This window comes from Alkaliphilus peptidifermentans DSM 18978, from assembly GCF_900101495.1.
Taxonomy (GTDB): Bacteria; Bacillota; Clostridia; order Peptostreptococcales; family Natronincolaceae; genus Alkaliphilus_C; species Alkaliphilus_C peptidifermentans.
Window position 1 is genome coordinate 173015 of the sequence record NZ_FMUS01000003.1, and the last position, 47073, is coordinate 220087.

At 32.9% G+C, this 47073-nt stretch carries 36 protein-coding genes, 1 tRNA gene and 1 riboswitch (1 of these 38 running past the window's edge); of the genes, 33 read left to right on the forward strand and 4 right to left on the reverse strand.

All coding sequences use genetic code 11. From position 1 onward, the window contains the following. The 14 genes from BLP68_RS03705 to BLP68_RS03770 all read left to right on the forward strand — a co-directional run. Positions 1–507: the 3' portion of an RNA polymerase sigma factor gene (locus BLP68_RS03705; RefSeq protein WP_176758854.1), read on the forward strand. It extends 69 nt beyond the left edge of the window; 507 of the gene's 576 nt are visible here — the last part of the coding sequence; its start codon lies off the left edge, out of view; the stop codon is at positions 505–507. Between the two features lie 13 nt (positions 508–520). Then, positions 521–1810: a DUF4349 domain-containing protein gene (locus BLP68_RS03710; protein WP_091540250.1), complete on the forward strand. Its 1290-nt coding sequence runs from the start codon at positions 521–523 to the stop codon at positions 1808–1810. Further along, on the forward strand, positions 1807–2547 hold the full coding sequence (locus BLP68_RS03715) for an SIMPL domain-containing protein (protein WP_091540161.1): 741 nt from the start codon (positions 1807–1809) through the stop codon (positions 2545–2547). Before BLP68_RS03710 ends, BLP68_RS03715 begins: the two co-directional genes overlap by 4 nt. A gap of 241 nt (positions 2548–2788) precedes the next feature. After that, complete coding sequence (gene polA, locus BLP68_RS03720) at positions 2789–5461, forward strand: DNA polymerase I (RefSeq protein WP_091540162.1); 2673 nt, start codon at positions 2789–2791, stop codon at positions 5459–5461. 59 nt (positions 5462–5520) lie between these two features. Next, complete coding sequence (gene coaE, locus BLP68_RS03725; RefSeq protein WP_091540165.1) at positions 5521–6123, forward strand: dephospho-CoA kinase; 603 nt, start codon at positions 5521–5523, stop codon at positions 6121–6123. 19 nt (positions 6124–6142) lie between these two features. Beyond that, positions 6143–6760 (forward strand): lytic transglycosylase domain-containing protein, encoded by a 618-nt coding sequence (locus BLP68_RS03730; RefSeq protein ID WP_330389048.1) that lies wholly within the window; start codon positions 6143–6145, stop codon positions 6758–6760. A 99-nt stretch (positions 6761–6859) separates the two neighbouring features. Continuing rightward, a complete protein-coding gene (locus BLP68_RS03735; protein WP_091540167.1) occupies positions 6860–8479 on the forward strand; it encodes a peptide ABC transporter substrate-binding protein in 1620 nt (539 codons plus the stop codon). 132 nt (positions 8480–8611) lie between these two features. After that, positions 8612–8697, forward strand: a tRNA-Leu gene (locus tag BLP68_RS03740). 80 nt (positions 8698–8777) lie between these two features. Continuing rightward, positions 8778–9224 carry a (deoxy)nucleoside triphosphate pyrophosphohydrolase gene (locus BLP68_RS03745; RefSeq protein ID WP_242876894.1) on the forward strand — a complete coding sequence of 149 codons (447 nt, stop codon included), beginning with the start codon at positions 8778–8780 and terminating at the stop codon, positions 9222–9224. A gap of 163 nt (positions 9225–9387) precedes the next feature. Beyond that, positions 9388–11469, forward strand: coding sequence for a methyl-accepting chemotaxis protein (locus BLP68_RS03750; RefSeq protein WP_091540169.1), 2082 nt, complete (start codon positions 9388–9390; stop codon positions 11467–11469). Between the two features lie 135 nt (positions 11470–11604). Then, positions 11605–13029 (forward strand): sigma-54 interaction domain-containing protein, encoded by a 1425-nt coding sequence (locus BLP68_RS03755; RefSeq protein ID WP_091540172.1) that lies wholly within the window; start codon positions 11605–11607, stop codon positions 13027–13029. 187 nt (positions 13030–13216) lie between these two features. Next, positions 13217–14119: a glycyl-radical enzyme activating protein gene (locus BLP68_RS03760; protein WP_091540175.1), complete on the forward strand. Its 903-nt coding sequence runs from the start codon at positions 13217–13219 to the stop codon at positions 14117–14119. 6 nt (positions 14120–14125) lie between these two features. Next, on the forward strand, positions 14126–16504 hold the full coding sequence (hypD, locus tag BLP68_RS03765) for a trans-4-hydroxy-L-proline dehydratase (protein ID WP_330389049.1): 2379 nt from the start codon (positions 14126–14128) through the stop codon (positions 16502–16504). A gap of 197 nt (positions 16505–16701) precedes the next feature. Beyond that, positions 16702–18267, forward strand: a complete 1566-nt coding sequence (locus tag BLP68_RS03770; RefSeq protein ID WP_091540178.1) for a PKD domain-containing protein — start codon at positions 16702–16704, stop codon at positions 18265–18267. Between the two features lie 198 nt (positions 18268–18465). On the opposite strand, the gene BLP68_RS03775 is transcribed toward BLP68_RS03770, so the two are convergent. Beyond that, positions 18466–19554: an endospore germination permease gene (locus BLP68_RS03775; protein WP_091540180.1), complete on the reverse strand. Its 1089-nt coding sequence runs from the start codon at positions 19552–19554 to the stop codon at positions 18466–18468. 98 nt (positions 19555–19652) lie between these two features. Between BLP68_RS03775 and BLP68_RS03780 the strand changes: the two genes are divergently transcribed. From BLP68_RS03780 to BLP68_RS03790, 4 genes are all read left to right on the forward strand, one after another. After that, positions 19653–21083 (forward strand): spore germination protein, encoded by a 1431-nt coding sequence (locus BLP68_RS03780; RefSeq protein ID WP_091540184.1) that lies wholly within the window; start codon positions 19653–19655, stop codon positions 21081–21083. Further along, on the forward strand, positions 21080–22225 hold the full coding sequence (locus BLP68_RS03785; protein WP_091540187.1) for a Ger(x)C family spore germination protein: 1146 nt from the start codon (positions 21080–21082) through the stop codon (positions 22223–22225). The genes BLP68_RS03780 and BLP68_RS03785 overlap by 4 nt, the downstream gene beginning before the upstream one ends. Before the next feature lie 137 nt (positions 22226–22362). Then, positions 22363–22536 (forward strand): hypothetical protein, encoded by a 174-nt coding sequence (locus BLP68_RS21630; RefSeq protein ID WP_176758855.1) that lies wholly within the window; start codon positions 22363–22365, stop codon positions 22534–22536. A gap of 204 nt (positions 22537–22740) precedes the next feature. After that, positions 22741–23694, forward strand: coding sequence for a DMT family transporter (locus BLP68_RS03790; protein WP_176758856.1), 954 nt, complete (start codon positions 22741–22743; stop codon positions 23692–23694). Positions 23695–23890: 196 nt separating this feature from the next. Here BLP68_RS03790 and BLP68_RS03795 read toward each other — a convergent pair whose 3' ends face one another. Next, positions 23891–25135, reverse strand: a complete 1245-nt coding sequence (locus BLP68_RS03795) for a DUF418 domain-containing protein (protein ID WP_176758857.1) — start codon at positions 25133–25135, stop codon at positions 23891–23893. A gap of 312 nt (positions 25136–25447) precedes the next feature. Between BLP68_RS03795 and BLP68_RS03800 the strand changes: the two genes are divergently transcribed. The 10 genes from BLP68_RS03800 (at position 25448) to BLP68_RS03845 (ending at position 40706) form a co-directional block, all read left to right on the forward strand. After that, a complete protein-coding gene (locus BLP68_RS03800) occupies positions 25448–27289 on the forward strand; it encodes a sigma-54-dependent Fis family transcriptional regulator (RefSeq protein ID WP_091540195.1) in 1842 nt (613 codons plus the stop codon). A gap of 266 nt (positions 27290–27555) precedes the next feature. Continuing rightward, positions 27556–27780 carry a hypothetical protein gene (locus BLP68_RS03805; RefSeq protein WP_091540198.1) on the forward strand — a complete coding sequence of 75 codons (225 nt, stop codon included), beginning with the start codon at positions 27556–27558 and terminating at the stop codon, positions 27778–27780. Positions 27781–27792: 12 nt separating this feature from the next. Beyond that, positions 27793–29205 (forward strand): ABC transporter permease, encoded by a 1413-nt coding sequence (locus tag BLP68_RS03810; protein WP_091540201.1) that lies wholly within the window; start codon positions 27793–27795, stop codon positions 29203–29205. A gap of 14 nt (positions 29206–29219) precedes the next feature. Next, a complete protein-coding gene (locus BLP68_RS03815) occupies positions 29220–30728 on the forward strand; it encodes an ABC transporter permease (protein ID WP_091540203.1) in 1509 nt (502 codons plus the stop codon). A 15-nt stretch (positions 30729–30743) separates the two neighbouring features. Further along, positions 30744–31724: an ABC transporter ATP-binding protein gene (locus BLP68_RS03820; RefSeq protein WP_091540205.1), complete on the forward strand. Its 981-nt coding sequence runs from the start codon at positions 30744–30746 to the stop codon at positions 31722–31724. Next, a complete protein-coding gene (locus BLP68_RS03825; protein ID WP_091540208.1) occupies positions 31721–32704 on the forward strand; it encodes an ABC transporter ATP-binding protein in 984 nt (327 codons plus the stop codon). The genes BLP68_RS03820 and BLP68_RS03825 overlap by 4 nt, the downstream gene beginning before the upstream one ends. A gap of 80 nt (positions 32705–32784) precedes the next feature. Continuing rightward, positions 32785–34605: an ABC transporter substrate-binding protein gene (locus tag BLP68_RS03830; RefSeq protein WP_091540211.1), complete on the forward strand. Its 1821-nt coding sequence runs from the start codon at positions 32785–32787 to the stop codon at positions 34603–34605. Positions 34606–34935: 330 nt separating this feature from the next. Next, complete coding sequence (gene rarD, locus BLP68_RS03835; protein WP_242876895.1) at positions 34936–35874, forward strand: EamA family transporter RarD; 939 nt, start codon at positions 34936–34938, stop codon at positions 35872–35874. A gap of 364 nt (positions 35875–36238) precedes the next feature. Continuing rightward, the gene (locus BLP68_RS03840; RefSeq protein ID WP_091540212.1) at positions 36239–38227 is read left to right on the forward strand and encodes a methyl-accepting chemotaxis protein; all 1989 of its coding nucleotides are present in this window, start codon (positions 36239–36241) and stop codon (positions 38225–38227) included. A 180-nt stretch (positions 38228–38407) separates the two neighbouring features. Further along, positions 38408–38495: riboswitch (cyclic di-GMP riboswitch) on the forward strand. A 210-nt stretch (positions 38496–38705) separates the two neighbouring features. Continuing rightward, a complete protein-coding gene (locus tag BLP68_RS03845) occupies positions 38706–40706 on the forward strand; it encodes a methyl-accepting chemotaxis protein (protein ID WP_091540215.1) in 2001 nt (666 codons plus the stop codon). A 118-nt stretch (positions 40707–40824) separates the two neighbouring features. Here the strand turns inward: BLP68_RS03845 and BLP68_RS03850 are convergent, their stop codons facing one another. Then, positions 40825–41280 carry a hypothetical protein gene (locus tag BLP68_RS03850; protein ID WP_091540217.1) on the reverse strand — a complete coding sequence of 152 codons (456 nt, stop codon included), beginning with the start codon at positions 41278–41280 and terminating at the stop codon, positions 40825–40827. Positions 41281–41521: 241 nt separating this feature from the next. On the opposite strand from BLP68_RS03850, the gene BLP68_RS03855 reads away from it, so the two are divergent. Continuing rightward, on the forward strand, positions 41522–42253 hold the full coding sequence (locus BLP68_RS03855; protein WP_091540220.1) for a hypothetical protein: 732 nt from the start codon (positions 41522–41524) through the stop codon (positions 42251–42253). 141 nt (positions 42254–42394) lie between these two features. Here the strand turns inward: BLP68_RS03855 and BLP68_RS03860 are convergent, their stop codons facing one another. Further along, a complete protein-coding gene (locus tag BLP68_RS03860) occupies positions 42395–44074 on the reverse strand; it encodes a methyl-accepting chemotaxis protein (protein ID WP_176758858.1) in 1680 nt (559 codons plus the stop codon). Between the two features lie 398 nt (positions 44075–44472). On the opposite strand from BLP68_RS03860, the gene BLP68_RS03865 reads away from it, so the two are divergent. From BLP68_RS03865 to BLP68_RS03880, 4 genes are all read left to right on the forward strand, one after another. Continuing rightward, positions 44473–44787 (forward strand): MazG nucleotide pyrophosphohydrolase domain-containing protein, encoded by a 315-nt coding sequence (locus BLP68_RS03865; protein ID WP_091540224.1) that lies wholly within the window; start codon positions 44473–44475, stop codon positions 44785–44787. A 59-nt stretch (positions 44788–44846) separates the two neighbouring features. Further along, positions 44847–45152, forward strand: coding sequence for a YciI family protein (locus BLP68_RS03870; RefSeq protein WP_091540227.1), 306 nt, complete (start codon positions 44847–44849; stop codon positions 45150–45152). Between the two features lie 136 nt (positions 45153–45288). Continuing rightward, the gene (locus tag BLP68_RS03875; protein ID WP_176758859.1) at positions 45289–46092 is read left to right on the forward strand and encodes an acyltransferase family protein; all 804 of its coding nucleotides are present in this window, start codon (positions 45289–45291) and stop codon (positions 46090–46092) included. Positions 46093–46546: 454 nt separating this feature from the next. Beyond that, entirely contained in the window at positions 46547–46804 is a 258-nt protein-coding gene (locus tag BLP68_RS03880; protein ID WP_091540231.1) for a YkgJ family cysteine cluster protein, read from the forward strand. Positions 46805–47073: the final 269 nt, after the last annotated feature.

A 47073-nucleotide genomic window follows, 5' to 3' on the forward strand; every position in this document is an offset into this window, starting at 1 on the left:
ATTCAACCATATCAAAAGAAGGCTTTTAATATAGCCTATCGAATGCTAGGGAATCTAGAGGATGCCAATGATGTTACCCAAGAAGCGTTGATTAAAATATATAAATCAATCGACAAGTTTAAAGGTAACAGTCAATTTTCAACGTGGCTTTATTCAATTGTGTCTAATTCTTGTATCGATTATATCCGAAAAAATCGAAAGGGAAAAATACTATATTTAGATAAGGACTACGATTCTGGTGAGGGTACTTATCAATTAGAGGTTCCAGATGAAGAAAATACTCCGGAGTATTTACTTGAAAGGAAAGAGACACAGAACATGATACAGGATGCTATTAACCAACTTAATTATGAGCATAGAGAAGTTATTATATTAAGAGAAATAGAAGGCTTCACCTACCAAGAGATTTCAGAAATACTTAAGTGCTCAGAGGGAACTGTTAAATCAAGGATTAGCAGGGCTAGAAGTAGCTTGAGAAGTCTACTTGGAGAAAAAATGAAGGCTTGAAAGGAGGGTTAGAATGGATTGCAAAAATTTTGATTATTATAGCTCACTATATATTGATGAAATCCTTACTGAGGATGAAAAAATTAAATTTGAGAAGCACTTAGAAGAATGTACAAGCTGCAAGCTTGGTATTGAAAATCTAAAGATTGTTTTGGAATGCTTAGATGACATTCCTGAAGTTGAATTGCCTTCCAATTTTAATGAGACCCTCCGAGAGAAGCTTAAGATGGAGACTGGGGTGAAGGAAGGTCTACCGAAAAAGAAAGGCTTTAACCTTAGAATAATGAAGGGTATAGCAGCAGGTCTATTGATTTTATTGGTAACAGCTACTGCATATAATTCTTTAATGCCAAAGCAATTTAATACTAAATTTCAGATATCTGATATGGCTCCAGCCGAAGCTCCAGAGAGTATGAATTCAGCTAGAGCTGAAGAAGAGGGTAGGACTTATGGTGTAGAGATTGCCGATGTAGATAAGAATAAGCAGTTCAGCTTTAATTTGACACTGGATGATAGTAATGACGAGTCTGCAGTAATGGACACTGCTGAGCAGGAAATGATGACTATGGGTGCAACAGAAGAATACTCAGAGTTTAAGTTCATCCATACTGGAAACATTAGAATTGAAACAGTAGAATTTGATAGGGTATATGCATCAATAATGCAATTAGTTGACGATAATAATGGGTATATACAACAGGCAGAATCCTATTACCGTTACATTAATAGAGAAAGACCAGAAGAGTCTATGCGGGCGGCTCGATTGACTGTTCGAGTGCCTAGTGAAACCTTTAAGGGAGTATTCCATCAATTTGAATCCTTTGACAGGGTCATTAGTCAAAATATCGACACCGACAACATTACAGAAACCTATAGAGATACTGAGACACAAGTAAGAAACCTTGAAATTCAAGAGGAAAGACTCCAGGAAATTCTTAGCAAAGCAGAGAAGGTTGATGACTTATTAAGAATCGAGAATGAGCTTTCACGGGTCAGACTGGAAATGAATCGTTATTTAGGAAACCTAAAAACTTACGATCGACTGGTGGCTATGTCAACCATTCATATTGACTTAGAGGAAGTAAGACCATCAGTATTAAGAATACAATCTGTAAATGATGGACTATGGGGAAAGGCAAAAAATAACTTTGTTCAATCTGTTAATAGATTAATTAGGGTTGGTGAGAGAAGCTTAATTGGGTTATTTGGTATACTACCTCATCTATTCTTAATATCTGTTTTCATAGGTCCAATTGGATGGGTTATGTTTAAAAAATATAGAAAAGGAAGGATGAAAGAATGAAAAGTTTAACAGTGAAACCAGCACCATTTCTTACACTGATGGTTTTTATGCTGATTGGCTTTTTCTTCCTAGGTAGTTTTTCATCTGGTGTAGCAAATGCAGAAGCCAATACGGCATTACCTAGTGAAATTAGTGTAAATGGTACAGGAGTGATTTTAGTAAAACCAGACATTGGGATTATAAACATTGGTATAGAAACATCTAATAAAGATTCTAAAATTTCTCAAGATGAAAACACCAAGCAATCTACTCAATTGGTGGAGGCTCTGAAGAAAGCAGGTATTGGAGAAGAGGATATAAAAACCTCCTATTATAACATGTATCGTGAACGCTTTTATAATGATGGAAGACAGCAGGAGGGAGACTACAAAGTAGTGCATTCCTTTGAGGTTACTGTAAGGGATATAAACAAGGTAGGAGCAACCATCGATACAGCTGCAAAAAATGGAGCCAATCAAATTAATAATGTTAGATTTACTATGTCAGACAATGAAAAGCATTATTTAGAAGCACTTTCTGCAGCAATAAAGAATGCAGAAGGAAAGGCTGAAACTATTGCAAAAACCCTTGGAGTAACAATAGGTAAACCTTCAAAGGTGGTTGAAGCAGGCTATAGTGAGCCCTATGGAAAGTATATGGATGTTAGACTTGAAAGTGCAGCCGACATGAGTGTTACGCCTATTGCTTCTGGTGATTTAGAGATTAAGGCACATGTTAATGTAACATATAATTACTAAAATATAATAGGTTTTTCAACAATCTACTTTGTTGACTCTTGACAATTGGCACGTGAGCTTTTATGCTCACGTGTTTTTAATGTAATATGAAAGTTCGTTTAGAACTTCATAAATTCTAAAGCATGAAATGCTTTTATTCTGTACTTATGTAAATAATAATGTTATAGGTTTTACAGCGATTATAATTAGTGTTAAAATATTGATACCGAATATAATACCTTTCGAAGGGGATGGTAAATAAATGATTAAAGATCGTATAGTAATTATTGATGGAAATAGTTTAATTAATAGAGCATTTTATGCGCTACCACCATTAGTAACAAAGGACGGTAAATACACAAATGCCATGTATGGATTTTTGACAATGCTGAGTAAAATTTATGATGAGTACGACCCAGAATATATAGGTGTGGCCTTTGACTTAAAGGCACCAACCTTTAGACATAAAGAATATGGAGATTATAAGCTAGGCAGAAAAAAAATGCCGCCAGAGCTGGCAGAGCAAATGGCACCACTAAAGGAAATTTTAGATGCATTAAATGTGTATCGAATTGAAGCAGAAGGCTTTGAAGCTGATGACTTAATTGGAACATTATCAAAATACTGTGAAAAAAAGGGAATGGAAAGCTTAATTGTAACTGGAGATAAGGATGCACTTCAACTTGCTTCAAAAACAACAAAGATACTTATTACAAAAAAAGGAATTTCTAATTTGGCTACCTATGACGATGATGCAGTGTTTCAGGAATACGAGGTAACACCATTGCAATTTATCGATTTAAAGGGCTTAATGGGTGATAAATCCGATAATATTCCAGGTGTGCCAGGAGTAGGTGAAAAAACTGCTATCAAATTAATAAAGCAGTTTAGTTCTATTGAGCAGCTTATTCAGAATACTAATGAAATAGTGGCTGACAAATTGAGGGAAAAAATCGAAGCCCATATAGATGATGCTGTTATGAGTAAGCGATTAGCCACCATTATAACTAATGTTCCTGTTGAAATAGAGCTTGAGAGCTTAAGAAAAACTGAAGGGAACTATGATCAAATAGTCGAGCTTTTCAAAAGGTATGAATTTAATAGTTTAATAAATAGGTTTGCCATCCAGACCAATAAAGCAACTGTTGAAAAAAGGGAAAAGATAACCCATAGAATAACAGATTTAGATTCAATGATTAAAGTAAAGGATATAATTAAGGACGCAAAAAAGGTTGCTATTAAGTCAATAACAGAAGAAAATAATATGCTTACCGATAAAATTATATGTATTTCAATGGCTACAGATAAAGATATTTTCTTTTTAGACCTTAGGGCTATAGATGATCATAATAGTGTGATGGAAGCAATAAAGGATATTTTAGAAGCTGATAACATAGAGATAATTGGTCATGATATAAAAAAAGAAATAATTCATTTTGCTCCCTACAATATAAATTTGAAAAACATTGTATTTGATACAATGATAGGAGAATACTTAATTGATTCTGCAAAATCAACATATGGGATAAAGGAGTTAACTACCTTCTATTTAAATGAAACTATTATGGATGAAGAGGAGTTAAGAGGAAAAGGGAAGCAACAATTAAAACCCAGTAATATAGATTCCTTAAAGATAGAAGAATACATGTGTCAACATGGTAACGCTGTACTAGAATTAACAAAACCTATTATGGAAAAAATTATTAATCTGGACCTACAAAAGCTATATTATGATGTGGAGCTACCCCTTACAGAAGTTCTGGCATCAATGGAGATAGAAGGAATAAAGGTTGATAGGAAAATGCTAGAAGCTCTAAAAATAGAATTTGGAGATAAGATAGACCTATTAACTAAGGATATATATGCTTTAGCAGGTGTAGACTTTAATATAAACTCACCTAAACAGCTTGGGGAGGTGCTTTTTGAAAAGCTAGAGCTGCCTCCAATTAAAAAGACGAAAACTGGGTATTCTACAAATGCTGAGGTTCTTGAAAAACTCATCGATCGTCATGAAATAATTCCTAAAATACTTGAGTACCGTCAGGTTACAAAGCTAAAATCAACCTATGTTGATGGTTTGCTAAGTATAATTAATCCTATAACTGAGAGAATTCATTCCAGCTTTAATCAAACTGTGACTACAACAGGCAGGATTTCCAGTACAGAGCCCAACCTGCAAAATATACCAGTCAAGCTGGAGATGGGACGTCGACTTAGAAAGGTATTTGTTGCCAAGGAGGGTTATCAATTTGTTGATGCCGACTATTCTCAAATTGAGCTTAGGGTTTTGGCTCATATATCGGAGGATGTAAATTTACTAGATGCCTTTGAAAAAGATCAAGATATTCATACCCGAACAGCCTCAGAGATTTTTGATGTACCTATGGATGAGGTAACATCGGAAATGCGAAGTGGTGCAAAGGCAGTAAACTTTGGTATAGTTTATGGTATTAGTGATTTTGGCTTAGGTGGAAATTTGAATATATCAAGGGCCAAGGCTAAGCAATACATTGAAAGCTATTTAGAAAAATATTCAAATGTAAAAAAGTATATGACTAGTAGTGTAGAAGAAGCGAAGAAAAAAGGATATGTATTGACACTAATGAATAGAAGAAGATATTTACCAGAATTACATTCAAGCAATTTTAATATACGTTCATTTGGCGAAAGAATAGCAATGAATACACCCATTCAAGGAAGTGCAGCTGATATAATAAAAATTGCAATGGTAAAGGTATATGAAAGTCTTAAGAAAAATAATCTTAAAGCAAAGCTCATTTTGCAGGTTCATGATGAGCTTATAATTGAAGCTCCAGGAGATGAGCTGGATATAGTTGAAAAGCTGTTAAAGGATTGTATGGAAAATGCAATAGAATTAAAAGCTCAATTAAAGGCGGATCTCTCCTTTGGAGATACATGGTATGATGCTAAATAAACAAAAATACTCTATTAAGTTTTTAAGTACTGATGAAAATAAAAATAAAGGTGATACTAATGACTAGAGTAATAGGCTTGACAGGTGGAATAGCCAGTGGGAAAAGCAGCATATCAAAGATACTTCAGGCGTTAGGTGCTATTATTATTGATGCGGACATTATTGCCAGACGGATTGTTGAGAAGGGTAAGCCAGCCTTTATACAAATTGAAGCTACCTTTGGTAAAGAGTATATTACTAACAATGGTGAATTGGATAGAAAAAAGCTTGGTGCTTATGTATTTAATAATAACTTAGCATTAAAAAAACTAAACAGTATAACACATCCTTTTATTATAAAGGAGATAGAAAGTGAAATAAAAGATATAAAGAAAAAAATGTCTAATGGCGTTATAGTTTTAGATGCTGCGTTGTTAATCGAAATGGAGTTAATGTCACTTGTAGATGAGGTTTGGATTGTTGAAATAACAGCCGAAGAACAGCTTAGAAGATTAATGTTAAGAGATAAATTAAGCTTACAAGAAGCCAAGGCTAGAATTAATTCTCAAATGAGCTTTGAAGAGAAAAAGAAATATGCTGATAAAATTATAGATAATTCGGCTAGCTTTACTGAGTTGAAAGAAGTAGTGGAAAGTGTATTAAAAAAAGTGAAAGTTAACTGATACCTCGGAGGGATTGTTGTTGATCATATATATTGGAAAAAAAATACGTATTCTCATAACATTAACTTTTATATTAGTAGTAGGGATATTACTATTAAACAACGCAGACTGGATATTAAAAACAATCTATCCTATCCATTATCAGGAGCTTATAGATAAATATTCTGATATGTATGATGTAGACCCATATCTAGTTGCAGCAATAATTCGTAACGAGAGTCGCTTTAATCCTGATGCAATTTCCAGAAAGGAAGCAAGGGGGTTAATGCAAATTGCACCTATTACGGGAGAATGGGCATCAGAAAAACTCGGTATAGAAAATTATTCAGAGGAAATGCTCTTTGAGCCTGAGCTTAATATCAGAATTGGCTGTTGGTATTTAAATATTCTATATGGAGAGTTTGGTGACAATTTACAACTAATTATAGCAGCATATAATGCGGGTAATGGTAATGTATCCCGATGGCTTGATAATCCTGAGTATAGCAGTGATGGAAAAGACCTAGATGTAATACCCTTTGGAGAAACAAGAATATACCTGCAAAGGGTAAATAGAGATTATACAAGATATAGAGTTATTTACCAGGAAGGTGTTAGAGGCTTTCTTTCATATTTAAGACAATATACCTTATTTTAACAAGTTATATTTAGCTATTTCAACAGAGTTTTAAATCGTATATAATGGAGTAGATAATGTTTATAATTATTGCTACTTTTTAAAGGGGGACATACTTTGATGAAGCATAAAAAAATATTTTTATTGCTGGTATTAATAATGACTATGTTGATAGCAGCCTGTAGCCAGGAAATTGTAGTAGAAGAGCCAAACAACTCAGTTGAGATTATTGAAAACTTGGAGCCTATCAAGGGAGGAACCCTTAACCTATCAGTAACTAGATTTAATACATTTAACCCGCTTTTCAATAATAACAAAGGCATTAAACAGCTACAGAACATAATATTTGAAGGGCTAATTTCATTTAACAAGGAATTAGAGCTTCAACCGGCTTTGGCTGAGAAATGGGAAATAGCAGAGGATGGACAAAGCATCGAGTTTACTCTAAGAAATGGTGTTAAATGGCATGATGGACAGCCATTTACAGCTGAGGATGTACTTTTTACATTTCAGGTGATAAAGGGTAATATTACATCAGTAAAAAATACTTCTGTATATAGAATGAGTCTTCAACAGATTTCTGATATGAGAATCATTGATGAAAACCGTATACGGGTTACATTTACAAGACCCTTCAGTAACGGTCTAGAGGTAATGACCTTTCCTATACTGCCAAAGCATTTATTTGATGGAAATAAGGCCAGTAACCTAGATAGTGAGAGCTTTCCAATAATAGGGACAGGCCCTTATCAACTGGAAGAGCATCAGCCAATGAGGGATATGAAGCTTAAGCGAAATGATGCTTACTGGGGAGAAAGCCCATATATTGATAACATTGCTGTAAATATTGTACCAGATAGAGAAGCACAGCTTTCTCAGTTTGAAAATGGAGATATAGACTTTGCAGAACCTATCTCAATCGATTGGGGAAAATATTCAGATAGTAAGAATGTTAATGTTTATGAATATGTGAGTAATTACTATGAATTTGTTGGCTTTAACTCAAGAAATAAGCTGGTTAATGACCCAACCATAAGAAAAGCTATTGCCTATGGAATTGATCGTCATAAGCTGATAAATAATATCTATCTAGGACACGGAACCGTAGTTGATGTACCAGTATTTCCTCAATCTTGGTTATATAATGAAGAAAGCCTACAGTATGGTTATGACGCAAACAAGGCAACAGCTTTATTAGAGGAAGCCGGATATGTACATTCAGAAGACAAGGTTCGAAGTAATGAAGCTGGTGAAGAGCTTAAGCTTATACTTGTCACTAATAATGATAATCTACTACGTGAAAAAACAGCTTATTTTATAAAAGATGAACTAGAAGCAATAGGAATAGAGGTAGAGGTTAAATTATTAGACTGGGAAGAATTGAATGAACAGCTTAACACAAACTCATATGATATGTTATTAGGTGGTTGGGAATTAAGCATAGGACAGGACTTATCATTTGCCTTCCACTCAGCTCATTTACAGGACACAAACTTTATTGCCTATAATAATGAAGAGATGGACAATCTATTGGTTGAAGCCTTCCGCTCAGCAAATAGAGAAGAAAAGAAAAATAACTACGATGCTTTGCAAATGCATATTTCAAATGAACTACCATACTTCAGTCTATTCTTTCAAAATAGAGCAATATTAGTAAGAGATAAGGTTAAGGGTGACCTTCAACCTCAAATTGATAACAGCTTTAATGGAATAGAAGGATGGTTTATTGAAGCAAGATAAAGAGCTTAAATAAGAAAGAGGTTTACTTACCTCTTTCTTTATGTTTTCTTCACTTGTGGTAAAATATGGTTGGTGTTGACTTTTTACGGCCTTGATATTATAATATTAAGGTGCTAGACATGAAGAATTTATGCGGATGTGGTGGAATCGGCAGACACGCTATCTTGAGGGGGTAGTGAGCAACGCTCATATGGGTTCAAGTCCCATCATCCGCACCAAATCTAAACCATTTTCCAATATTTATTGGGAGATGGTTTTTTATTATAAAATTGAAACATAATAATGGAGATAATAAAGAATGAATAAAACATATATAGCTATTGTAATTGATTGTACTACGAAAGAAAGGAAGATGCTTATGGTTGAAGTTGTTGCTGCTATCATCACCAATGAGGTGGGATATATAATGATCGCTCGTAAAAAAGCGGGAAAATCGCAAGCTGGACATTGGGAATTCCCAGGAGGAAAGATAGAAACAGGTGAAACACCTGAAGAATCATTAAAAAGGGAGCTATTGGAGGAAATGAACCTTGATTTAGAAATAGATAGCTATTTTGATAGCAATATACATCAATATGAAAACATGAAAATAAAGCTAATAGCATACCTAGCTAAGGCAAAAGGTGGCAATATAAGCTTGAAGGACCATGACAAGGTTATGTGGGTGAAGCCTCCAGAGTTAATAAATTATAAATTTGCTCCTGCCGATGAACCTTTTGTAAGTAAATTAATTAAAAACTCTTAAAGATTCTGGCCAAAATTTTGAAGTTACAATAACTGATGCAGGAGAGCTATATTTAAGAAAAATATAATTTAAAAATAACATATTATAGAAAAGCTCACCTCTATGTTATAATATAAATATGATTATATTATAACTATGTTTATCATACTGGGAGGTAGTCTATATGAAAAGGAAAAGAGATAATTTTTTTGGCTTAAGAAACAAGCTAGTAGCAATCTTCATATTAATAACAATTATACCCATTCTAGTTATAAGCTTTGTTGTTAATGATAGGGTAACAAACCGTATCCACGAAGATTATGTCATAGCAACTCAAAAGGAGCTTGTTCAAGTAAATAATATTATAAATACATATTTTGAATCCGTTGCAGAAAATGTAAACTTATTTGCTAGTTTACCTTTAATAAAGAATATGGATGACTCTATCACAACATATATGGATAAAACTTCGCCAGAAGACTTACAAATGACACCGTCTGAAAATGGTGGTATAGAGGAAGAAATTTATAATATGTTTGTCATTTTTGCTAAAACCCACCCAAGGTCTGCCTATGTATACATGGCTACTGAATATGGGGGCTATATCCAATGGCCAGCGGGAAATATAATGGAAAGATATGATCCAAGGGAGAGACCCTTCTATAAAACTGCTATAAATGATACAGATTCTATAATTCGAACTAATCCATACTATTTTGAAGCCGATGATTCTGTTATTGTTAGTACAGTGAAGACAATTAGAAATGATGAAGGCAAAATAGTTGGTGTCCAGGGACTTGATGTAAGCCTAGATGGCCTTACAGATATGGTTAAGAATATTGAAATTGGCCAAACAGGATATATAATTTTAGCCGATAATGAAGGAACTATATTGGCACATTCCAAAGATTCAAGCTATAATTTTAAGAATTTAACTGAACTAAACATTGATGAGTTTAATAATCTATTAGATGTTGATTCTAATTATTTAGCAATTGAAGTAGATGGAGAGAAATATATAGCAAATGTGTTCACATCTCCAGAAACTCAATGGCAGTTTATTGCTATAATCTCTGATAAAGAGTTATTGGCTAGTGCAAATCAAATAAGAGATAATATTTTAGTATTGGCTCTTCTATTAATTGCTGTTGTAATAATAATTTCCATTTTATTCTCTAATAAACTGGCAAAGCCTTTAGTTTTAATAACAGAGTACCTAAATGCCATAGAGTCTGGTGATTTGACACAAGAAATACCTTACAATCTACTTAATAGAAAAGATGAGGTTGGCCTTGTGGGAAATGCTGTAATGAATATGCAAAAAAACATTATCAGGTTAATTAAGAATATAAAGAATTCCTCAAACACAGTTAAAACATCTTCAGCTTCATTAAAGGAAATGACTCATGAAACAAATCTTGCAACACAGGAAATAGCTCAAGCGGTACAACAAATAGCCATGACAGCAAATGATCAGGCAAAAGAACTGGATACAGGTACAATAAAAACGGGTGAGTTAGCAGACAGCATTGAAGAGGTAGTAAGTTCCACAATGGCGATGGAGGCAATATCTGCTGAAACTGATGCATTCAGTGAAAAAGGCTTACATATTGTTAGGTCATTGGCTGATAAATCTATAGAAACAAAGGAATCCACAAAGGAAGTTAGCATTTTAATGAATGATATGGTAATGAGGGCTGAGGAAATAAGTACTATTACACTGGTAATTAGTCAAATCTCTGAGCAAACCAATCTCCTGGCCTTAAACGCAGCAATTGAGGCTGCAAGGGCAGGAGAACATGGCAAGGGTTTTGCAGTAGTAGCAGAAGAAGTTAGGAAGCTTGCAGAAGAATCTTCGTCGGCTGCCAATAACATTAAAAGCCTTATAGGCGGAATTCAGTCACAAGCCCATAAAACAGTTTCTGCCATGGATAAAACAAATAAAACAGCTGAAGAGCAAGAATTAGCAGTGGAAGAAACTAAAAGCATCTTTGAGAAGATTTCATCCTCCATTGAAGCTCTTTCAAATAAGGTAAAGGAAATTAAAGAACACCAAGATGAAATAAGAAAAAGAAAAGATGTATTAATTGGAGTAATAGAAACTATAGCCGCTGCATCGGAAGAGACAGCTGCCAGCACACAGCAGGTTTCTGCTTCAACTGAAGAGCAACTGGCAAGTATCGAACAGGTAACCTCCTATGCAAATGGATTGAGTGAGTTGGCCGAAGCCCTTGAAAAAGAGATCTCTAGTTTTACAATTAAATAGCACCATATTAAACAATCCCCTAATGCTAAGTTAGGGGATTTATAAATCATCAATTTTATTGAAAGTAATATCATCCTGTGGGATAATATTTAATAATAGGTAATTAATAATTAACACTGGTGAGGGGGTAAAAAAATGAACTATAGTCATCTTCTAGAATCCATTTTAAAATATACCGATGAGGGAATATTGGTTGTGGATACAAATGCCAATGTAGTTCTCTATAATGAGCCTGCCACCAGTATTGCAGGTATTTCACAGGAAGAGGCAATCGGGAAAAACATTTTAGAAATATTTCCAGATTTAACACCAGAAACCAGCACTTTTTATAGGGTATTAAAGAGTAATGAAGCTATTATTGACTATGTACAAACCTATCAAAATTATAAGGGACAAATGGTTACTACTGTAACTACTACAATTCCTTTAATAGAAGATGGAACACAGGTTGGAGCCCTTGAGATATATAGAAACTTTTCTCAGGTGAAGGAATTATCAGAAAAGCTTATTAAGCTACAGCATGAGCTATATAATAAGAATTTAAAGAAAAAGCATTATGAAGGAAATGGAACCAGCTTTACTATAGATGATATTATTGGAGAGAGCAATGCAATTGACAGACTAAAGAAGCAAATAAGGATTATAGCAAATAGTCCTTCATCAGTTTTGGTTTGTGGTGAAACAGGCACTGGAAAAGAGCTAGTAGTACAGGCAATACATAACGATAGCTATTTAAGGCGAGCAAAACCCTTTATTGCACAAAACTGTGCAGCATTGCCAGCTACATTATTAGAGGGAATATTATTTGGAACAGCCTCCGGTAGCTTTACAGGTGCTGTTGATAAACCTGGATTATTTGAGTTGGCGGATGGAGGAACCTTATTTTTAGATGAAATCAACTCTATGGATATGCAGCTACAGGGAAAGCTATTAAGAGTCTTGCAGGATGGAATTATTAGAAGGGTAGGTGGAACAAAGACAATTACTGTAGATGTAAGAGTAATTGCCTCCACCAATAAAGATCCAATTACGGCAGTGGAGGGGCAAACCCTTAGGGAAGATCTCTACTATCGGCTTAATGTTCTTTCAATAGAGCTTCCTCCCTTAAGAAGGCGTAAGGAGGATATTCCACTACTAACGTCATATTATATTAATTATTATAATAATAAATTGAATAAAAGAGTAAAAGGAAGTAGTTCAAAGGCAACTGAAGCTCTATGTAGCTATGATTGGCCTGGAAACATTCGAGAATTAAAGTATGTCATAGAAGGTATGATGCACTTTATAGATAAGGATTTTATCCAGCAATCAGACTTGCCCATTAACATAATCAATAAGAGAATACTCAATAATGAAATTGAGGAAAACAAAAATAAACAACAACAGCTTTCTTTAAAGGAAGAGCTATCTGAATATGAAAAACAAATAATAGAAATGGCAATAGAAAAAACAAATGGAAATTGTGCTAAAGCAGCAAGAATACTGAATGTACCAAAGCAAACCCTTCATAATAAGATAAAAAAGCATGGTATTGAGTGGAAAACCATAATTGATGAATAGTCCCAAAAATGAGACGAAGTAAATTTTATTGTCTCGTTTTTGGGACTTTTTTTACCCTGTCTTAAAGAATAACCTTATTTCATTACATATATTGTGGATATACCTTGATTTCATTTATTGCTATAAAATGGTATGAAACTTGCATAGGATAATGGGTGCGTAACTCTTCATACAAAGGAGTGATTTAATGAAAAAAGCTACAATATTCAATATACAACGCTTTTCTTTACATGATGGACCGGGAATAAGAACAACGGTGTTTTTTAAGGGATGCCCTTTAGATTGCTGGTGGTGTCATAATCCAGAAAGTAAAAGCTTTAAAGAGGAATTGGTTTTTAGTGCCAGTAAATGTATTCATTGTGGTGAATGTATAGAGACATGCAAAACACAAAGTCTTAGTTTTTATAAAGATACTATTGTAAGGAATGAGGATAATTGCAATTTATGTAGGGGATGCGATGTAATTTGTCCAACATCAGCTATAGAGGCAATCGGAAAGAAAATGAGTACAATTGATTTGATGAAGGAGATAGAAAAGGATAGAGTATTTTATGAGGAATCTGGAGGAGGTGTAACCTTTTCAGGTGGTGAACCTCTGTCACAAGCAGACATTTTATATGAAGTATTATCTCAGTGTAAGCTTAAGGGAATTCATACTGCTGTAGATACATCGGGTTATGGGACTTGGAATGATTTTGAAAAAATTCATAAAGTTACTGATTTATTTCTGTATGATATAAAGCTTATGGATTCCAAAGCTCATGAAAAATACACTGGAGTAACTAATATTATTATATTAAATAATTTAGAAAGGCTTGTAAAGTGTCATGATAATATAATTATAAGGCTACCGATAATACCTTCCATTAATGATGATGACGAAAATATTATTGAAATTTGTAATTATCTTTCAAAATTACGTGTAAGGCAGGTGCATATCCTTCCCTACCATGATACTGGTATTGATAAGTATACAAAGATTAATGAAGATTATAGGCTGAAGGGATTAAAGTCACCCACTGAAGAAAAAATGTTTAAAATAAAAGAAAAAATTAAAGCCTTTGGCTATGAAGTTAAAATAGGAGGATGATAAAAAATGACAGTTGATAGAGGAATGAACGACCGAGTAAAAAAATTGAGGCTTCAAAGTGAGACCGCCATACCTATGATTTCAATTGAAAGGGCTGTACTGATGACAGAGGCATATGAAAAATATGAGGGACGGGTTTCTATACCAGTGCTTCGTGCCCTGGCCTTCAAGCATTTGATGGCAAACAAAACAATATGCATAAACGAAGGGGAGCTGATAGTTGGTGAAAGAGGCCCTGCACCTCAAGAAACACCAACCTATCCAGAGTTATGCTGTCATACACTAGAGGATTTACAAATCATGAACGATAGAGAGAAGATTTTTTTTAAGGTAAGCGATGAAGTGAAAAAAATCCATTCCGAAAGGATTATACCCTATTGGCAGGGTAAATCAATGAGGGATAAGCTAATAAATTCAATGACAAGTCAGTGGCAGGATTGCTATGAAGCTGGAATTTTTACTGAGTTTATGGAGCAAAGGGCGCCAGGACATACAGTAGCAGATGATAAAATTTTCAAGAAGGGTTTTAAGGATTTTAAGAAGGATATAAAAGAAAGCCTAGCCAGCATTGATTTTTATAATGACCCTCAGGCCTATGAAAAGGCTGAAGAGCTTAAGGCTATGGAAATATGTGCAGATGCAATAGCGGTTTTTGCTAGGCGGCATGGAGAAAAAGCTCTGGAACTTGCTAAAACTGAAAAAAATCAAGTGAGAAGGCTGGAACTAGAGAAAATTGCAGAGGTTTGCTTCCGCGTTCCTGAAAATTCGCCAAGAAATTTTTGGGAGGCATTGCAGGGCTATTGGTTTATTCACTTAGGGGTTATAACTGAATTAAACACATGGGATGCCTTTGACCCTGGAAGACTGGACCAGCACTTATATCCTTTTTATAAAAATGAAATTGCAGAGGGAACATTGAGTAAAGATAATGCTAAGGAACTCTTAGAATGCTTCTGGGTAAAGTTTAATAACCAGCCAGCCCCTCCAAAGGTTGGAATAACATTACAGGAAAGTGGTACATATACAGACTTTGCCAATATAAATATTGGTGGCATGAAGGTGGATGGCTCTGATGGAGTAAATGATGTATCCTATTTGCTACTTGAGGTTGTTAATGAAATGAGACTATTACAGCCCAGCTCAAATATACAGGTTAGTAAGAAGAATCCAGACCAGTTTATTAAAAAAGCAGCAGAAATAATACGAGAAGGTTGGGGGCAGCCTTCAATATTCAACGCCGATGCAGTAATGGAGGAACTCATAAGACAGGGAAAATCCATTGAAGATGCTCGATGTGGAGGCACCAGCGGCTGTGTAGAGACAGGAGCCTTTGGAAAGGAGGCATTCATTCTAACGGGTTACTTTAACCTGGTAAAGATATTGGAGATAACACTTAATAATGGAATTGACCCCAGAACAGGAAAAAGAATCGGATTGCAAACAGGAAATGTAGATGAGTTGAAAAGCTTTAATGAACTGATGGGTGCCTTTAAAAGGCAATTAAAGCATTTTATTGATATCAAAATTTATGGAAACAATATTATTGAAAAGCTATATGCTATAAATATGCCATCACCCTTTCTTTCCATAGTAATTGATGATTGTATTAAGAAGGGAGTTGACTACAACGCAGGTGGGGCAAGATATAACACAACCTATATACAGGGTGTAGGAATTGGTACAATCACCGATAGCTTGTCGGCAATTAAGCATCATGTATTTGAAAACAAGCGACTAACAATGGGTAAACTGATGGATTCACTTAATAAAGATTTCCAAGAAACAGAAAATATTCGACAGCTATTACTTAATAAAACCCCAAGGTATGGGAATGATGATGATGCTGCAGATAATATTATGGTAGAGGTCTTTAACATATTCTATGAAGCGGTAAATGGTAGAAAGACCATGAGAAATGGTACCTATAGAATTAATATGCTACCAACAACGTGCCATGTTTACTTTGGTTCAGTAATTGGTGCTACAACAGATGGAAGAAGGGCAGGAACCCCTCTTTCTGAAGGTATATCACCGGTTCAGGGTAGCGATAGATTGGGACCAACTGCAGTAATTAAGTCTGCTGCAAAGATGGACCATTTAAAAACAGGAGGGACACTATTAAATCAAAAATTTGCTCCAGGTGTCCTAGATGGGGAAACGGGTTTGGAAAAGCTAACACATTTAGTTAGATCATACTTTAGACTTGACGGACATCACATTCAATTTAATGTAATCGATGCTAAAACCCTTCGAAAGGCACAAAAAAACCCCGAAAAATATAGAGATCTTATAGTAAGAGTGGCAGGATATAGTGATTATTTTAATAATTTAAATAAAAACCTACAAAATGAAATTATTGAACGGACGGAACATAAGCAATTATAACTAAATTTAAAAATCTGCTAATTTTTAGCAGGTTTTTTCCTTTTTAGTATAGAATTAATTACATTGGATAACAGAAACTAGAAATATTTTCTTGATGAATTTTGGTTAATTTTGTATAATGTCAATATAAGCTGTAAAAATATTCAAATAATTATCGAAAAATAATACCTAAATATATAAATAAGGATGGTTAGCCAATGGAAAATATAAATTTAACAAACTATAAAATTGTAGACACCTTTAAAGAAACTGAAAAACAGAAAATTTATATTGGAACCAGCTTAGACATAGATGGTAAGATGGTAATCATTAATGTTATAACAGATGAAGCTATTATAAATGTAATAAATTCAGTGGAAGAAGCATTTTTGATAGCTACACTAGATAACCTATTATTAGTGAAAAAAGAAGAAAACTCTATAATTCTTGTTACTGGTCTTAAGGATGCTACACCGCTTGAAGGCTTTATTGAGGACAATCTTTTGGCCTTAAAAACTCGTATGGACCTTGGTTTAGAATATTTAAAGCATATATTAAAATATGATCAACTGAATGATCCATTAAAGAGTGTGCTAGTGGATGAAGCTCAAATTGTGGTGGAGAATGATGATAAATTAGCCTTTGATGAGCTATTAATTATTGAAGATGAAATAGATGAAATAGATTTTAATCGAATAACTAGAAAAATAGGTACTGTGCTATATAAAATACTATTTTATGATGGTATGGAAACAACAAATCCATTGGTAACAGAGGAGTTAAATAAATTTATAGATGATCTTCAGCATAATTATCAACAATTCAATAATATCGAAAGGATTATGGAGGAATATAGAAAGCACTACATTTATTTCATATGCATGAACAATATCAACCAAGATGAGGAAGAGCCGAAGAAAAAGCCATTCTCTGGATTTGAATATGGTGGTAAGCCAAAGCCTGCCATAGGTAATAAGGCTATTGCAGTAGCTGCTATTGCTGTACTATTGACGGCAGGTATAGCCTATGGATTTAAGTATTTCAATTCAGAGGATACCCTTCAGCAACCTACTTTAGAAGAGCCAAATAACACCATAGCTGTAGCAGATTTTATAGTAGAAAAGGATGGACCCCATTGGAAATTTATTAATAGAAGCACGGCAGCGGATGGTGATACAATAGAAGAGTATAATTGGGAAGTTGCGAAAAATGGTGTTTTATTGGAAACATTGAAAACCCAAAATGTTACATTGGCCTTTAAGGAATCGGGCACCTATGAAGTCTCATTAACTGTTAAGGATAGTAATGATGAATGGAGCGAAAAATTTACTAAGGAAGTAGTTGTCTTATTGGAAGAAGATTATGAGGGTTTCAACAATAATACTGAAGGAACAGAAGGCAAATATGCATTTGAAATAAGCTACGATGAAGAAAAAATTCAAAAGGATACAGTTAACTATAGGAGAAATGATTATTCATATAAAATAGAAAATACATCTTTAACAGCATCCTTATCTATAGATGATGTTAAACTTGATACAACCGGTTTCTTAACCTTTTGGATTATGGGTAGTAAGGATGAACGTATCAGTGTAGAGCTTCAAATATATGATGACAAACAGAGGCTTATTGAAAAAGAAAGCATAATTCATAAGCTGCAATCCGATAATAATTGGGAAATGGTAAGGTTTCAGCTAGCTAAAGCCCATGCAGTGAAGCTGGTGTTAGCGGACTATAAAAATACTATTTGGATAGATGATATTAAATTTGAATTACTTAAATAAAAAGCTATAAAAAACACTAAGTGTTTTATATAGCTATTTTTGTTTATATAGGTCTATTAAAATTTGATTGTTTTTTCTCGTCTATTTTGCTTTTAGACTACTCACTATAAACTCTCAATTTTATTTCTTCTCATTTTTCCATTTTCAGCTTTTAATTTTCAGCCTTCAATTTTAAACTTTCAATTTTTAACTTTCCTTTTATATAGAATCCTTACTGGCAATTTGAAGTCCCCTCTTAGAAAAAATTCCAAATACAAACAATGGAATTACAAAGAAATTCACAAGTACTATGTAAGTATAGTAATTAAGCAGCTTAAATAATAGGAATAGGTTATCCCCTGCAAAGTAGGCACAGATGGCAACTACAATACTGATGCCATAAACCCAATATTTACTCTTCTGCTTCATTTCCCTCAATATACTAAGAAGTCCATAAAAGGTAATTACATACTTTAAGTACCACCCACCAACAATTTGAAGCATTACGAATAGCTCTCCCATTTCAAGAAAACGAAAATGGCTTACCAGCTGTGTCTGAAAAAGGTTGGGGTATGTCATGTAATTAATAAAATGAACATCAAAGGTCATAAAAAGCCCCGTTAAGGAAACAATATGTATTTGTAGTGCAAATAAAAGACCTATTACAACATAAAGTAAAAGGTTTTTGGTATCACCTAAACGTTTTAGTAGGGGAAAGATAACAATTACACCTGCAAAAAGCCCTAAAATTTGCCCAATGGATTTAATAAACCCAATTGTAACACCTCTTTCAAAGACTGGCAATAGATAGGCCACTTCCTTGTATTTTACTGTCAATATGGCCAAATTAATACCAGAAATGGTTACTAAAACAATACCAATTAAGGTTACTATTATTATGGCTACCAAATCCTTTTTTACTGTATAGAGGGTAGATGTAAGAAATAATAAAAGAAAAAACCATACAGGGGTGTCCATCAAAAGATGATTATGTAGTGCATTAGAATAAACTGCTGCGCTTTCTACAAGGGTTAAAAAAAGTGTTAACAATAAAAACCCAATAAAAATGTTCCCCATGGGCTTTCCAAGGGCAGAGGTATAAATATCATAAAGATTAAAGCAATTATGTTTTAAACTGGCTTTAATAACATATACTAGAAACAATGTCATGATAATTGAAGCAATAATCATTGCAATCCAGCTTTCTCTACCACCATTCTTAGTGTAAATAGTTGGATAGGTTTTAGCTGAAACAATAATTGTAGCTAGAATGAAAAAAGGTACATGCTTTGAATTTATTTGATCCATAAGTAAACTCCTTTAATAATAATTTTTAAGCTTTATACTAGTAATTTATCCCAATATAGCCTTTTTATACTATCAGATCATTATAAGGAAGTGACGTTATGGGTAAACGACATATCTATGAAAATAGGTTTCATAAACGAATAGAAGAAATAAGGACAAAACTTAAAAATAACTATGATATAAAATTTAGGGAGCTGGAAATTGACCTAGGTAAAGTCTGTGTTATTTTTTGTGAAAGCATTACAGATGCTACCTATATAAGTGAACATGTAATAATGCCCCTATTAAGTCAACAAAATAAGCCTGCCGATATTGAAGCAATAAAGGGAGAGGTTTTAAATGCGCATGTGGTTGAAAAAGTAGAAGATGATAAAGAAGCCATACTTCATATTGTTTCTGGAGATATTCTTATATTATTTAGTTTTTCTGAAGAAGTGCTTTTTTGCACTGCAAAGAAGTTTAATGTTAGGGCTATTGAAGAACCCCCTACAGAAACCGTAATTAAAGGCCCTAGAGAGGGCTTTAATGAAAACCTTTCAGATAATATTAGCTTAGTAAGAAAGAGAATTAAGAATGAAGATTTAAAGCTAGAACGTATTACCATAGGTAAAAAGAATAATGATGATATCGTTATGGTATATATTGAAGGTGTGGCACCACAAAAGCTTGTAGAATACATTCGACAAAACCTTAACAGTATTGATATTGACTATGTTTATAATGCTAATCCTATTGAAGAGAAGTTTAAGGCAAAGAATACCCCCTTTGATACAGTAGGCTATACAGAAAAACCCGATATATTTGTTTCTAAGCTTGTTGAAGGCAGAGTTGGAATTATAATTAATGGGACTCCCTTTGGTATATATGCACCATATTTTTTTATTGAAAATATTACTATGGCTGATGACTATTATTTAAATAAATATAAAGCAGATTATTTTAGAATTGTTAGATGGACAGCATTATTTATTGCACTTCTACTTCCAGGCCTTTACATTGCCATGACCACCCATCACTTTGGTCTAATACCATCAATTTTTGTGTTTAGATTGGCGGTGCTTAGGGCAGGAGTACCCTTTCCAACTATTGTAGAGGTTGGAGTAATGATGTTTTTCTTTCAATTACTTAGGGAAGCAGGAGTAAGATTACCTACGGCAATTGGTCCTGCCATTTCCATTGTTGGTGCATTAATATTAGGAGACGCTGCAATTCGATCGGGTTTGGCTTCTGAGGTTACAGTTTTAGTAATAGCACTCTCGTCTATTTCACTGTTTTTAATACCTAAGCTCCATGGCGCTTTATCCATATGGACCAACATACTAATATTTGGTTCTGCTATATTGGGACTACCGGGATTTTATATAGCCTTTATTTTATTCTGCACCCATTTGGCTGGTCTCACCAGCTGTGGTTACCCATATTTATATCCTTTAGGGACATTAAATAACTTTAGCTTTGGTGATACACTTCTACGGGGAGACTTAAACAAAATATCTAATAATATATTAAAGAGAGATGATAGCCCATGAGAAAAGCATTAATAATATTATTAGGCTGTATAATTATCTTTATAAGTACTAACTGTAGCTACGAGGATATCAACAGGATTATGTTTACCACAGCTATTATTATAGATGTGGAGGAAGAGGGAGATACCATAGTTTATCTTGAGGTATTTCATGCCTTTCGTAGCAACCAAACCAATTCAGAAAAGGGAGAACGTATTTTATACAAAACAGAAGGGAGAACCATCCGGGAATGCTTTATAAGCCTTGCCCAAAGCTCCAGTCAAAAAATAGATTTTAGTCAAAACAAGGTGATACTTTTTACAGAGAGGGTTGCCGAAGTGGGAATAAGTGAATACTTAGATTTCTTAGTTCGAGACCAGGAATTTATATTAAGACCCTATGTGGCAATATTAAGGGGTGACCCTATAGAATTTATTGAATTACCTATAAAGCAAAACGAGTATATAGGTTTATTCTTATTCGACATATTTGACAGGCCTTTAGCTTTTTTAACACCTCGACATTTGCAAATATATCAGCTTATTAACCAACGGGAAATGGGGAAAAATGTAACCTATATTACATCTGTCAGGTCAGATAAAAATCCACTGCAGGATAAAATCAGCAAGGACGAAGTGGCCATTCTGGAGAATGATAAGCTGGTAACCTTTATAGAGGCAGAAGAAAAAAGGGGTATGGCCTTTATGCTAAATTCTGCTAATAAAGGGATGCTGAATGTACCCCATCCCCAGATAGAAGGTAACTTTGTTGTTGTGGAGATACTAAGCAGCAAAACAAAAACCAATGTTTACTTTGATGGGGAAAGTATTCAGCTAAAGAAATCAATTAATACCAGAATAACACTAGATGCAGCCCAGGGAGGCATAATATTAGATGAAGAGATTATTAATTATATTCAACGTGAAACTGAAAAAAATATTACGAACAAATGCCATATGGTTTTTAATAAATTTAAAGAGCTAGAGGTGGATGCATTACAGGTTCAGGAGGTTTTTAAACGTCGTTATCCCACTGCAGATGTTGAAAATGCAATAACTATAACCAACCTTGAGGTGGAAACAACTGTCTTCTTAGAAGGTAGTAGTGGATTAACAGATTTTAATACCCAGCATATGCAAAAAGGATCCCATAATATACGTTAAAAACCCTATTGGACCTATAGAATGAAATGAATTTCGGACCCTAGACTGAATTTAAAATAGTCTGGGGTCCGTTTTGCTTAGATGATAACTCCTTTATAATTTAATTATAAAATAAAATTTATAAAGGAGTGTTGAATATGACTAAAACCTTTTGCATTAAAAATATTAGATTTAATATTAATATTGAAAAGCTAAGAAAAGATACCCTAATATCCGCAAAATTAAGTGAAGCGGAAAGAGAATTGAATTACCAAAGAATTCTAAAAGAAAAAGAAGAACAAATAGTTAAATACTCTCAATTTATGATCTAGCTTTTACTTGATATATTTATTGTAAAAAATTTCAGACTTTATGAAAAGAAAATATAGAAAAGAACATTTGAATCTGTCATACTGAAGGAAGTGAAGAATTTTAAAGTGTTTAAGTTTTTGATTCTCTTACAAAAATGTTTATTGTATAATATAAACGTATCTATAAATCAGACGTTTTTGACATTTATAATGGGGGGTATATCTTTGAAAGAAAAAAGAGTAGGTAATATTACTGTTATAGCAGCCATTATTATTTTTTCGCTTAATTTTGTCAGTATGAAGTTTTTAGTGGAGCATATACCACCCTTCGGATTAATTTTTCTTAGATTTGCATTGGCTACTTTGTTTTTTAATATTATTCTGTTAGTAAAAAAGGATAAACAAGAAATAGCAAAGGAAGACAAAAGAACAATAATAGCAGCAGGCTTTGTTGGTGTAGTAATGTACTATTGCTTTCAAACAGTAGCTTTAAAATACATATCAGCTTCCCTAGCTGCCCTTATTTGTGGATTAATACCAATATTCACCTTATTTATCAAGGTAATAATGGATAAACGAAGGTTAGCACCATCAGAAATTGCTATTTTCCTACTATCATTGGTGGGAGTTTTTATGGTATTGGATATGAGTATAGGTGATCTTTTTAGCTCATCAGAGATAATTGGGTTTATACTTATGATCTTGGCTGTTTTCAGCTGGATTGCATATACATTATTAACCTATAGGCTACAGAATAAATATAATACCATTTTGTTAATTAGCAAGCAGTTTAACGCAGCAACAGTAATACTATTGTTTATTGCATTATTTGACCTTCCAAAGCTAATAATATCCTTTCAACAGGTTGAGGTTTTGCCTTCATTATTATTAAATCTTTTGTTTGTTGGAATTGTCTGTTCGGCTTTAGGCTATTTCTTCTACATTTATGGAATGGAGAGGATTGGTGTAGAGATTGCATCACTTTACATGAATTTACTACCAGCAGTAACTGCTATTGCAAGCTACTTCATATTACAGGAAGTAATGAATAAAACTCAAATTACTGGAATAATGGTTGTGCTCCTTTGCTTATATGCCAACGGCTATATTGATTGGCGAAGGGGGAAAAGCAGTATTAATGCAACTGAAAAAAGTATAATAAGAGAACAAAAAATCTAGAGCTGCCACAACTCTAGATTTTTTATATATATTGTTTTTTACTACTTTATACTCTTCACTCTTTTTTTAAATTCTCAATTCTCAATTCTCAATTCTCAATTCTCAAGTTTTCAACTCTTAACTCTTAACTCTTAACTCTTAACTCTTAATTCTCAACTTTCAACTCTTAACTCTTAATCCTTAACTCTCAACTGTATCACAGGTTCCCACCATAGGTAAGATAACGCCATACCCACTCAAATGGTCCATACTTATGCTTTTGGAGCCATGCCTTACTAAAAAATATTTGTGCAGTGTAAATTAAAACAGTAAATAGTATACCAGTAGCAATGCTGGCTTTGTTTAACAGACCTAAGCCATATCCATAGAAAATTAATGAGCCGATAATGCATTGAACTAAATAATTAGTGAGGGCCATTTGTCCCATATAGCTAAGGGGTGTAAGGGCCTTTTTAAAGGCTGATTTTTGGTATAAAAGCACAAGACTTGTAATATAGAAAAGTGAAAGAAATACGGTGGATATCTCCTTAAATAATGTAATGGAGCTTTTATATAATAATGGATTCAAATTAATAATATTAAATTGAATAAGCACATAAACTAAGGTAGATAAAGCACCTATTATTCCGCCAAGCCTCCAGGTTTTTCTAATCAGTTTTAGATTATCCTCAATATTACTAAATATCTTTCTTTTGCCAACATAAAATCCAATCAAAAACATACCAAGTATTTTAGGTATTAAAAAAACAAGGTTCGATGCAATCACAGGCAATTCAGTTTTCATTCTATAGGAAACTATTTCTCTAAAGGAGCCGTAACTATATAACTGTATAGACTCTTCCATTTGCAAATATATGTGACTGTTGTAGGCAATCATGGCTTCCTCATCAAGTATTACTGAAACTAAGTCATTTAATAATGTAAAACCACTGAATATTATTGTAGATATGATAAGTAACGTTATAATCCAGTTTCTAATGGTCTTTAAGCTGGTGTTTTTAAAAAGTAGTAATATAAAGCCGATTAGTCCATATACATGCAAGATGTCACCGTACCATACAAGAGTAAAATTTAGTATACCAAACAAAAACAGAAAAAATGATCTTCTAGCAAATAATTTTCGTGGTGAATTGGTTTTTGCTTCAGCTCTTTCAATAAAAATATAGAAGCCTAAGCCAAACAAAAACGAAAAGATTGTATAAAACTTACCCTCTGCAAAAATTTGAATGAATAAGGCCGATAGCCTATCTGATAATGTACTCAATGCCAATGGATTAGATAGAGGTGCAGCAAAAGCTGCCTCCGTGTACAATGTAGAATTAAACATTGCTATATTTACTAGGAGCACACCGAAAAGAGCGAACCCCCTTACTATGTCCAATTCCTTAATTCTCTCTCCTGAAGAAACTGGTTTAACTATTTTTGAATTAATTTCAGACAATTTAATCCCCTCCATTTTTAATTCTAATTACCTCATATAATTTTTATTATATCAAAAAACATCTAAAGAATATGTTAACAATATAAAAACAACCATAAATTTGATGTTTCAGTGAGAGATCAAAATAGTAGAGATTTTTTACTTTTGGATATTTTTACGTATTCAACACTACTAAAATATTCCAATAGATATAAATTTCAAGCAAAAATAACTCTAAACAATTGTACAAGCGACATTTTTTATGTATAATAAATATCAATATAATCATAAATATGCACTTATCATTCTGTATTTAATTATGGAGGGCAACGCATGCAAAAAGCACATATGGAGTTAGATGAGTACAATGAATTATATCAGAAGGTAGTAGAAGCTATTGAGGCAGTAATAGGGCTTGATGTTACTATAATGAATGAAAATATGAGAAGAATTGCAGGAACAGGTCTGCATAAAGAACTTATAGATGAAAAAATTGACATAAGCTCAGCATTTGGAAGATGTCTTACTTCAGGCCGTGTTCAGGTAATATCTGACAGATTTGAGGATGGATCTCTTTGTAGTAGTTGTCCAAGGGCAACTGTATGTACAGAGAAGGCATCAATTTGTGTACCTATAAAGCAAGGAGATAAACCTATAGGAGTACTTGGAATAACTGCATTTAATCAGATCCATAAACATAGAATTGTAGATAACTGGGAAGTTTATGTCAATTATCTTGAAAAAATGGCATTATTGATTGAAGCTAAATATTCAGAGCACCAGAGTAATATAGAAAAAAAGAAAATATCTGCAAGGATGACAGGGATACTAAATACAATAAATTCCGGTGTAGTATTGTACGATAAGGAAGGTAAAGTTCTTTATAAGAATAAATCACTTATACGAATTCTCAGAGAAATAGGGATTGAAGATGAAGACGAATTTGTGAAGGAAATAAGAAAGAACAAACTACTCCAGAGTCTCTTGGATAATGATGAATGTGCTCATCCATGCGAGATTGCAATAGACATACTTGGAGTAAAATATAATCTTTTAGTTACAATTACTTATTTAAAGATTTCTGGTTACAGTAATGAAGTTATGCTTACAATCCAAAATATTAATTATTTTAAGAAACAGGTAATGCAAACAATAGAAAAAAACCAAGTCAGACTAAAGTTTGAAAACATATTGGGAATATCACCAAACTTTTGCGAGGTGAAGCGTCTGGCAGAGAAAGCTGCTTTATCAGATTCAAATATATTGATACTAGGTGAAAGTGGAACAGGGAAGGAACTTTTTGCAAGAGCTATTCATAACTACAGTGATAGAAAGGATTATGCATTTGTCCCAATAAATTGTGGAGCTATACCAGACGAATTATTTGAAAGTGAGCTGTTTGGGTATGAAAAAGGTGCATTTACAGGTGCATTCTCCAACAAAATTGGGAAGTTTGAAATTGCAGATAGAGGTACAGTTTTCCTTGATGAAATAAGCGAAATGCCTTATAGATTACAGGTGAAGCTCCTTAGAATTCTCCAGGAAAAGGAAGTATCAAGAATAGGTAGCAATATTGTCCATAAAATTGATATTAAAATAATTGCAGCCTCCAATGTTGATCTCAAAAAGCGGGTTAAAGAAGGTCTATTTAGAGAAGATCTATATTATAGATTAAATGTTATACCTTTAAATATACCTCCACTGAGAGACCGGCAGGATGATATAATATTTATTACAAACCACTATGTGAAATATTATTCAGGAATGCTTAAAAATGATATCAAGGGAATTAGTCAACAGGCATTAGGATTGTTGTTGGAATATTCATGGCCTGGAAATATACGGGAGCTTCAGAATCTTGTAGAATATGCTGTTAATTTTGAAACAAGTAATTTTATCAGCAAAAAAGTAATTGAAAAAAGGCTGCTTTCAAATCAGGATAATTGCAAAACCAACAGACTACATAGTAAAAAATCTTTAGAAGATTGCTTGAGTGAAGTAGAAAAAGAGATTATTTGCTCTAGTATAAAACAACATTCTAATTTTGGTAACAGAGAGTATGTCATCAAACAGGTGTGTAAAGAATTGAAAATAAGCAGAGCAACCTTATATCGGAAGATTAATAACCACGGAATATGTCTCAACAATGAGACGAGTCTCATTGTTGAGACATAAATGACTTTTGTTGTAGAATCAATACGTCTAGTATTCTAAGCTGAAAACGAGTCTCTTAAATGAGACTCGTTTTTTATGTTAAGCATTGAAATTAAGCGCTTTAAAAGTGGCACAAATTTTGCATCTTAAAATAAAAAAGATGTCCTAGCTGCCGCTGCTCCATTATATCTCATGGGAGGAGGACATTAATAAATTTCATTGGAGGAGAAGACGACATGAAAAAAATAATTCTGTTTGGAAGTAAGCATTGACCCGGTTGTCAACCTATGAAAGAGTTTCTTTCAAATGAAGAAATAAAATTTGTATATCTTGATATTTCAGAAAATATGCTTAACTTAAAGATGTTTCTAAAATATAGAGATAGCTTTCCTCAATTCTCAGATATAAAGGAGTCTGGAAGAGTTGGGTTGCCTTGTATTGTTATAAATAATGGAGAGGACATTATATTTGATAAATCTTTGCTGGATATTGATGCCTTGAAGTTACAATAAAGGAGGATTCTGATGATGGATAGAGGAGTGGGTGCAACCTTTGAAAAAATGTATAAACACCTTATCTATAGAGTATTATTAATAGTTTTTGGAATTTTGTCATTACCAATTGTTTTGATAAAGTATTTCAAGGACAAAATGGAAAATCAGCAAGAAGTAATCAAAAAATCAATTGTCAGCAGACTGGAAAAAGAAGGAGTAAAAGCTAATATAACAGAAACAGCAAGAGAACAGGCTAAAAGGAAACAGGAATTTTTCAATAGAAATCTAAGCTCTGCAGAATTTGAAAAACAGGTGAATATTATAATAAATAAGCAGTTTGAAGAAAGGGTTAGTAACGAGCTTATTTTATATCAGCAAAAAGGAGAGGTATCTGCAGTAACTATTTGTAGCTCCTTTAGTAAGCTTCTGGAAAATAGATTATTTTTTATTTATTCTTTAATATTTTCCTTTCCTATGTATATTCTAATTGCACTATACAAAAATCCATATGCAAAGTATATATCAGAAAGATTATTTATGATGATATTCGTAATTTTTGGAGTAACTTGGTTGGTTTTTACCATTCTATACTTATCTCCTATGAATCCTGCTGTAAATATTCTTGGGCAAACTGCTACTCCTGAGCAGGTAGAACAATTTAATGCTGTTTATGGTCTAGACAAACCTTATATAGTTCAGCTTTTAAATACCTTCAAAAGCTTGTTTACATTCGATCTTGGGAAATCATACGTAGGAAATGAGGATGTTTTTACAGCAATAATGAGAAAGTTTCCGGTAACGCTTCAGGTTACCTTTGCATCTCTTTTTATAGCAATTATAATTGCTATTCCAGCAGGTATTGTGTCAGCTATTAAACAATACTCATCCTTTGACTATACATTTATGTTATTTGCTCTACTGGGACTATCAATTCCGAACTTCTGGTTAGGGTTGATACTGATACTTAATTTTTCTATAAGATTACAGTGGTTGCCTGCAACATTTATGGTAGGCAATTGGAAGACTCTGATAATGCCAAGTATAGTGCTTGGAACCGGACTTGCTGCAAGCGTTGCGCGGATGACGCGGTCATCAATGCTGGAAGTTAAAAATATGGATTATGTGTTTACTGCAAGAGCAAAGGGATTAAGCGAGTGGAAGGTTATCACTAGGCATATTTTGGCAAATGCAATGATTCCAATAATAACTGTTATAGGTCTACAATTTGGCGGTATGCTTGGAGGATCTGCTGTTACAGAGAAGGTATTTAACATTAATGGGGTAGGAAGCTTTATAGTAGACAAGCAATTTGTACCTGATATTCCAATAGTTTTAGCAGGTGTTGTGTATGTAGCTGTAATTATTAGTTTAGCTAATCTTTTAGTAGATTTAATCTATGCATTTTTAGATCCCAGGATTAAATCGAAAATGAAGTCTTATTAAGGAGATAATGGTCTATGGAAAATAAACATTACTATAAAAGAATTAATGGAAGGAAATTAAATAGATTTCAGGAGCATAGCATTGTATCCTATTCATGGGGTGTATCATTTATTTTGTCTATTGCAATGCTTATATTTAGTTATGATATTGTTACAAGGCAAATTGAATCATTCATCGCTTCTTTAGCATTTGTGTTTTTAGGTACAGGTATTATTCAATTCCTTATTTCATTAAGGGTTAAGAATGAAATACTTAAGTTTAACGAGATTAAGGGATCTACAAGGAAGCTAGGGTATCTGCTGCTGATTATGGGAGCTACTGGAAACATCTTCTCCATAATTGCAGGTTTTACCCTAATAAGAAAGGACAGAACTATAGAGTATACAATTTCAATTTATTCAATAATGACAACTATTGCAATAATGGTAATATCTTCTCTGAATATATTTAAGGAGTATGTAGCTAATAATTTTTTTATTGGGATTATTATATTGGGACTCCTATCCTTATACTACATTTTTATGATGTATATGGTGACAAAGCATATTAATGGGAAAAGGGTTGATAAAAAGCTTATACCACTGACAGTTCCCCTCTTGGGAAGTATACTAATTGGCAATTTCTTTGCTTTTGTTTTAGGGTTGATCATAATAAGCAAGTATAGGCATAAAGATGATGAAATATCTATTGAGTGGATCAGTGTTTTAAGGAGACTGTTTAGAAATTATATGTCAGTTATTGGCATGTTTTTTGTAGTGCTGCTAATATCACTTTCAATTTGCAGTAACATGACATTCGATTATTCACTAGCCATTGATAATAATTATTCTTCACTGCTTCAGACTCCTTCACTGGAGTATCCCTTTGGAACAGATAATTATGGAAGATGTGTTTTTACAAGAATCGTATTTGGTGCAAGAATATCTCTTGTAGTTGGTATTATAGCTACAATGGTTCCAATTGTTATTGGTGGGATATTGGGAGCACTTGCAGGATACTATGGTAAAAGAACTGATAATACTATAATGAGAATACTTGATATTTTATATGCTGTACCGGGAATCCTCCTTGCAATAGCGATAATTGCTGCTTTTGGTGCCAGTACAATGAATTTGATTTTGGCATTGAGTATTGGAGCTGTACCAATGTATGCCAGAACAGTAAGGGCTACTGTAATGAGTATAGCTAACCAGGAATTTGTTGAAGCTGCTAGAGCTTGTGGTGCAAGAAATTTCACCATAATATTCAAGCATATTATACCAAATTCGCTGGCACCTGTAATTGTAAGAGCAACACTGGGAATTGGCGGAGTGGTTCTGTCAACAAGCTCATTAAGTTATCTTGGATTAGGGGTGGAGCCACACATTCCAGAGTGGGGAAACATATTGAAAATTGGAAGTGGCTATCTTGAAACAAAACCTTACCTAGCTATTTTTCCAGGTTTGGCAATAATACTGATTGTTTTGGCCTTCAACTACTTTGGTGATGGTCTCAGAGACGCATTAGATCCGAAATTGAAATAAGTGAGGTGTTAATACTTGGAAAATACCAAAATATTGGAGATCAATAACTTGCATGTTCAATATATTACAGAGGAAGAAACTGTAAATGCCGTAAATGGTGTAAGTTTGTCTATTTGTAAGGGAGAAAGTCTGGGACTTGTTGGTGAAACCGGAGCAGGTAAAACTACTACAGCTTTATCAATCATGCAACTGGTACCTTATCCGCCTGGAATCATTACAGATGGTGAGATAATATTTGAAGGGAAAGACTTGATATTTAATACAGAAAGAGAAAATCAGGAAATGAGGGGAAATGGTATTTCTATGATATTCCAAGACCCTATGACATCCCTTAACCCTATCATGACAATAGGAGAACAACTACTAGAAGTAGTTCTAACCCACAAGAAGGTTACAAGAGAAGAAGGGAAGCGACAGGTTATTGAGCTTTTAAAAACAGTTGGAGTAAAAGAAGACAGATATAATGATTATCCTCATCAGTTTTCAGGAGGTATGAAGCAAAGAGTGGTAATTACTATGGCACTTCTTTGCAATCCAAAGCTACTTATTGCTGATGAACCAACAACAGCCCTTGACGTTACAATACAGGCACAGGTTTTGGATATAATCAGTGATTTACAGGTAAAATTCAACATGTCAATGATTCTCATTACCCATGATCTGGGAGTTGTTGCCGAAACTTGTGATAAAGTAGCAATTATGTATGCTGGTGAGATTATCGAAGCTGGTACAGTTGAAGATGTGTATACAGTAGCTAAACATCCATATACCAGAGGGTTATTTGAATCAATACCTAAATTAGATGATAAAAATGAAAAATTAGTCCCCATATCTGGAAGTACACCTAATGCTGTAGACTTACCCAGTGGATGCTATTTTCATCCGCGATGCAAGTATAAGCAGGAGATATGTGAGAGAGAATCACCCACTCTTAAGGGAGAAGGCCACCAGTATAAATGTCATTTTTCATTGTTTGAGAAGGAGGAATTAGGATGAAACCTTTAGTAGAGATTAAAAACTTAAAAAAATACTTTACTGTTCCAAATGGATACTTACACGCAGTGGATAATCTTAGTTTCTCGATCCCAGAAGGCGAAACTCTTGGAATTGTAGGGGAATCAGGCTGTGGAAAAAGTACTTTGGGAAGGGTTATCCTACGCCTTCATGAACCTACATCAGGTCAAATAGTTTATGATGGGATGGATATAACAACATTCAATGATGAAGAGATGAGGAAAATGAGAAAGCATATGCAGATTATTTTTCAAGATCCATATGCATCCTTGAACCCAAGATTCACTGTTTCTCAAATTATTGAGGAACCACTTAAACTTCATAAGATTTACAGTAATGATAAGGAAAGAAAAAAAAGGGTTGAAGATTTAATGGAATACGTAGGCTTATCAAAACGTGCTTATAACCTGTATCCACATGAATTTGACGGTGGAAGAAGGCAACGGGTGGTAATCGCAAGAGCACTTTCTGTAAATCCAAAGTTTATAGTATGTGATGAGCCTGTAAGTGCTTTGGATGTATCAGTTCAAGCACAAATACTGAACCTCATGATTGAACTTCAGGAAAAGCTTGGACTAACCTATATCTTTATTTCTCATGATTTATCAGTAGTAAAGCATATATCAACTAATATTGGCGTTATGTACTTGGGTCAGATGATTGAAAAAGCACCTAAAAATGAAATGTTTAAGAAGCCTTTACATCCATATACAATTGCATTGTTATCAGCAATTCCTTCAATAAATATACGTGAAAAGAAGAAAAAGATAATCCTTAAAGGTGAAATTGGATCGCCAATCAACCCAAAAGCAGGATGCCGTTTCTCACTAAGATGCCCATTTGCAGTGGAGCAGTGCGTATCATGTGATCCTGAGTTAATTGAGGTTGAAAAGAATCATTTTGTTTCTTGTTTTAGATATAAAGAAGTTATAGATGGGACATTGAAATATGAAACAAAATAAAGAGAGATATTATGGGGGGTGATTAAAAAGTAACTGATGTTCAAATTTCCACAATATAAAAAAATAAGGAGATGTAATAAATGAAAAAAATATTAAGCTTATTAATAATCGCTGTTCTATTACTGGGTATTATGACTGGGTGTAATGTTCAAACTAAGGATCAAGTTACGGGAGGAAATACATCTGAGACTTCAAACGAACCTGTTGATTTAAATTTGTTAGCTATGAGCAGTATGGAAAAGGATGCAAATATCCTAAGAGATCAGTTGTCAAAGGCTGGGTTCAATGTAAAGTTAAACATTCAGCCAGATTATAGTAGTTATGTAGGTCAGAAAGATGCTGGTAATTATGATATGGCTATTACTTCTTGGAATACAGTTACCGGGAATCCTGACTATGCCGTTAGATCTTTGTTTATCTCTAATGGAGATTATAACGACTATGGTCTTGTAAATGAAGAGATTGACAGACTAATTAATGAAGCAGCTACACAAACATCAGATCAATATGTGGCCACTTATAAAACTTTTGAAGAGGTTTTAGTAAAAGAGAATGCATATATTATTCCTCTTTACTCAAATTATAAGAGTCAGGCAGTAAACAATACAATTCTTAAGGTAGATAGTGTAAGATTAAGTAAATCAAGGTCATTACCTTGGGAAAATGTAGACTTCATTGATGAATCAAAGGGTAATTCTGAACCCCTCATTTTTAGTCAAACTATGCCTTCATTGACATCGTTGGATCCAATAAAAGGAAATGATGGTTCTATAAATATAATTAATACCAATATGTATGTTAGATTGGTTAACCTGACTGACAATGACGAAGTAACATCAGTAGGATCCCTTTCACACAATCATGCTATTGGAGAAGGAAACACAGAATACTATTTTATACTTAGAGATGATATAAATTTTGCAAAGGTTGACAATAAAAAAGCTGTAGATTCTGGAGAACTTGTGGCAGCTGAAGATGTTGTTTTCAGTATGGACAGAGCAAGAAATAAAGATTCAGTTCCTGATCATAGGACTTTTACACTACATTCCAGCATGGAAAAAATAGAAATTGTAACTGATTTAAAGGAATTGGAGTCTAAAAAACAGTCAGGAAACGCATCATCAATTAAAGATGGTCTTGAAGCAGGGTTATCAACTACTATTAAAGAGCTTGTAGCTGATAAAGCCCAGGTAAGCAATAAAGATGGGAAATATCAGGTTGTTAAGATAACCACAAACAAACCCTTCCCACAGGTATTGAATTATCTAGCACACCAATCTGCTGGTATAGTTTCCAAGAAACAAATTGAGGCTGTAAACACATATAATGTGGCTACATTTGATAGAAATAAAGATGTTGCTTATGGAGATCAAATGACCATTACAGAAGGAGCAACATATGACAACACTTTAATGACAAGCGGGCCATATATAGCTATTTACAAGAATGATTATGAGATAGCTTTTCAGAAGAATCCTGGTTATATGATAAGTACAAGCCATGAACCTAAAGTATCTAATATTGTTGTCAAGTTTATAAAAGATGCAGACAGCTCTCTATCAGCCTTTAGAAGTGGTGAAATTCACTTCTTGTACGGTATTCCTGAAGATAAATTTGAAATAGTTGAGAATGATTCTAAATTGACTCTACAAAAAAGACCAAACAACGCAGTAGTCTATGCATTTTTTAATATGAAGGGTGGAAGTGAATTTTCAGATGTTAATTTAAGAAAAGCTATTTTATATAATGTTAGTCAGGAAGAGTTTATTGCTGTATACAATAACTTGAAAATTAATGCTTACTCCACAGTAACTCCTCTTGTTGACACAGGAAATATTCACTTGAAAGATCATTCTAAGGCAAATGAATTCCTAAATATGTACTGGGAAAGTAAAGAATAAGCTCAACTAGTATTTTAAATGACTTTTTCTAGTGAGAAAATAATGTTAATCTCCATTTTTATCAGTAGGCCATATAGAATTATCGATAGTAATATTAAGATATAATATTATTACAAAAGAGACGGTAGTAAAAAAACTGTCTCTTTTTTTCAATGATTGTACAAATACTATTGGAATCTATTATTATAAAATATATTTGTTCTTCACCGAATCTAAGTAAGCCATGAAATTAAATATATACAACCTATAAATCATTAGTGTATAATTATTAATAATATTTATAGAACATATTAAAGTGACAATAAACCAAAGGATGAGAAGAGTGAATAGATGGAAAATGAATTAAAAACTAAATCGATTGATGAAAAGAAAATAGGTATAATGTATGGTATTATTGCCTTCACAGCATGGGGATTCTTACCACTATACTGGAAGCTTTTGAATCTGATTCCTGCTTTAGAAATATTGGCACATCGAATTACGTGGTCTTTTGTGTTTGTGTCAATACTCCTTTTAATAAAGGGTGATTATGGAAAAATAATGAATGTGCTGGCAAATAAAAGGAATACCATATTAATTGCTCTTGCCTCCCTGTTAATAAGTGTTAACTGGTTTACCTATATATGGGCAGTAAATTCAAACTATGTAGTTCAAGCAAGTATGGGTTATTATATTAATCCGTTGGTGGTTTCTTTATTAGGTATGGTAGTATTAAAGGAAAAATTCAATAGAGGGCAGATGGTGGCATTAGTACTGGCAACGATTGGTGTTTTAATACTAACAGTACAATATGGGAGTATACCTTGGATAGCGTTGATATTAGCCATTACCTTTGCATTTTACGGATTAGCTAAAAAAATGCTAGTTGTTGATGCCTTAACTGGTCTTGCTTTAGAAACTCTAATGATTACACCCTTTGCTTTATTTTTTATAATCACTAGACAAATTCAGGGAATCGGAAGCCTGTTGATAATTCCTATACCAGTGCTTATACTGTTAATGCTATCGGGGGTAGCAACAGCAACACCCCTACTTTGGTTTGCTAAGGGCACACAAAAAGTTGAGTTTTCAACAATTGGATTCCTGCAATACATCGCTCCTACAATTAGTCTGTTTCTAGGTGTATTTATTTTCAAAGAGGAATTTTCTTATACACACTTCATCAGCTTCAGCTTTATATGGGCAGCCTTAATAATTTATACAATATCAATAACTAGAGTCCATAGGCCCAAAATAGAAGGACAAAAGGCAGTTGTATCATCAAAGTAAACTTTTAACCAGATGAAAAAAATCCTTCTATATTTAATAATTAATAAAATAATAAGTAGCTTAAGTGTTTTTATAAAAAATTTAGGTTGCTTATTTTTTTGCCTATAAACTTTTTATGTTTAAGCCTTGATATACTAGCTATTTATTACAGAGCATTATATATAATTAAAAGAAATAGTACTTTATGACTAAATTCTACAAATATTGACAAAATTAGACAGAAATGTTATAATAATAACAAAAATGAATAGTGTTATATAGTACACACGATTAGCAAATTTATTATATATATATTTATTTGAGATACTACATAACTAATTATTTTTTTTATCTTTCTATATAAAAAACTAAAGGGGTGATTCTAATGAAAGGTATTAAAATGAAGTTGGTCGTTTATTTTTCTATACTTATTTTGGTAACATCTGCCTTATTGGGTTATAACTCTATTAGAACAACATCAAATGCTGTCATCGATGAGGTTAATAATGCATTAGAGCTATTAGCTGAAGAAGGTGCAAAGTTAATTGAAAGTCAGTTAAGTGTAGATGTTGCAGTGCTTGAGACCATTGCTAGAAGACAAGAAATTACCAGCATGGACTGGGAAACTCAGCAGGAAGTATTAAGCAGAGAATTTCAGAGCTTATCCTTTTTAGGTATGGGTGTTATTACTCCAAATGGTACTGCCAGCTATATTGATGGTAGTACAGCAGAGCTCGGAGATAGAGAATATGTGATAAGAGCATTCTCTGGAGAGTCAAATATTTCAGATGTTATAATAAGTCGTGTAACAAATTCTGCGGTTGTTATGTTGGCTGTACCAATTCTTGAAAATGGTAATGTTGTTGGGGTACTAATTGCTAGAGCAGATGGTGATTTTTTAAGTAATCTTACCGATGAAATGGGCTTAGGTACTCAAGGATATGGATATATGATTAACAGCAAAGGTACAATTATAGCAAGTCCAAATAGAGAAATGGTAGTAAATCAATTTAATCCAATAGAAGAGGCAAAAAGTGATATACAATTAAAGACCTATGCAGATACCTTTGAAAATATCTTACAGGGGCAAAGCAGAACAGGGAGCTATTCACTGGAAGGAATTGATCTTTTTTATGGCCATGCACCTGTATTAGGTACGGATTGGACTATGGTTATAACAGCAGCTGAAGAAGAGGTTTTGGCTGCATTACCAGCAATACAGAGGAATATTATCCTAATAACACTATTAATCTTATTAATAAGCATTATTATTTGCTATTTAATTGGTAATTCAATAGTAAAACCAATTCTAGCATTAGTACAGCATTCAAGAAAAATAGCTGACTTAGATCTTAGTGAGGATATATCACAGGGCTTCTTAAATAGAAAGGACGAGATTGGAACAATTGCAGTTGCTTTTCAAACAATTACAGCAAATTTTAGAGATTTTATAAAACAGATAGTAGAAAGCTCTCAACAGTTGGCAGCATCTTCAGAAGAGCTTACCTCAACCAGCCAGCAATCGGCTATGGCTGCAGAAGAAGTGGCGAAAACCATCGAAGAAATTGCTAAGGGTGCAACTGATCAAGCCAAAGATACAGAAGAGGGAGCTATACAGATTAATGATTTAGGTGAATTGATAGAAAAGGAACAGATGTATGTAATAGATTTAAATAATAGCACCAATGAAGTAAATAGCTTAAAAGAAGAAGGCTTTGAAATACTTAAAGACCTTGTTAATAAAACCGAGTTGAATACTAATGCATCTAACGAGATTCATGAAATGATTATTAATACAAACAATAGTGCTGAAAAAATTGAAAATGCAAGTCAAATGATTAAAAACATTGCAGAGCAAACAAACCTGTTGGCCTTAAATGCAGCTATTGAGGCAGCTAGAGCAGGTGAAGCAGGTAGAGGCTTCGCAGTAGTGGCAGAAGAAATAAGAAAGCTGGCAGAGGAATCTAATAGATTTACTGAAGAAATTGCTACAGTTATACAGGACTTAACAACAAAGACAGGGGATTCGGTAAATACAATTCAAGAGGTAGGTAAAATAGTAAAGTCTCAGTCAGAAAGCGTTAAAATGACTCAAGAAAAATTTGAAGGAATTGCACATTCAATTGAAAAGATGAAGGTTGTAATAGCGGATATTACAGAATCTAGTAATAGGATGGAAGAAAAAAAGAAGAAGATTATAAACATCATTCAAAATCTATCTGCCACCTCAGAAGAGAATGCAGCTGGTACACAAGAAGCATCGGCATCGGTGGAGGAGCAAACAGCTTCAATGGAGGAAATCTCATTTGCCAGTGATTCTTTAGCAAAGCTGGCAGAAGAAATGCAAACTAGTATTTCTAAGTTTAAGTACTAGTAACTATGTTATAAAAAAAGTTGATACTAATCAAGTATCAACTTTTTTTATTTAATAGAAAACATTCATGATGCAAAATCACCAAGTAAAATGCAAAATTCGATAATAATCTATAAATTTTGAAGGAATTACAAAACTAGAGTTGAATATATTAATATACTAAAATAAAATACATTTTTATAAAGATACTGGCAAACTTTTCGAAAGAAAAGGACGCAAAACTATGGGTCTAAGGGATATATTTTCCTATGATTGCCAAGTTACCTAATTATAATTTCTTTTTTAAAGAAGGTAACTAAATTATCTTCTTTATTTTTTAATAGGAAAGTCCTGCTTTTCTATTAAAACTGGGTTGTCAAGGGAGAGATCTCCCTTATGATCAATGAGGAGGATACAGCGAAGCGTCCTAAGGAACTCAATAGTAAGAAGTATGAAGTATCTATTTCTTTAATACTAACATGAGAGGGGTTCAAAAAAAATGAAAAAATTAAAATTTAAAATTGCAATAACTTTTTCTTTAATTAGTATTCTATTTTTTTTAATATCGGGATTAACATTATCCTATTTTACCAAATCGTCTCTAGCTGATATTTCTGAGGTGCTGAGCAACGAAATAGTAAAATCAAATTCTGAAACTATTGCCGAATACATAGCCGCAAGGATTAGTGAATTAAAACACATCGCAGAGTATGACAATATTAAAAATATGAATATAGAAGATTCTAAAGAGTTTTTAAAAAGAATAGCAAGCAATAGTGAATATGAATCTATTGCAATAGTAGAACCGAACGGAACAGCTTGGGCATCTACAGGTGCTACATTAGATTTGTCCAATAGCCCTTACATGCATGAAATATTTCAAAATGGAGCAGAAAGCTTTGTATCAGATCCTTTTTTAGCATTGTCATCAGGTAATATAATTGTTTCAATTGCACAAGTTGTAAAAGATTACGAAGGCAATAAAGTTGGTGTATTATCAGCAGCATTAACTTTAAGTGAAATTACAGCGATATCTGAAAGTATAAATATTGAAGAAGCAGGTTTTGGATGGATTGTGAATAGTAATGGTTTAATTATATCTCATAGAGATGATGATATTGCGATGGTGGAAAATTTAAATGATAATGAAGAGAGTACGTATGAAGCAGTTAAAAAATATAGTAATGAAATTTTAGGTAATGAAGATGGTATAATTGAAGTTACTATAAATGGTGAGGAGGTTTATTTATTCTATTCCCTAATAGATAATACTCTAGATTGGCGATTAATTGTAGAAATACCTAAAAGTCTACTGTTAAGCAAAACAGATAATCTGTATAAACTTTTTGTAATATTAATGTTATTTATATCAATTATTATGGTGTTAGCTTCATTAATAGTTTCAAATTTTATAACTAAACCAATAACAGAAATAATAAAATACAGTGAAAAAATATCAGAACTGGATTTCACTAATGAATTACCTCAAAGGTTAGTATATAGAGAGGATGAAATTGGCTCTTTAGCAATGACATTCCAGTCTATTACAGTTAATTTCAGTAAATTTTTTAAACAAGTAGTAGAAACCTCACAGCAAGTGGCAGCATCATCGGAAGAACTTACCACAATTAGTCAGCAATCGGCTATGGCTGCAGAAGAGGTGGCGAAAACCATTGAGGAAATAGCTAAAGGGGCAACCGATCAAGCCAGAGATACAGAAGAGGGAGCTATACAGATTAATGATTTAGGTGAATTGATAGAAAAGGAACAGATGTATGTAATAGATTTAAATAATAGCACCAATGAAGTAAATAGCTTAAAAGAAGAAGGCTTTGTAATAGTTAAAGACCTTGTTGATAAAACCGAGATGAATACTAAAGCATCTAAAGAGATACATGAAATGATCATTAACACAAACGAGAGTGCAGAAAAAATAGAGAATGCAAGCCAAATGATTAAAAACATTGCTGAACAAACAAATCTATTGGCCCTAAATGCGGCTATAGAGGCAGCCAGAGCAGGTGAAGCGGGTAGAGGCTTTGCGGTAGTGGCAGAAGAAATAAGAAAGCTGGCAGAGGAATCTAATAGATTTACTGAAGAAATTGCTACAGTTACTAAACCTACTCAGGACTTAACAACAAAGACAGGAGCTTCAGTAAATACAATTCAAGAGGTAGGTAAAATAGTAAAGTCTCAGTCGGAAAGCGTTAAAATGACTCAAGAAAAATTTGAAGGAATTGCACATTCAATTGAAAAGATGAAGGCTGTAATAGCGGATATTACAGAATCTAGCAATAGAATGGAAGAAAAAAAGAAGAAGATTATAAACATCATTCAAAACCTATCCGCAACCTCAGAAGAAAATGCAGCTGGTACACAAGAAGCATCGGCATCGGTGGAGGAGCAAACAGCTTCAATGGAGGAAATCTCATTTGCCAGTGATTCTTTAGCAAAGCTGGCAGAAGAAATGCAAGCTAGTATTTCTAAGTTTAAGTACTAATAGCTAGTTGTTGAATAATCAACCTTCAACAGTCTAAATAGATAGTAATAATACGAAAGTATTATTACTATCTATTTTATTGAATTTTTCAATATATTATATTACGATATTCAAATTATTAATTAGAGGCTTTTTTGAATTTCTTTATTTGAAAAAAGGAGGGTAAAGAAATTGGGAAAACTGCTCCTAAACCTACAATACATGCAAAGATTGATATTCCAATGCCATATAAGCCCAGTAGTATTATTATTGTTAAGGGCTTTTCTTTTATAAGGTAATACAGAACTCCTCCTGTAGAAAATAGCATAACAATACTTAGCAACTCTTTGAAGCTGAAATATCCTTCCTTTTTGTTTAATATTAAAATAATAAGTAGAACAAACAAAAAATCAATTTTTGCCAGGATTCTGATGGCAGGTATAACCTCAAGAAATATATTATCTAAACCGAAAAAATATTTTCCATATTCAAATACAGCAAACATATTTAGAAGGAAAAAGCCACATAAACCTACAATACAGGCTCCACGTATTGAAATATCGTCCTTGTTTAAGAATTTTATAATCTTTTGCATATAATGTCCTCCTATAAGCATAGTGATTTTTTAAAACTGAGTATATTAGCTTGTCTTATATGTCTTATTTATTATATATATTTATGTACATATCGATATATTCATGGAATTTCCATTGTTACACCCATTTTTTTGTAGTAAAATTAATACGATAATATATTCAATAAAACAAATGAAGTAGTTGAGCCTTACAATCTATGTAATGATAAAGTCAAACATTAAAATACGAAGGAGTATTATAATGAAACAGAAGAGCATTAATTATATGATGTTTATTTTTATTGGAGTTATAAGCTATTATTTCTTATCTTTTGAGATGGGGTTCATTAGATTAGCTCTATTGGCAGTCATATGTATTGTTTATGGAGGTACTCTTTACAGGATATATGATATTATCGAAGATAGGGCTATTGATGAAAGAATTATTATACCTATAGATTTATTATCCGCGTACTTATTTACAGTAATACTTAATAGGTTTTTAGCAAATCCTGTGCCTGCTATATTCATTTTGATTCCAATATTTTTAAAAAACATAAGAGGAGAAAAACAGTTTAAAGTAATATTGGCTATTGCATTAGCTATTATTTTACTTGTAGGAGTATATATTCCTGTGAGAGAATTCAATATGAAATATGAAGTTGTTGAAAATACCATAAATTCAGCTAAAAATAATGAAAGCTTGAGGATGTATGTGGTTAATGAAGAAGAATATATTGGTTATAGAAATTACGGAAATCTAGAAGTCTTTAATAAAGAAGAGTTTAAAGAAATAGTTAAAGAACACGATATTATTAACTACAAGCCCAAAACATCTTTACTATACAAAATTAGACAATATCATCAAAATGAAACACTAATATTTCTTTCTTACTATGATAGCACTACAGGAGACGAGGCTGGAAGGCTTATACTTATTTTAAATAAGGTAAATGGAAACTGGAAAATAGTTGGGCAATTGAATAGTAATTAGATGCAAATAATATAGCACTGTAAAAGTAACTGATGGTACTGGTGAGGAATATGAAATACCTCTTCAATAAATGAAAAGCAGGCTAAAAAAAAGCTACTCTAGTAATAGAAGTAGCTTTTTTTATACGTATTTAATGTTTATTTATAGTTTGAAAGCCTTAGTAGACTCAGAAAGAGAAAGTATCATATTATTAAGCTCCAGAAACGACGCAGATATTTCTTCAATAGACGCTGTCTGCTCTTCTGTTGATGCATTAATTTGTTGTGTGGATGCTGTTGATTGTTGGGCTACTGCACTAATGTTATTTATTGAACTAAACATTATATCTTTGTCTGCTGTAATATTAGTTAAAGCCTGAGAAATTGATGAAATATGACTTGTAACTGATTTTATGGAGGTATCAAGCTTATTAAAGACTTCCTCAGTATTACCTAACTCACTGGAGGTGTGCTCCAATAGGCTAGATGAAACCTTAGTATCATTGTTAATGGTATTAATAACATCTTTAATATCTTCAATAATGTTTTTAATTTTATCCGCTGATTGAGCTGATTCCTCAGCCAGTTTTCTTATTTCATCTGCGACAACTCCAAAGCCCTTTCCTGCCTCTCCAGCTCTTGCGGCCTCTATTGCAGCGTTCAAAGCTAATAGGTTTGTTTGATTGGAAACCTGGTTTATACTTCCAATTATTTCCTCGATGGCATTTGATTTGTCCGACAAGGTATATACATTATTGGCTACACTGGAAGCAGTGCTACTATAAGTACTAAAATTTTCTTTAAAGGTGTTAATGGCAACTAATCCAAGCTTATTATTTTCCTCCATTATATTGGTGTCATTGCTGGTTAAGCCAACAATATGCTGCATATTAATTATATTATTGGAAAGATTGTTTGTTATTTCAACACCATTGCTAATTTCTTCCGCTTGGTCAGATACCCCTATAGCAATTTCATGAATTGTATTTGAAATTTCTTCACTCGAAGCACTTACCTCTTCAATTGAATTTGCAATAACCTGTGATGAATCCTTTGAATTTACAGCAACCTCCTGAATTCTATTAATTAAATCTTTTAGGTTACTAACCATAGAATTAAAGCTATTTGATATTAGATTCAACTCGTCTTTTGTTTTAACATTACATTTAGCTGATAAGTTACCCTGCTCAACCTCCTTTATGGCAGTAACAATACGATTAATATTTGATACAATTTTATTGATAATTAGGGTGGAAAATAAGATGCTTAGTAGAATAGCTACTGCTATTATGCCGACAATCTTTAAAACTATAGGGAGGGCTATAGCTCTAACGTTGTTCATATCAATTCCTACAAAAAACATACCTATGATACTGTCATTCCCATCCTTTATAGGAATGTACTGTGTTACAAACTTCCTTCCAACTACATTTGTTACACCTGTATAGGAAATACCCTCTTTTAAGACCATATTAGACACTTCTTCAGATGCTTTTGTTCCTACAGCTCTACCACCATCTTCTGTAATAACATTGGTTGATACTCGTGTATCATATAGAAATACAGTTACAGAGGATTCCGTCAGTTCTTTGATTTTATCTACTACCTCAAAATTGTCATCGATTAAAACAGAGCCTTTATATAGTCTATTATCTATGACATTCCAATTACCAGCATATCTTGAATTAAAAAGCTCATAACCTAAGTTAATATTCGATTGTAGCTGATGATGAGCTATCATATCGGTTTTTTCATTATAAACAACTACAGAAATAAGAACTGCTAAAATACATAAAATAGAAATGATTAAAGATAATAACTTGCCCCTCAATTTTAAGTTCATGCCCATTCTCCTTAGCTATTTATTTTGTGGAAATTGCATAATTTATTTTGGTTAATTATTTAACAATATACCAGTTGACGTGAGGCTATATGGAATATATAATGTGTGCAAAGAATCATATTTGAATTATGAAACTTCCTAATGTATTAAAATTTTTCTTACTTAATTAGTATAGTTGATGCATAGTTAAAATTATGTCGATTTTTGTAGAAAGGAAAAATATAGTGTGCAAATTTGTTTTTTAGGATAAAAATTTATTTAGTTAATTATTGATTTTACACAAAAATATTTATTTGTTATACTGATCGGGAAAAGGGTTTTTATTTACATGATACCTTTAAGTTAATTATAACTGTTAAATGATAGTACATTGATTTCAATTGTTGGGAGGAAAATTTATGGAGTTAACTGATATTCAAGAAAAAATCAAGAAATTTACAACGGAAAAGGAGATGACTTCAAAGGTTGAGGTTAGAGTAATTGATATAGCCTCAGAAGTAGGTGAATTGTCAAAGGAGGTATTAAAGGGGACAGATTACGGAAACAAGCAATTTAGTAAAACAAAGGATTGGAATTGCGAAATAGGAGATGTTTTCTTTTCATTAATATGTATTGCTAATGAAACAGAAACAAACCTGGAGGAATGCTTATCATCAGCATTAGATAAATATGAACAAAGATTTAATTACAAAGGACACTTGGGCTCAGATTAATACCAGTTGAATAAGAATTTTGTTATAATATAAAATATAAATAATAAGGAGGAATTATGATGCAATTTATAATTACAGCATATGATGGTAAGGATGAAAAGGCACTGGAAAGAAGATTAGCAGCCCGTGATGAGCATCTAAAGCTAGTGGAGAAATTATTTGAGGAGAAGAAATATTTATATGGAGCAGCCATTCTTGATGAGAATGAAAAAATGATAGGCTCCTGTGTTGTGGTTGATTTCCCTACAAGACAGGATGTGGAAGAATACATTGAAATGGAACCATATGTTAGGGGTAATGTGTGGCAGAAAATTGAAATTAAGTCCTGTAAGGTTGCCCCCATATTCATGCAGCTATATAAATAGAATAGTATGTATATACCCTTATAAGACTAATTGGATAGTTACTTTTAGCCCTAATATATTGAGCTCTATACAGATAGCTTAATCTATACATATAATTTGTCTTTTTTAGAGAATTCATTTATAAAGGGGGAGGATGATGACAAAAAATACAGTAAAAGAGATCTATCTATTAAGAAGTATAGCTTGTCTATGTGTTGTGCTGGTACATTCCATCACTAGAATTGTAGAACTCTATGGCACTGAAATATCAAGTCATCAAGAAGCTTCTTTTATGACCTTAATACTATTATTAACCTTTGGAACACCAGTTTTCATTTTTTTATCAGAGTTTTTATTGTCTTATTCATACTCTGAAAATATACCTGATAATTTTGTAAAAAAGAGAGTTCAATTAATACTATATCCGTATATTTCAATGGGCTTTATTTACGCAATACTCATGACACATGAAGCTAATAAATTATATGAAGGAATAGTATTGAGGACTTTTATTTTCTTTATAATTAGAAATTTACTATTTGGGTTTTACAGGCATGGATATTTCATCATTGTTATATTTCAATTTTATCTACTACACCTTGCTCTTCATAAATACCTAAGTAGAACTTCACCTAAAAGGGTACTCTTAGTCTCTCTTTTTATTAATCTTATATATTTAGGATTCTTTAATTTTGATGACCCTGTTAATATACCATATGGGCAATTCCTATGGAGGGGACTTACTTGGGGTAGCTTTCTATCTTGGATATTTTACTTTACATTAGGCTTTTATAGTGGTAAATATTATGAAGCTTTTATAGAAAAGATAAAGCATTACAGAAGTAAAGTAATTCTGCTGCCCTTCCTATCAATGGTAGTAGTTGTATATTTATATTTAAGTGGAATATTAACTATTAATGATTCTAAAAGAATCGATATTGTAATTTTGCTGCAAGTATGATTTTTTTAATCTACTACATTGCAGTTAATTTAAAAGAGATACCTAAAACATTCATATTCATAAGTCGCTTTTCATTTGGTATTTATCTTTTACACATGTTGTTTTTATATGTAGGAGTTCAATTTCTTCGAAATACTTCTTATTTAAATTTACATCCTCTTCTTATGCTGATAGTATTATTCATAGTAAGTATTGTAGCTTCCATTATAAGCACCTTTGTATTAAGTAAATTTAAAATAGGTAAATATATAATATATAATAGGTAATGTAAAAGGTTCTACTTCGACAAAAAGAAGTAATACTACATGGACTTCATCACAAAAGTTAAGGAAAGAAAGTATCTACTAGGTTTTTTGCGACTCCAAATAAACAGCTAAATAGAGTGTATAATGGGTATACTTACAAGAAAATTTCATACAATGGATAGTATTAAAATAGGACAGGAGGAGAACTAATGGAATGTAGAGTTGGTTGTGCAGCTTGTTGCATTGCACCGTCAATTTCCTCTAAAATACCAGGATTGCCAAATGGAAAACCTGCTGGGGTCAGATGTGTTCAACTTAGTGACGATAATAAATGTAAGCTGTTTGGGAAAAAAGAAAGACCTACCGTATGCAGTAGTTTAATGCCCTCTAATGAAATGTGTGGAAAAACTACAAAGGAGGCATACTTATATCTTGAATATTTAGAAATGTATACCTCACAAAAATGATCTTCAAGGAACCTAGCAACCTGATTTCTTGTAGATATAATTAATTATTAATGGACTTTATAATATTTATTTTGAAGAAATACTTATATAGCATTTCTTAATTTAAAAGGGTTTATTTCAATTCAATAGAATATTATAAAGAACACTAAAAAAATAAATATTACATATAAAAGGAGTAGAGTGTATTAGATTTGCTGGACACGTATAAAGGTTGCTATAATAAACCTAGAAAGGACGTGTTACAGCTATGAGTAATAAAAATAAATTCA

Excerpts from the sequence above, each read along its gene's own strand:
- BLP68_RS03710 (WP_091540250.1), top strand. The coding sequence starts at position 521 with ATGGATTGCAAAAATTTTGATTATTATAGCTCACTATATATTGATGAA.
- BLP68_RS03715 (WP_091540161.1), top strand. The coding sequence starts at position 1,807 with ATGAAAAGTTTAACAGTGAAACCAGCACCATTTCTTACACTGATGGTT.
- polA (WP_091540162.1), top strand. The coding sequence starts at position 2,789 with ATGATTAAAGATCGTATAGTAATTATTGATGGAAATAGTTTAATTAAT.
- coaE (WP_091540165.1), top strand. The coding sequence starts at position 5,521 with ATGACTAGAGTAATAGGCTTGACAGGTGGAATAGCCAGTGGGAAAAGC.
- BLP68_RS03735 (WP_091540167.1), top strand. The coding sequence starts at position 6,860 with ATGAAGCATAAAAAAATATTTTTATTGCTGGTATTAATAATGACTATG.
- BLP68_RS03745 (WP_242876894.1), top strand. The coding sequence starts at position 8,778 with ATGAATAAAACATATATAGCTATTGTAATTGATTGTACTACGAAAGAA.
- BLP68_RS03750 (WP_091540169.1), top strand. The coding sequence starts at position 9,388 with ATGAAAAGGAAAAGAGATAATTTTTTTGGCTTAAGAAACAAGCTAGTA.
- BLP68_RS03755 (WP_091540172.1), top strand. The coding sequence starts at position 11,605 with ATGAACTATAGTCATCTTCTAGAATCCATTTTAAAATATACCGATGAG.
- BLP68_RS03760 (WP_091540175.1), top strand. The coding sequence starts at position 13,217 with ATGAAAAAAGCTACAATATTCAATATACAACGCTTTTCTTTACATGAT.
- hypD (WP_330389049.1), top strand. The coding sequence starts at position 14,126 with ATGACAGTTGATAGAGGAATGAACGACCGAGTAAAAAAATTGAGGCTT.
- BLP68_RS03770 (WP_091540178.1), top strand. The coding sequence starts at position 16,702 with ATGGAAAATATAAATTTAACAAACTATAAAATTGTAGACACCTTTAAA.
- BLP68_RS03775 (WP_091540180.1), bottom strand. The coding sequence starts at position 19,554 with ATGGATCAAATAAATTCAAAGCATGTACCTTTTTTCATTCTAGCTACA.
- BLP68_RS03780 (WP_091540184.1), top strand. The coding sequence starts at position 19,653 with ATGGGTAAACGACATATCTATGAAAATAGGTTTCATAAACGAATAGAA.
- BLP68_RS03785 (WP_091540187.1), top strand. The coding sequence starts at position 21,080 with ATGAGAAAAGCATTAATAATATTATTAGGCTGTATAATTATCTTTATA.
- BLP68_RS21630 (WP_176758855.1), top strand. The coding sequence starts at position 22,363 with ATGACTAAAACCTTTTGCATTAAAAATATTAGATTTAATATTAATATT.
- BLP68_RS03800 (WP_091540195.1), top strand. The coding sequence starts at position 25,448 with ATGCAAAAAGCACATATGGAGTTAGATGAGTACAATGAATTATATCAG.
- BLP68_RS03805 (WP_091540198.1), top strand. The coding sequence starts at position 27,556 with ATGAAAGAGTTTCTTTCAAATGAAGAAATAAAATTTGTATATCTTGAT.
- BLP68_RS03810 (WP_091540201.1), top strand. The coding sequence starts at position 27,793 with ATGATGGATAGAGGAGTGGGTGCAACCTTTGAAAAAATGTATAAACAC.
- BLP68_RS03815 (WP_091540203.1), top strand. The coding sequence starts at position 29,220 with ATGGAAAATAAACATTACTATAAAAGAATTAATGGAAGGAAATTAAAT.
- BLP68_RS03825 (WP_091540208.1), top strand. The coding sequence starts at position 31,721 with ATGAAACCTTTAGTAGAGATTAAAAACTTAAAAAAATACTTTACTGTT.
- BLP68_RS03830 (WP_091540211.1), top strand. The coding sequence starts at position 32,785 with ATGAAAAAAATATTAAGCTTATTAATAATCGCTGTTCTATTACTGGGT.
- rarD (WP_242876895.1), top strand. The coding sequence starts at position 34,936 with ATGGAAAATGAATTAAAAACTAAATCGATTGATGAAAAGAAAATAGGT.
- BLP68_RS03840 (WP_091540212.1), top strand. The coding sequence starts at position 36,239 with ATGAAAGGTATTAAAATGAAGTTGGTCGTTTATTTTTCTATACTTATT.
- BLP68_RS03845 (WP_091540215.1), top strand. The coding sequence starts at position 38,706 with ATGAAAAAATTAAAATTTAAAATTGCAATAACTTTTTCTTTAATTAGT.
- BLP68_RS03850 (WP_091540217.1), bottom strand. The coding sequence starts at position 41,280 with ATGCAAAAGATTATAAAATTCTTAAACAAGGACGATATTTCAATACGT.
- BLP68_RS03855 (WP_091540220.1), top strand. The coding sequence starts at position 41,522 with ATGAAACAGAAGAGCATTAATTATATGATGTTTATTTTTATTGGAGTT.
- BLP68_RS03860 (WP_176758858.1), bottom strand. The coding sequence starts at position 44,074 with ATGAACTTAAAATTGAGGGGCAAGTTATTATCTTTAATCATTTCTATT.
- BLP68_RS03865 (WP_091540224.1), top strand. The coding sequence starts at position 44,473 with ATGGAGTTAACTGATATTCAAGAAAAAATCAAGAAATTTACAACGGAA.
- BLP68_RS03870 (WP_091540227.1), top strand. The coding sequence starts at position 44,847 with ATGCAATTTATAATTACAGCATATGATGGTAAGGATGAAAAGGCACTG.
- BLP68_RS03875 (WP_176758859.1), top strand. The coding sequence starts at position 45,289 with ATGACAAAAAATACAGTAAAAGAGATCTATCTATTAAGAAGTATAGCT.
- BLP68_RS03880 (WP_091540231.1), top strand. The coding sequence starts at position 46,547 with ATGGAATGTAGAGTTGGTTGTGCAGCTTGTTGCATTGCACCGTCAATT.